Consider the following 56,269-nt stretch of genomic DNA (forward strand, 5'->3'; position numbering starts at 1 on the left):
AGCAGACCGCGGCCCACCAGGTCCTCGCGGACCCGGCGGACGGCGGGCACAGCGGGGGCCGCGGTCACGAGCGCGGCGTCGCGGCCAGCGCGGCGTGCACCTCCTGGAGGCTGCGGACGCCGACGCCGCCCTGGCGCAGCGCCTCGATGCCCTGCACCGCGGCCGCCAGCCCCTGCACCGTGGTGATCGACGGGATCCCGGCGGCGACGGCGGCGGTGCGGATCTCGTAGCCGTCCAGCCGCGGCCCGCTGTTGCCCGGCGACCCGAAGGGCGTGTTGACCACGATGTCGACGTCCCCGGCGAGGATCCGCTCCACGACGTTGCCCGGGCCCTCGCTGAACTTGCCGACCACCTCGCAGGCCACGCCGTTGCGGCGCAGCACCTGCGCGGTGCCGGAGGTGGCCAGCACCCGGTAGCCGAGGTCGGCCAGCCGCTTGACCGGGAAGATCGCCGAGCGCTTGTCCCGGTTGGCCAGCGAGACGAACACCGTCCCCGTGGTCGGCAGCGGCCCGTAGGCGGCGGCCTGGGACTTGGCGAACGCCGTCCCGAAGCCGGTGTCGAGGCCCATGACCTCCCCGGTGGACTTCATCTCCGGGCCGAGCACGGTGTCGACGTTCTGTCCCTCGACCGTGCGGAACCGGTGGAAGGGCAGCACCGCCTCCTTGACCGCGATCGGCATGTCCGGGGGCAGGTCGGCGCCGTCGCCGGTGGCCGGCAGCACGCCGGCGGCGCGCAGGTCGGCGATGGACTCCCCCACCGCGATGCGGGCGGCGGCCTTGGCCAACTGGACGGCGGTGGCCTTGGAGACGAACGGCACCGTGCGGCTGGCCCGGGGGTTGGCCTCGAGCACGTAGAGGATGTCGTCCTTCACCGCGTACTGGACGTTGAGCAGCCCGCGGACGCCGATCCGGGCCGCCAGCTGCTCGGTGGCCGCGCGGATGCGGACCAGGTCGGTGGCGCCCAGGGTGATCGGCGGCAGCGCGCACGCGGAGTCGCCGGAGTGGATGCCGGCCTCCTCGATGTGCTCCATGACGCCGCCGAGGAACAGCTCGGAGCCGTCGTAGAGCGCGTCGACGTCGACCTCGACGGCGTCCTCGAGGAACCGGTCGACCAGCACCGGGTGCTCGGGGCTGACGTCGGTGGCCTTGGCGATGTAGGCCTCCAGCGTCGCGTCGTCGTAGACGATCTCCATGCCCCGCCCGCCGAGCACGTACGAGGGCCGGACCAGCACCGGGTAGCCGATGGCGGCGGCGATCTCGCGGGCCTCGGTGAACGTCGTCGCCGTGCCGTGCTTGGGGGCGAGCAGCCCGGTGTCGGCGAGCACGCGGGAGAAGGCGCCGCGGTCCTCGGCGGCGTCGATCGACTCCGGCGAGGTGCCCAGCACCGGGACGCCGGCGTCCTTGAGCCGCTGCGCCAGGCCCAGCGGCGTCTGCCCGCCGAGGGTGCAGATGACGCCGGCGACCGGGCCGGCGGCGCGCTCGGCCTCGACCACCTCGAGGACGTCCTCGAAGGTCAGCGGCTCGAAGTACAGCCGGTCGGCGGTGTCGTAGTCGGTGGAGACGGTCTCGGGGTTGCAGTTGACCATCACCGCCTCGTAGCCGGCGTCCTGCAGCGCCTGGACGGCGTGCACGCACGAGTAGTCGAACTCGATGCCCTGCCCGATCCGGTTGGGTCCGGAGCCGAGGATGAGCACCGCCGGCTTCTCCCGCGGCTCCACCTCGGTCTCCTCGTCGTACGAGGAGTAGTGGTACGGGGTGCGGGCGGCGAACTCCGCGGCGCAGGTGTCGACGGTCTTGTAGACCGGCCGGATGCCCAGCCGGCGGCGCAGCGTCCGGACGCCGTCCTCCCCGGCCAGCTCCGGCCGCAGCGAGGCGATCTGCCGGTCGGACAGGCCGTGCCGCTTGGCGCGGCGGAGCAGCTGCGGGGTGAGCGCCGGCGCCTCGCGGACCTCCCGGCCCACCCCGGCGACCAGGGCGATCTGGTCGACGAACCACGGGTCGAACCCGCTGGCCGCGGAGACCTGCTCGACGGTGGCGCCCGCCGCCAGCGCCCGCTCGGCCAGGTAGAGCCGGCCGTCGACCGGGGTGCGCAGCGCCTCGAGCAGCTCCTCGGCGGTCGACCCGTCGTCCGCTCCGGTCCAGAAGCCGGCCGCCTTGGTCTCGGTGGACCGCATCGCCTTGCCCAGCGCCTCGGGGAAGTTGCGGCCCAGCGCCATGACCTCGCCGACGCTCTTCATCGTCGTGGTCAGCCGCGGGTCGGCGCCGGGGAACTTCTCGAACGCGAACCGCGGGATCTTGACGACGACGTAGTCCAGCGTCGGCTCGAAGGCCGCCGGCGTGACCCCGGTGATGTCGTTGGTGATCTCGTCGAGGGTGTAGCCGATGGCCAGCTTGGCGGCGATCTTGGCGATCGGGAAACCGGTGGCCTTCGACGCCAGCGCGCTGGACCGGGACACCCGCGGGTTCATCTCGATGACGACCAGCCGGCCGGTCTCCGGGTGGACGGCGAACTGGATGTTGCAGCCGCCGGTGTCCACGCCGACCGCCCGCAGCACGGCGATGCCGACGTCGCGCATCCGCTGGTACTCGCGGTCGGTGAGGGTCATCGCGGGGGCGACGGTCACCGAGTCGCCGGTGTGCACGCCCATCGCGTCGACGTTCTCGATCGAGCAGATGACGACCACGTTGTCGCTGCGGTCGCGCATGAGCTCGAGCTCGTACTCCTTCCAGCCGAGCACCGACTCCTCGATGAGGACGGTGTGGACGGGCGAGTCGGCCAGCCCGTGCCCGGCCATGCGGCGCAGCATCGGCTCGTCGGTGGCGATGCCCGAGCCCAGCCCGCCCATGGTGAACGACGGGCGGATGACCACCGGGTAGCCGACCTCGGCGGCGGTCGCCAGCGCCTCCTCGACGCTCGCACACACCTTCGACCGGGGCGCGTCGGCGCCGATCGACCGGACGATGTCCTTGAACATCTGCCGGTCCTCGCCGCGGTTGATCGCGTCGACGTCGGCGCCGATGAGCCGGACGCCGTACTTCTCCAGGACGCCGTTCTCGTACAGGCCGATGGCGATGTTCAGCGCGGTCTGTCCGCCGAGGGTGGCCAGCAGCGCGTCGGGGCGCTCCTTGGCGATGACCTTCTCGACGAACTCCGGCGTGAGCGGCTCCACGTAGGTGGCGTCGGCGACGTCCGGGTCGGTCATGATCGTCGCCGGGTTGCTGTTGACCAGGCTGACCCGCAGCCCCTCGGCCTTGAGCACCCGGCAGGCCTGGGTGCCGGAGTAGTCGAACTCGGCGGCCTGGCCGATGAGGATCGGCCCGGAGCCGATCACCATCACGTGCGAGATGTCGGTGCGCTTGGGCATGTCAGGCCTTCTCCCCCGTGCTGTGCGTGACCTGGGGCGGCGGCCCACCGGCGTGCCCGTCCCCGGTCCGGGCGGTCTCCATGAGGTCGACGAACCGGCCGAACAGCGGCGCCGCGTCGTGCGGGCCGGCGGCGGACTCGGGGTGGAACTGCACGCTGAACGCCGGGGCGTCCAGCAGGCGCAGGCCCTCGACGACGTCGTCGTTGAGACCCACGTGGCTGACCTCGACCCGCCCGTAGGGGGTGTCGGTCGGCCGGTCGAGCGGGGCGTCGACGGCGAAGCCGTGGTTGTGGCTGGTCACCCGGACCGTGCCGCTGACCCGGTCGAGCACCGGCTGGTTGAGGCCGCGGTGGCCGAAGCGCAGCTTGTAGGTGCCCAGGCCCAGCGCCCGGCCGAGGATCTGGTTGCCGAAGCAGATGCCGAACAGCGGGCGGCCGGCGTCGAGGACCCCGCGCACCGCCTCGACGGCGTAGTCCGCGGCGGCCGGGTCACCGGGGCCGTTGGAGAGGAACACCCCGTCGGGCCCGGCGGCGAGCAGGTCCTCGGCGGTGGCGGTGGCCGGCAGCACGTGCGTCTCGACGCCGAGCTCGGCCAGGTGCCGGGGGGTGGCGGTCTTGATGCCGAGGTCGAGCGCGGCGATGGTGAACCGCTTCTCCCCCACCGCCGGCACGACGTACGGGTCGTTGGCGGTGACCGCGGGCGCCAGGTCGGCGCCGGTCATGCTCTCCGAGGACCGCACCCGGGTGAGCAGCTCCTCGGCCGACAGCCCCTCGCTGCTGATGCCGGCGCGCATCGCGCCGCGCTCGCGCAGGTGGCGGGTCAGCGCCCGGGTGTCGATCCCGCTGATGCCGACGACGCCCTGGGCGACCAGCTCGTCGTCCAGGCTGCCGGTGGCCCGCCAGTTGGCCGGGCGGCGGGCGGGGTCGCGGACGACGAACCCGGCCACCCACATGCGGCGGCTCTCGTCGTCCTCCTCGTTCACGCCGGTGTTGCCGATGTGCGGAGCGGTCATGGCGACGATCTGCCGGGCGTAGCTGGGGTCGGTCAGCGTCTCCTGGTAGCCGGTCATGCCGGTGGCGAACACCGCCTCGCCCAGCGTCGTGCCGACCGCGCCGTAGGCCTCGCCGTGGAACGTCCTTCCGTCCTCGAGCACGAGGATCGCGTCTGTCAACGAACTGCCTTCCCGTCCAGAACGGTCGCCGTCCCCCGCAGGAACGTGGCGACCACCCGGCCGGGGAGCTCCCGGCCGGCATAGGGGCTGTTGCGGCTGCGGCTGGCCAGCCCGGCCGGGTCGACGGTGACCCGGGCGGCGGGGTCGAGCAGCAGCAGGTTGGCCGGCTCGCCGGGGGCGAGCCGGCGGCCGTGCCCGTCCAGGCGGCCGATGGCGGCCGGGCGGGCGGACATCCGGTCGGCGACGCCGCGCCAGTCGAGCAGGCCGGTGTCGACCATCGTGTCGACCACGACCGACAGCGCCTGCTCCAGCCCGAGCATCCCGGGCCGGGCCTGCGCCCACTCGCACTCCTTGTCCTCCACGGCGTGCGGGGCGTGGTCGGTGGCGACGGCGTCGATCGTGCCGTCGGCGAGCCCGGCCCGCAGCGCCTGGACGTCGGCGTCGGTGCGCAGCGGCGGGTTGACCTTGAACACGGGGTCGTAGCTCTCGGCGCACTCGTCGGTGAGCAGCAGGTGGTGCGGGGTGACCTCGGCGGTCACCTGCACCCCGCGCGACTTGGCCCAGCGCAGGATCTCCACCGAGCCCGCCGTCGAGACGTGGCAGACGTGCAGCCGCGCGCCCACGTGCTCGGCCAGCAGCACGTCGCGGGCGATGATCGCCTCCTCCGCTGCCGCGGGCCAGCCGGTGAGGCCGAGGCGGGCCGACCGGTCGCCCTCGTGCATCTGGGCGCCGACGGTCAGCCGCGGCTCCTCGGCGTGCTGCGCCACGACGCCGTCCAGGGCCTTCACGTACTCCAGCGCCCGGCGCATCAGCGCGGGGTCGGCGACGCAGTGCCCGTCGTCGGAGAACACTCGCACCCGCGCGGCGGAGTCGGCCATCGCGCCCAGCTCGGCCAGCCGCGCGCCGGCCAGCCCGACGGTCACTGCCCCGACCGGGACGACGTCGACCAGCCCAGCCTGCTGGCCCAGCCGCCACACCTGCTCCACGACGCCGGCGGTGTCGGCGACCGGATCGGTGTTGGCCATGGCGTGCACCGCGGTGTAGCCGCCCAGGGCCGCCGCCCGGCTGCCGGTCTCGACGGTCTCGGCGTCCTCCCGGCCGGGCTCGCGCAGGTGGGTGTGCAGATCGACCAGGCCGGGCAGGGCGATCAGGCCGGCGGCGTCGACGACGTCGGCGCCGGGGACCGACAGCGACTCGCCGATCGCGGCGATCCGGCCGTCCTCGACCAGGATGTCGGCGGCGTCCTCGCCGTAGGGGCGGGCCCCCGTGATCAGGACGGTCATGAGGGGGCGCCTCCCAGGAGCAGGTAGAGCACGGCCATGCGCACGGAAACCCCGTTGCCGACCTGCTCGACGATCGTGGAGCGGGCGGAGTCGGCCACCTCGGCGGCGATCTCCATCCCGCGGTTCATCGGGCCGGGGTGCATGACGATCGCGTCGTCGCCGAGCACCCCCATGCGGCGGGCGTCGAGCCCGTAGCGGCGGCTGTACTCCCGGGCGCTGGGGAAGTACGAGGCGTTCATCCGCTCGGCCTGGACGCGCAGCATCATCACGACGTCGGCCTTGGGCAGCACGGCGTCGAGGTCGTAGGAGACCTCCGCCGGCCAGCTCCCCACGCCGACCGGCAGCAGGGTCGGCGGGGCGACGAGGGTGACCTCCGCGCCGAGGGTGTGCAGCAGCCGCACGTTGGAGCGGGCCACCCGGCTGTGCAGGACGTCGCCGACGACGGCCACCCGCACGCCCTCCAGCCGGCCGAGCCGGTGCCGGATCGTGTAGGCGTCCAGCAGTGCCTGCGTGGGGTGCTCGTGGGTGCCGTCGCCGGCGTTCACGACGCTGCCGCGCACCCAGTGCGCCAGGCGGTGCGGCGCGCCCGAGGCGCTGTGCCGGACGACGACCGCGTCGGACCCCATCGCCTCCAGGGTCAGCGCGGTGTCCTTGAGGCTCTCGCCCTTGGAGACGCTGCTGCCCTTGGCCGAGAAGTTGATGACGTCGGCCGACAGCCGCTTGGCGGCCAGCTCGAAGGAGATGCGGGTGCGGGTGGAGTCCTCGTAGAAGAGGTTGACCACCGTGCGGCCGCGCAGCGTCGGCAGCTTCTTGACCTCGCGGCCGGCCAGCGCCTGCTCGATCTGCGCGGCGGTGTCCAGCACCAGGGTCGCGTCGGCGCGGTCGAGGTCGGCGGCCTCCAGCAGGTGGCGCTTCACGCTCTGCTCCCCCGGTCGGCTCCGCGGTCGCTCCGCTCCTCGCTCGCAGAGCTCGCTGCGATGCTCACTCCCTGTCGCCCTCCTGGCTCCTCCGTGAGCAGCACCTCGTCGGCGCCGTCCACCTCGGTGAGGTGGACGCGCACCTGCTGGGTGCGGGAGGTGGGCACGTTCTTGCCCACGTAGTCGGCACGGATCGGCAGCTCGCGGTGCCCGCGGTCCACCAGGACGGCGAGCCGCACCGCCCGCGGCCGGCCCAGGTCGCGCAGCGCGTCGAGCGCGGCCCGCACCGAGCGGCCGGAGTAGAGGACGTCGTCGACGAGCACGACCAGCCGGTCGTCGATGCCCGCCTCCGGCAGCGTCGTCGGCTCCAGCGCGCGGACGCCGCGCCGCCGCAGGTCGTCGCGGTAGAGGGTGATGTCGACGGTGCCGACGTCGACCGCCGTCCCGGAGAACGCCTCGATGCGGGCGGCCAGCCGGCGGGCCAGCGGGGCGCCGCGGGTGGGGATGCCGATCAGGACGACGTCGGACAGACCGCCGTCCGCGGAGTCGGGGCTGGCCGAGGCGGCACGCTCGATGACCTGGTGGGCCATCCGGTCGAGGACGCGGGCCACGTCGGCGGCGGAGAGGAGTGCTGCGGGGGGCGCACCGGCGGACGCCGGTGCCGGCTCCCGGGCAGGCTCGGGTGAACTGGCCATGGGGCCTCCTTCCCCGCCTCACGGGACGGGTCGTTAAAGGAGTGGTCGGACCGGGGCCGACGGTACTGCACGCCCGGATGTGACCCGCATCGCGGCTGGTTGGGCCACGATGTGGGGCCATTGCACCCGGAGGAGTGTCCTGGTGTCGCCGATCCGGCTCGACCAGTACGCTCCGTGACGACAACTCGCCCACGACGACGCACAGTGAGCAGGAAGCGATGAGCACCGACTACTCACGGGCCCTCGGTGCCCGGCTCCGCGCCATCCGCAACCAGCAGGGGCTCTCGCTCCAGGGAGTCGAGGACAAGTCGCACGGCCGCTGGAAGGCCGTCGTGGTCGGCTCGTACGAGCGCGGCGACCGCGCGGTGACCGTGCAGCGCCTGTCCGAGCTGGCCGTCTTCTACGGCGTGCCGGTCTCGGAGCTGCTGCCCGACCCGCGGCCCAGCTCGGCGGTCACCTCGACGACGAAGATCGTGCTCAACCTCGAGTCGCTGGGCTCGCTGCCCGCCGACGAGGCCGGACCGCTGGCCCGGTACGCCTCGACCATCCAGGCCCAGCGGCACGACTACAACGGCAAGGTGCTCTCCATCCGCGCGGAGGACCTCAAGTCGCTGGCGATCATCTACGACATGAGCCCCGACGAGCTGACCAGCCGGCTCATCGAGTGGGGGGTGCTCTCCCCCGGCATGGAGAGCGTCGTCGGCTTCGGCGGTGACGAGGACGAGGACGAGGTCAACCCCAACTGGGAGCGCCGCCGCTCCCCGCGCTGAGAGCGACCTCCCACACGCGAGAGGCCCCCGACCCGTCGGTCGGGGGCCTCTCGCGCACCCGGGGTCCCTTCCCTGCGACCGCTCCTCCGCATTGGGGGATGGGAAGTGTCAGCAGGAGGTCCTAGCGTCCGCGGCGTCGCATCGACCGCCGAGGAGTCCGCCATGTCCCAGCCCGTCCCGGTCCCCGTCGTGCTGGACCGGGATCTCCTGCTCGCCGCGCGCCGGCGGGCCGCCCTGCGGCGCGTCCAGCGGCAGCGGTCCGCCGCCCGGGTCGCCGCCATGCTCGTGGCCGCCGGTCCCGGCCCCGATCTGCCGGGCTGAGGCCCGCCCCGGCGCTCGGCCCAGCAGTGGGCGGCGGCGCGACCCCGGAACGCGACAGGGCCCGCTCCGTCGATCGGAGCGGGCCCTGTCGCGTCGGTGGTGCGGTCAGCTGGTCGGCAGCTCGGCCTCGAGGATGGCGCCCAGGACGCCGTTGACGTAGGCCGGCGAGTCGTCGGTGGACAGCCGCTTGGCCAGCTCCACCGCCTCGTCGATGACCACCGGGTCGGGGACGTCGTCGTCCCACAGCAGCTCGAAGACGGCCATCCGCAGGATGGCGCGGTCGACGTCGGGCAGCCGGTCGATCGACCAGCCGCGGGCGTGCCGGTCGATCAGCTCGTCGACGCGGGCGGCGTGCTCGACCACGCCCTCGACCAGCCGGACGGTGTGGTCGTTGACCGGCGGCTGCCCGGCGGCGACCTCCTCGGCCAGCTGCTCCCGCGGGTCCCGGCTCCGGAGGTCGGCGGCGTAGAGGACGTCGACCGCCCGCTTGCGCGCCTTGGACCGTGCAGCCATGCGACCTGCCCGCCCGCCCGCGTCAGTTGGCGCGGCCGAGGTACCGGCCGTCGCGGGTGTCGACCTTGAGCTTGTCGCCGGTGTTGACGAACAGCGGCACCTGGATCTGCGCGCCGGTCTCCAGGGTGGCGGGCTTGGTGCCGCCGGTGGAGCGGTCGCCCTGCAGGCCCGGGTCGGTGTGCTGCACGACCAGCTCCAGGGTCACCGGGAGCTCGACGTAGAGCGGGGTGCCCTCGTGGACGGCGACGACGGCCTCGGTGTTCTCCAGCAGGTAGTCCGCGCCGCCGCCGACGGTCTCGGCCGGCACGTGGATCTGGTCGTAGGTCTCGCCGTCCATGAAGACGAAGTCAGTGCCGTCCTTGTACAGGTACGTCATGTTCCGCTTGTCGACGGTCGCGGTGTCGACCTTGGTGCCGGCGTTGAAGGTCTTGTCGACGACCTTGCCCGAGAGCACGTTCTTCAGCGTGGTGCGGACGAACGCGCCGCCCTTGCCCGGCTTGACGTGCTGGAACTCGGTGACGGTCCAGAGCTGGCCGTCGAGGTTGAGGACCATGCCGTTCTTGAGGTCGTTGGTGGTAGCCATCTAGAGGACCAGCAGTTCCTTGCTCGTGAGGGTCAACAACTCCGGCTCGTCGTCCGTGACGACCAGCGTGTCCTCGATCCGGACACCGCCGTGGCCGGGCAGGTAGACGCCGGGCTCCACGGTGACGGCCATGCCGGCGGCCAGCGTACCCGCGCCGAGATGGCCGATGCCCGGCGCCTCGTGGATCTCCAGCCCGACCCCGTGGCCGAGGCCGTGGGGAAAGTGGTCGCCGTGGCCGGCGTCGGCGATGACGTCGCGCGCCGCCGCGTCGACCGCCACCACGTCGGCGCCGACCGCCAGCGCGGCCCGGCCGGCGGCCTGCGCCGCCGCGACCAGCTCGTACACCTCGCGCTGCCAGTCGGCCGCGTGCCCGAGGACGATCGTGCGTGTCATGTCGGAGTGGTACCCGTCGACGGTCGCGCCGAAGTCGAGCTTGAGGAAGTCGCCGGCCCGCAGCTCGGTGGTGTCGGGGCGGTGGTGCGGGATGGCCGAGTTCGCGCCGGTGGCCACGATCGTCTCGAACGACGGCGCCTCGGCGCCCATCGCCAGCATCCGGGCGTCGAGCTCCCGGCCGACCTGCAGCTCCGTGCGCCCCGGCCGCAGCGCGCCCTCGCCGGCCAGCTCGGCCAGCGCGGAGTCGGCCACGGCGCAGGCCCGGCGCAGCGCGTCGATCTCGTCGTCGTCCTTGACCGCCCGCTGCGCCTCGACGGCTCGGCGCACCGAGGCCAGCTCCGGCACGGCGCCCCCAGCGGCGGCGTCGGCCAGCACGCCCTCGAGCGCGCGCAGCCCGTCGACGGTGAGGTGGTGGCTCTCGTAGCCGATCCGGGCGGCCTTCCGGCGGACCGCCTCGCGGGCGAGGGAGGCGACGGTGGCGCGGTCCACGAGCAGCTCGACGTCGGGCACCTGGACGCCGGCCTGCGTGGTGTACCGGCCGTCGGTGCCGAAGACGTCCCCGCCATCGGTGCGCAGCAGCAGCGCGCCGTTGGAGCCGGTGAAGCCGGTCAGGTAGCGGACGTTGAGCAGGTTGGTCACCAGGACGGCGTCCAGCCCCTGCTCCCCGGCGGTCGCCCGCAGCGCGTCCCGTCGGGCGGCGTGGTTCACCGGTGACCTCGGGCGACCAGCCACTGCAGCGCCAGCACGTAGCCCTGCACGCCGAGGCCGGCGATGACGCCGTCGGCCACCCGGGAGACGTAGGAGAAGTGCCGGAACTCCTCCCGCTTGTGGATGTTGGTGATGTGCACCTCGACCAGCGGGCCGTTGAGCGCGGCCAGGGCGTCGTGCAGCACCACGGAGGTGTGCGACCACCCGCCGGGGTTGATCACCACGGCCTCGCCGACGTCGGAGGCGGCGTGCACCCAGCCGAGCAGCTCGCCCTCGCTGTCGGTCTGCCGCACGCGTACCTCGACGCCGAGGTCCCGGCCGGTGCCCTCGAGCAGCTCGACCAGCTCGGCGTACGTCGTCGTCCCGTACTTCTCGGGCTCGCGCAGGCCGAGCCGGCCGAGGTTGGCGCCGTTGAGCACCTGGATCGTCACGCTTCCTCCGCTACTGCGGCCCACGCCGCGTCCAGCCAGGCCTGGTCCGGATCGGCCAGGATCCGCGGGTGGCCCAGCCCGTCCAGGACGACGAACCGCAGCGACGCCCCGCGGGCCTTCTTGTCCACCCGCATGACCGACTGCAGCCGCGTCCAGTCCCCGGCGTAGCGGGTCGGCAGCCCCATCGCGGCGACCAGCTCGCGGTGCCGGTCGACCTCGGCGCGGGTCAGCAGCCCGGCCTGCCCGGCCAGCTCGGCGGCGAACACCAGGCCGACGGCGACCGCCTCGCCGTGCCGCCAGCCGAAGTCCTCGACCCGCTCGATGGCGTGGGCGAGGGTGTGCCCGTAGTTGAGGAACTCGCGGCGGCCGGTGTCGAACAGGTCCTCGCCCACCGCCTCGGCCTTGACCCGCACCGCGCGCTCGATGAGCTCGACGGTGTCGCGGCGGCCGGTGGGGTCGGCCTCGAGCAGCTCGAGGACGGCGGCGTCGGCGATGAACCCGCACTTGACGACCTCGGCCAGCCCGGCGCGGAACTCCGCCTCCGGCAGCCCGGCGAGGACGTCGGTGTCGGCCAGCACCCCGGCCGGCGGGTGGAACGCCCCGACGAGGTTCTTGCCGGCGCCGGTGTTGATGCCGGTCTTCCCGCCGACGGCGGCGTCGACCATGCCCAGCAGGCTGGTCGGCAGGTGGACGACGCGGACGCCGCGGACCCAGGTGGCGGCGAGGAACCCGGCCAGGTCGGTGACCGCTCCCCCGCCGACCCCGACGACGGCGTCGGACCGGGTCAGCCCCAGGCGGCCGAACTCCTCCCAGGCGCGGGCGGCGACCACGGCGGTCTTGGCGGCCTCCCCGTCGGGGACGACGACGGCCTCCGCGGCGACCCCGGCGGTCTGCAGCGTCTCCACCGCCGCGCCGGCGAGCCCGGCCAGCGGCGGGGCGTGGACGACGGCCGCCCGCGCGGTGCCGGCCAGCACCAGCCCCAGCTCGACCTGCGCCCCCGGCCCGATGACGACGTCGTAGGGCTTGCCGCCCGGGACGGTCACCCGCCGCAGCGTCATCGGTTGGTCCGCGTGCGCAGGGCGGCGGCGACGTCGGCGATCACGTCGCCGGGCTCGCGGCCGCCGGTGGGGACGCGCAGCGAGGCCACCTCCTCGTACAGCGGTGCCCGTGCCAGCAGCAGGTTGCGCAGCGTGGCCCGGGGGTTCATGCCCAGCACCGGGCGGGTGCGGCCCAGGCCCACGCGCTCGGCCGCGGAGGAGAGGTCGACGTCCAGCCACACGACCGTGCCGCCGGCCCGGCCGTAGCCGACCAGCAGCTCCCGCGTCGCGGCGCTGAGCACCGCTCCGCCGCCGAGGGCCAGGACGCCCTCGTGCGCGCCGAGCGCCCGGGCCACGGCCTGCTCCTCGAGGGAGCGGAAGAACGGCTCGCCGCGCTCGACGAACAGGTCGGCGACGGTCTGCCCGGTGACGTCCTCGATGTCGGCGTCGGTGTCGCGGAAGGGGACGCCGAGCATCTCGGCGACCGCCGTGCCGACGGTGGTCTTGCCCGACGACGGCGGGCCGACGAGGACCAGGACGGGGCGGGTCGTCGGGTCGGCGGGGGTCCCGGGTTCGGCGGGGGTCAACGGATCGCCAGCGCGTCGAGGTAGGCCTGCGCGTTGCGGCGGGTCTCGGTCAGCGAGTCGCCGCCGAACTTCTCCAGCGCGGCGTCGGCCAGCACGAGGGCCACCATCGCCTCCATGACGACGGCGCCGCGGGGCACCGCGCACGCGTCGCTGCGCTGGTTGATCGCGACCGCCGGCTCACCGGTGGCGACGTCGACGGTGGACAGCGCCCGCGGGACGGTCGAGATCGGCTTCATCGCCGCACGGACCCGCAGCACCTCGCCGTTGGTCATGCCGCCCTCGATGCCGCCGGCGCGGTCGGTGGTCCGCTGGACCCGGCCGTCGGCGAGCACGATCTCGTCGTGGGCGACCGACCCGCGGCGCCGGGCGGTCTCCAGGCCGTCGCCGACCTCGACCGCCTTCACCGACTGCACGCCCATCAGGGCGGCGGCCAGCCGGGAGTCCAGCCGGCGGTCCCAGTGCACGTGGCTGCCCAGGCCCGGCGGCAGGCCGTGGACGACGACCTCGATGACCCCGCCGAGGGTGTCGCCGTTCTTCCGGGCGTCGTCGACCTCGGCGACCATCAGCTCACTGGTGGCCGGGTCGGCGCAGCGGACCGGGTCCTCGTCGATCCGGGGGTTGTCCTGCGGGCCGGGGACGAGGCCGTCGGGCGCGACGACCGGCCCGATGCCGACCACGTGGCTGACGACCTCGGCGTCGAGCGCCTGGCGCAGGAACGCGCGGGCGACCGCACCGAGGGCGACGCGGGCGGCGGTCTCCCGGGCGCTGGCCCGCTCCAGGACCGGGCGGGCGTCGTCGAAGCCGTACTTCTGCATGCCGGCCAGGTCGGCGTGGCCGGGGCGCGGCCGGGTGAGCGGCGCGTTGCGGGCCTGGCCCGCGAGCACCTCGGGGTCGACCGGGTCGGCCGACATCACCGTCTCCCACTTGGGCCACTCGGTGTTCCCGACCTGGACGGCGATCGGCCCGCCCTGCGTCAGGCCGTGCCGGACCCCGCCGGTCAGCGTGACGACGTCCTGCTCGAAGGACATCCGCGCGCCGCGGCCGTGGCCGAGCCGGCGCCGGGCCAGGTCGACGTCGAGGTCGGAGGTCTGCACCCGCACACCGGCGGGCAGGCCCTCGAGGATGGCGGTGAGCTGCTGGCCGTGCGACTCACCGGCGGTCAGCCAGCGCAACATGCCCCGGAGTCTAGAAGGACCGCCGTCCACCCCTTCCCGCGCAGGCTCGGGCGGGCCCCTGGAGGGTGGCCGTCGCAGCTCGTCACCAGGGGCCCTCCAGCGCCAGCGCGAGCACCGCCCCGACCAGCAGCGGCGGTCCGAACGGCAGGGCGGTGCGCCACCCGGCCCGGCGGGTTGCCAGCAGCGCCAGGGACACCGCGGCGCCGGTGAGCAGGCCGAGGAACACCCCGGCCAGCAGCGCGCCCCAGCCCACCCAGCCGAGCACCAGCCCGAGCAGGCCCAGCAGCTTCACGTCGCCGTAGCCGAGCCCCTGCGGCGAGGCCAGCGCGCCGAGGGCGGCCAGCCCGAACGCGACGGCCGCCGCCAGCACCGCGCGCAGCAGCGCCGGCCACGTGCCCAGCACGGCCGCGTCGGCCAGCAGGGCGGCGCCGACCACGGCGTACGCGGGGAAGGTGACCCGGTCGGGCAGCCGGTGGACGGCGAGGTCCACCCCGGCCAGCACGACCCCCGCCGCGGCGGCCCACGCGAGACCGGCCGTGGCCGGACGCAGCCCCGCGAGGAGCAGCACCCCGGCGAACGCCGCGCCGAGCAGCCCGCAGGTCAGCGCCGTCCGCACCGGCCCGGCCGACGCCGCGTCGTCCCGGTGCGCCAGGCGGACGGTGCAGCGGGCCAGCCACGGCCCGAGCGCCAGCGCCGGGACGGCGGCCAGCACCGCGACGACGGCGCCCGGGAGCTCCCCGACCGGCACCGGGGTCAGCGGGTGTCGAGCGCCGCGCGCATCGCCTCGATCGGCGCGGGGTGCCCGGTCATCAGCTCCACCTGCGCGGTGGCCTGCCAGAACAGCACGTCCAGGCCGCCGACGACGGTGCCGCCGGCCTCCCGCACGCGCTGCGCCAGCGGGGTGGGCCACGGGTCGTAGAGCACGTCGAGGACGGTCTGCCCGGCCCGCCACGGCAACGAGGACACGACCGGCTGCCCGCCGACCGGCACGGTGCTCACCACGACGGAGGCGTCGACGACCGCGCCCTCCAGCGAGCGCACCGTCGTGGGCACGTCCAGGGTCTCCAGCACCCGCAGCAGGTCGAACGCCCGCGCGGGCTGCCGGACGACGACGTCCACGTGCTGGGCTCCCAGCGAGGCCAGCGCGACCGCGGCGGCGGCCGCCGTGCCCCCGGCCCCGACGATCGCCGCCCGGTCCACCTGCTCGACGCCGGCCAGCTGCAGGGCCATGCCGATGCCGGTGACGTCGGTGTTCTCCGCCCGCCACCCGGCCTCGGTGCGGACCAGCGTGTTCGCCGCGTGCAGCAGCTGCGGGAGCGGGTCGACGACGTCGGCGACGTCCACGGCGGCCTGCTTGCACGGCATGGTGACCGAGAAGCCGCGCCACTCCTCCCCGAGCCCGGCGAGCAGGACCGGCAGGTCCTCCGCGCCGATGTCCAGCGCGTCGTAGGTCCAGTCGGTCAGCCCGAGCGCCGCGTACGCCGCCCGGTGCAGCAGCGGGGACAGCGAGTGCCCCACCGGGCGGCCGAGGACCGCCGCCCGGTGGGTGCCGTGCTGCCGCGTCCCCCCGTCAGCCACCGCAGCCGAGGCCGGCGCTGGCGCAGCGCTCCCGGGCCGCCTGGAACTCCGCGTAGTCGGCGGTGAAGAAGTGGTGGCCGTCGGCGTTCTCCAGCACGTAGTACAGGAGGTCCCCGGACGACGGCGCCAGGGCCGCCTCGAGGCTGGCCTCACCCGGCGAGCTGATCGGCGTCGGCGGGAGGCCGGCGCGGGTCCGGGTGTTGTACGGGCTGTCGGTCTGCAGGTCGTCGACGGTCAGCTCGTTGCCGTTCTTCTGCAGGCCGTACGCCAGCGCCGCGTCGACCCCGAGCGGGATGCCCTGGCTCAGCCGGTTGTAGACGACCTGGGCGACGTCGGTCCGCTCCTCGTCCAGCCGGGTCTCCGACTGGACCATGGAGGCCACGGTGACCACGTCGTGCACCGACCGGCCGGCGGCCGCGGCCCGCTGCTCGAGCTGCAGGCCGTTCGCCGTCTCGGTGAACTTCGCGACCATCGCGCGCAGCATGTCGACCGGCTCGTCGTCCGGGGTGAAGTCGTAGGTGGCCGGGAAGAGGTAGCCCTCCAGGGTCCCGTTCGCGTAGGCCGGCAGGCCCAGGGCGGCGGGGTCGGCCGCCGCGGCCTGCACCTCCTCCAGCGGGGTCTGGGTGGCCTCGGCGAGCCGCTCCAGGACCGCCTGCACGGTGAAGCCCTCGGGGATGGTCACCCGCGAGAACAGCCGGGTGGCCGGGTCGAGCAGCAGGTCGAGCGCCGCCTGGCCGCTCATCTGCGACCGCATGGAGTAGACGCCGGGTTGGATGCCGGTCGCCGCCGGCTCGGTCTCGGCGGCCTCGATGAACGGGCCGACCGAGGCGATGACACCGTCGTCGACGAGGGTCCGGCCGATGTCGCTGAGGGTGTCGCCCACCGCGATGCGCACCTCGACGCTGCCGGTGCCCTGCCCCGCGAAGTCCTCGCTGGGCGGGTTGACCAGGTTGATCAGCGCCTTGCCGCCGACGACGATGCCGGCGACCAGACCGGCCAGCACGACCAGCGACAGGACGACGGCCAGCGGGCTGCGCCGCCCGCCTCGGCCGCCCCGGCGCCCGCCGTCGCCGTCGCCGTCCCGCCGGCGCCGGGAGCGGCGCGGGTCGTCGGACCCGGCGGCGCCGATCACCTCGAGGCCGCCGGTGGCGTCGTCGTCCTCGTCCCAGCCGTGCAGGTCGCGGTCGGCGGTGCCCTCGTCGTCGGAGGGGTCGCCGGGCACGGCCGGCTGCGCGCCGAGGGGCTGGGCCACGGTCTGGTCGTCGTCGGCCGCGTCGGCGCGCCGCGGCATGCGCGACCAGGCGCCCGCCGGCCGCGGTGGGAGGTCCGGCAGCGGGGCCGAGGGGTGCGTCGAGCCCTCCTCGTCCCGGGACGCGGTCAGCCGGGGCAGTCCGCCGCCGGGACCGGGCAGCGGGCCGGTGCTGCGGTCGCCGGGGGCGGCGGCGCGGCCGCCCGGGGAGCGCGGCATCGAGGCCATCCACGCCGTGGCGGGGACGCCGCTCGGGAGGTCCGGGGACGCGTGCCGACCCCGCCGCGAGGACGGGGTCGGACCCGTCACGACTGCTCCCGCTGGGCGTCCAGATAGGCCTGGAGGATGACCACGGCGGCGGCCTGGTCGATCACCGAGCGCTGCTGTCGGCTGTCGAGACCGTTCGCCCGGAGGGAACTGGCTGCGGTCACGGTGGAGAGCCTTTCGTCGACGAGGTGCACGGGCACGGAGCCGATGCGCCCGGCGAGTGCCCGAGAGTAAGCACGGGCCTCCCGCGCAGAGGCGCCCGACGCTCCCGAGAGGTGCCTCGGCTCCCCCACGATCACCTCTGTCACCTCGTGTTCCACGACGAGGTCGGCGATGCGGTCCAGGTCGGACTCGTCGCGCCGGCGCTGGACGGTCTCCAGCGGGCTGGCCAGGGTGCCCGTCGGGTCGGAGATCGCCACCCCCACCCGCACCGTGCCGACGTCGATGCCCAGCCGCCGGCCCTGCTTCGGTCGGCGCGGCGGGATCGGCAGGCCGCCCGGCAGCCCGCCGGACAGGTCGATCTGCGCCGTCTCGTGGCGCACCGGCGGGAAGCCGGCGGTCAGGTCGATGGCCTCGGTGCTGTGGTGGCCCGGCTCCTGCGGCGCAGCCGGCGGGGCCGGGCGCGGGCGGGCCGGCGGCGGGGGCACCGCCGGGCGGCGCACCCGCCGCTCGCCCACCGGGCCGGTCTCGTCGGGGCTGGGGTACTGGGGTCCGGCCACGCCTGCCTACCTCCCTGCGGCGGTCGCGACCGCCTGTTCGCCGGCCTGCAGGGCCGCTGGGATGCCCGCGGGGTCGGTACCGCCCCCCTGGGCCACGTCTGCCTTCCCGCCGCCCTTGCCGCCCACCTGGGCGGCGGCGACCCGGACCAGGTCGCCGGCGGAGAGCCCCCGCTGCACGGCGGCCGGGTTGAGGGCCGCCACGACGGCCACCTTGCCCGCCGTCTCCGACGCGAGCAAGACCACCGCCGGCCGGTCGCCGGGCAGCCGCCCGCGCACGTCGAGGGTCAGCGTGCGCAGGTCCCCGCCCGCCAGTCCACCCGGCGCGCCGGTGACCACGGAGATGCCGTTGACGTCCCGCGCCCCGGCGGCCAGCTCCCCCGCCGCGGCGAGGGTCTGCTGCGCGCGCAGCTCGGCCAGCTCCTTGTCCACGTCCCGCAGCCGGGCGAGCATGCCGCTCACCCGCTCGACCAGGTTGTCGGTCGGCGTCTTGAGCACCTCGCCGAGCTGCCGGACGAGGTCGCGCTCGCGGGCCAGGTAGCGGAAGCCCTCCAGACCGACGACGGCCTCCACGCGGCGGGAGCCGGAGCCCACCGACGACTCGCCGGTCAGCGCCAGCGTGCCGATCTGCGCGCTGCCCTGGACGTGGGTGCCACCGCACAGCTCGCGCGACCACGGGCCGCCGATCTCCACGACCCGGACCTGCTCGCCGTAGGTCTCCCCGAACAGCGCCAGCGCGCCGATGGCCTGCGCCTCGGGCAGCGTCATGTAGTTGGCGGTGACCTTGTGGTCGGCGCGGACCGCGGCGTTGGCGACGTCCTCGATGTCGTGCCGCTGCTGCTGGGTGAGCGCGCCCTGCCAGGCGAAGTCCAGCCGCAGGTAGCCGGGGCGGTTGTAGGAGCCCGACTGCAGCGCCTGCGGGCCGAGCACCTGGCGCAGCGCGGCGTGCACCACGTGGGTGCCCGAGTGCGCCTGGCAGGCCGACAGCCGCCACTCGCGGTCGACCTCGGCGACCAGCTCGGCGCCCTCGCGCAGCTCGCCGTCCAGGACCCGCACCTGGTGGGCGACCAGGCCCTTGACCGGCCGCTGCACGTCGAGCACCTCGGCGCGGCCGCCGTCCCAGGTCAGGACGCCGGCGTCGGCGACCTGGCCGCCGGACTCGGCGTAGAACGGCGTGCGGTCGAGCACCACCCGGGTGACCTCGCCGGGACCGGCCGGGGCGACCTCGGCCCCCTCCTCCGCGGCGAGGTCGGAGACCAGGCCGAGCACGCGCGAGTCGGTCCGCAGCGTGTCGTAGGCACGCCAGTCGGTGGGCCCGTGGTCGGCGAGCAGCCGCCGGTAGGCCAGGACGTCGACCGAGCCGGTCTTCTTGGCGCGTGCGTCGGCGCGGGCCCGGTCGCGCTGCTGCTGCATGAGGGCCCGGAAGCCCTCCTCGTCGACGCTGACGCCCTGCTCGGTGGCCATCTCGAGGGTGACGTCGATCGGGAAGCCGTAGGTGTCGTGCAGCGAGAAGGCCTGCTCCCCCGACAGCTCCGGCGTCCCGGCCCGCTTGGCCTGGGCGACGGCGGTGTCGAACAGCGTCGTCCCGGCGGCGAGGGTGCGCCGGAACGCCTCCTCCTCGGCGTAGGCGACGCTGGAGATGCGCGCGAAGTCGGTCTCCAGCTCCGGGTAGCTGGCCTTCATCGCGTCGCGGGAGACCGGCAGCAGCTCGGGCAGGGTGGCCTCGTCGACGCCGAGCAGCCGCATCGAGCGGACGGCGCGGCGCAGCAGCCGGCGCAGGATGTAGCCGCGGCCCTCGTTGCCCGGCGTCACGCCGTCCCCGATGAGCATCAGGCCGCTGCGGACGTGGTCGGCGACCACGCGCAGCCGGACGTCGTCCTCGTGATCGCGGCCGTAGGTCACGCCGGCCAGGTCGGCCGCGCGGCGCAGCACCGGGGCGACCTCGTCGATCTCGTAGAGGTTGTTCACCCCCTGGAGCAGGTAGGCCACCCGCTCCAGGCCCATGCCGGTGTCGATGTTCTTCTTCGGCAGGTCGCCGACGATGCGGAACTCCTCCTTGGACCGCACGTCGTCGAGCTGGTACTGCATGAAGACGAGGTTCCAGATCTCGAGGAACCGGTCCTCGTCGACCACCGGACCGCCGTCGGCGCCGTGCTCGGGCCCGCGGTCGTAGTAGATCTCGCTGCACGGGCCGCCCGGTCCGGGCTGGCCGGTGTGCCAGTAGTTGTCCTTCAGCCCCCGGCGCTGGATCCGCTCCTCGGGCAGCCCGGCGATGCGCTTCCACGCGTCGGCCGCCTCGTCGTCGTCCAGGTAGACGGTGACCCAGATGCGCTCCGGGTCGAAGCCGAGCCCGCCGTCGGCCACCGGGCCGGTGACCAGGTCCCAGGCGTGCTGGATGGCCCCCTCCTTGAAGTAGTCCCCGAAGGAGAAGTTGCCGTTCATCTGGAAGAACGTGCCGTGGCGGGTGGTCTTGCCCACCTCCTCGATGTCGAGGGTGCGCACGCACTTCTGCACGCTGGTGGCCCGCGGGTAGGGCGCGGGCTCGCGGCCGGTCAGGTACGGGATGAACGGCACCATCCCGGCCACCGTGAACAGCAGGGACGGGTCCGGCGAGACCAGCGAGGCGCTGGGGACGACGGTGTGGCCGCGCGCGGCGAAGTGCTCCAGGAAGCGGCGGCGGATCTCGGCGGTCTGCATGTCCTACTCGGTCGGAAGAGGGCGGGACGGTCGGCCCCGCGGGCGGGAGGGGGTCAGGAGTCGGCGGCGTGCGCGCCCCGGCGGTAGGGCAGCTGGGCCGGCCGGCCGTCGGGCAGCGGGGCGTCCAGGCCGGTGCCGGCGCGCAGCTCCTGCTCCCGCGCGCTGGCGGCGGCCCGGACGTCGGCCCCGAACTCGCCGATCGCGTCGGCGAGGTCGCGCAGGCCCTCGACCAGGGCGCCCGCGATGCCCTGCGGGGTCAGCTTCTCCGCCGCCCGCGACAGCTTGCGGACGACGAGGGCCCCGATGGTGATGCCCATGGCGAGCCAGAACAGCCGGCGCATCAGGCGGCCCGCCGGGCGGCGCGGCGCGCGCGGCGCTCGTCCTTGTCGCGGCGGGCGGCCTCGGCGATCGCCTGGCCCTCCCGCTTCTTCTTCGCCGCGCTGCGGACGCCGTAGCTGAACGCGGCGACCTTGATCAGCGGGCTGCCGAGGGTCGCGGCGACGACGCTGGTGAGGGCGGCGACGTTGCTGGAGACGTTGGCGGCGTTGCCGGTGATGTCGTCGACCCGCTCCAGGTTGCTGTTGACGTGCGCGACCGTGGTCGAGGCCTGGCTCAGGATCGGCGCGCTCTGCTCCCGCGTCTGGCGGATGGTCAGGGTCGCCTCGTCCAGCGTGCGTCCCAGCTTGAGGATCGGGACGGCGAGCAGCAGCACCAGCAGCACCAGCGCCAGCGCTGCGATCAATCCGGCCCACTCTCCTGCGGTCACGCGCGGGTCTCCTGTTCCTCGGCTGTCTCGTCCGGAACCGGGCTGCGCCCGGGGCTCCCGGCGGGCGTCGGCCCGGCGTGGTCACAGTAGTCGCGGCCGCAGACCGCCGTCCGCGCACCGCCGGAGCCCGGCGGCGGTGGCTGGACGGTGCCGCCGGTCAGGCCCGGCGCCCCGGCTGTCGTCTGACGATCGCCCGCAGCTTGCCCAGCCGAGCCGCGATCGGGCCCTCGGCTCCGCGGCTGGTGGGCCGGTAGTAGTCGCGACCGACCAGGGCGTCCGGCGGGTACTGCTGCGGCACGATCCCGTCGGGGGCGTCGTGCGGGTAGCTGTAGGACGTGCCGTGGCCGAGCTTCTTCGCCCCGGCGTAGTGGGCGTCGCGCAGCCCCGGCGGCACCGGCCCGCCGAGGCCGGCCCGCACGTCGGCGACCGACTCGCCGATGGCCACGGTGACCGCGTTGGACTTCGGTGCGGTGGCCAGGTGGACCACGGCGTGCGCCAGCGGGAAGTGGCCCTCCGGCATGCCGATGAACTGCACGGCCTGCATCGCGGCGACCGCGGTCTGCAGCGCCGTCGGGTCGGCCAGGCCGATGTCCTCGCTCGCCGAGATGATCAGCCGGCGGGCGATGAAGCGGGGGTCCTCCCCCGCCTCCACCATCCGCGCCAGGTAGTGCAGGGCGGCGTCGACGTCGCTGCCGCGGATCGACTTGATCAGCGCGCTGGCGACGTCGTAGTGCTGGTCGCCCTGGCGGTCGTAGCGCACCGCGGCCTGGGCGACCGCCGTCTCGAGGGTGACCAGGTCGATCTCGGCCAGCTCGGCGGCCAGCGCGGCGCCGGCGCCGGACTCCAGCGCCGTCAGCGCCTTGCGGCCGTCGCCGCCGGCGATGCGGACGAGGTGCTCCTCGGCCTCGCTGCTCAGCGTGACCGCGCCGTCGAGCCCGCGGTCGCTCGTGAGCGCGCGGCGCAGCAGCGTGCGGACGTCGTCGTCGGAGAGCGGCTGCAGCGCCAGCACCAGGGACCGCGAGAGCAGCGGGCTGACCACCGAGAAGAACGGGTTCTCGGTGGTGGCGGCGATCAGGCTGACGATGCGGTCCTCGACCGCGGACAGCAGCGAGTCCTGCTGGGTCTTGGAGAAGCGGTGCACCTCGTCGATGAACAGCACCGTGCGCCGGCCGGCGTAGGTCAGCTCCCGCTTCGCCGCCGAGATGACCGCCCGGACCTCCTTGACCCCGGAGTCCAGGGCCGACAACTGCACGAACTGGCGCTTGGTGGCCAGTGAGATGACGTGCGCGAGCGTCGTCTTGCCGGTGCCGGGCGGGCCGTACAGGACCAGCGACATCGGCTCGTCGCCCTCGACCAGGCGGCGCAGCGGGGCGCGCGGGCCGAGCAGGTGCTGCTGGCCGACGACCTCGTCCAGGGAACGCGGCCGCATCCGCACGGCCAGCGGGGCGCCGGGGTCGACGGCGACGGCCTCCGCAGGCGCCTCGTCGAACAGCGAACTCACGGTTGCGACGCTACCCGCGGGGCACGACACCCCCGTGCAGCAACGACGCATCGGAGACCGCCCCGTCAGCGCCATCGGCCTCGGCGCCATGCCCCTGTCCACCAAGACCGACCGGCCCTCCCCCGAGGACGCCGTCGCCACCGTCCACGCCGCGCTCGACGCCGGCGTGACGCTCATCGACACCGCCGACGCCTACGCCCGCGACGAGGCGGAGTTCGGCCACAACGAGTCGCTGGTCGCCGACGCCCTGGCCTCCTACGGGTCCGGCGCGGACGACGTCCTGGTGGCGACCAAGGGCGGGCACACCCGGCGCGGCACCGACTGGGAGCTCGACGGCACCCCGGCCTACCTGCGCAAGGCCTGCGAGGGGTCGCTGCGGCGCCTCGGCGTGGACGCGATCGGGCTCTACCAGTTCCACCGGCCCGACCCGGACACGCCCTGGGAGGAGTCGATGGGCGCGTTGCGGCAGCTCGCCGACGACGGCCTGGTCCGCATGGTCGGGATCTCCAACGCCGACATCGCGCAGATCGACGTCGCCCGCTCGATCGTGGGCCCGGCGCTGGTGAGCGTGCAGAACCAGTTCTCCCCCGGCTGGCGGTTCTCCGCCGGCGAGGTGGCGCACTGCGCGGCGCACGGGCTGGCGTTCCTGCCGTGGAGCCCGTTCGGCGGCGTGTCCGCGGCAGGCTCGCTGGACGACACCGCGCCGGCGTTCGCCGAGGTGGCGTCGGAGCTGGGCGTGTCGGTGTACCGGGTGGCGCTGGCCTGGCACCTGGCGCAGTCGGACGTGGTCGTGCCCATCCCGGGGGCGTCGCGCCCGGCGTCCATCGTCGACTCCGCGGCCGCGGCCGACCTGCAGCTGACCGCCGACCAGCTGGCCCGCCTGGACAGCTGACCGCCGCCGGGCCTCCCGCTGCTGCGTCCGCAGCCCCCACAATGGCCCCACGACCGGGCCCTCCGAAGGGATCGCGGACATGGCCGTCACCCCGTCTCCTGCCCCGACCAGCACCGGGCCGCTCGTCGCCGCTCAGGTGATGCGCCCTCCGGTGACGACGGTGGAGCACAGCGCCCACGTCGCCGCGGTCGCCTACCTGATGAAGAAGTCGCACGACAACGCGCTGGTGGTGATCAGCGACGACGGCGAGCGCCGGCCGATCACGGTGATCTGCGACAGCGATGTCACCCAGGCGGTCGCGGACGGGCGGGACCTCGAGGAGACCCGGATCACCGACCTGCACCTCGGCGAGGTCGTGACGTTCACCTCGGACACGCCCGTTCCGCAGGTGGCCGAGCGGATGCTCGAGACGCGGGTCGCCTACGCGCCGGTGGTCGAGGACGGTCGGCTCGTGGGGCTGGTCGACCTGGCGGTGGTCTGCGGGGCGCTGCTGACCGACCGCCGGTCGCACGGCCTGCGCGACGACGAGGCGTAGCCGCCGCCCGCGGACGGCTCAGCCGGCCAGCGGTGCCGCGGCACGGCGGCCGGCCAGCAGGGTGGCGACGAACACCGCGCCCACGACGGCCACCACCCACGGCAGCAGCGGCCGGCCCTGCGGGGACGCCGCGAGCCAGAACACCTGGACCGCGCCGGCGAGGGCGTCGCCGAGCCCGCGGGGCAGCCCCGCTCCCGGCCGGAGGTACGGCTCCAGGTAGGTCACCGCGGTCAGCGCCGGGCCGACGAACCAGGTCACCAGCAGGACGGCCGGCCACACCGCGAGCCGGGCCGGCGGTCGGACGCCGACGACGACCAGCGCCGCGGCGAGCACGGCGGCCTGCAGCCAGACGGCGGCGGTCCCCACCGCGCCCAGCGCTGTCAGGGGCAGGACGGCCAGGACGACCGAGCTCAGCCAGCCCGGCAGGACGCCGGCGACCAGCCCGAGCGCCACCCCCAGGCCCACCCCGCCGAGCACGGCCAGCGAGCCGATCCCCCACGCCAGCACGCTTCCCGCCACGACCACCGCGCAGAGAGCGGTGAGCACCCACCGGTCGGCGTCGAACCCCGATCCGCGGCCGGCCGCGGCGACCGACTGGGCCAGGCACACGACCGCGGCCAGCGCCGTTCCGCAGCCGGTGGCCAGCAGCACCCGGCCCCGGGACCCCGGCCGCACCAGCAGGCCGGTCAGCCCGGCCAGCACGCCCCCCGCGGCGGCGCCGAGCACCAGCGCGGTGAGCAGCGAGGCCCGCAGCGGCAGGGCCAGGGGCGCCCCCCGACCGACGCCGTCCAGCAGCCAGGGCAGGTACCCGACGACCCACCAGGCCAGCGCGGCGACGGGCACCAGCCCCCACGCCGGCAGCCGGCGCGCCGTCCGGACCGGCGCCGGCGAGGGGGCGATCACCTCAGCGGCCGAGGACCTCGCGCAGCGCGGCCAGCACCAGCGCGACGGTGTCGGGACGGGCGTTGGCGCCCATCAGCCCGATCCGCCACACGGTGGCCGCGTACGCGCCGACGCCGCCGCCGATCTCCAGGTCGTAGCGCTCCAGCAGTTCCTTGCGGACCGACGCGGAGTCCACGCCGTCGGGCACCCGCACGGTGGTCAGCTCCGGCAGCCGGGAGCCCCCGGCGGCGAACAACTCCAGGCCCATGGCCTGCAGCCCCTCGTGCAGCAGCCGCCCGGCCTCCGCGTGCCGGGCGTGCACGGCCTCCAGGCCCTCGTCGAGGATCCGGCCCAGGCCGGCGTGCAGCGACACGACCATCCCGGTGGGCGCGGTGTGGTGGTAGGTGCGCCCGCCGGAGCCCGCGGCCTCGCCGGCGTAGCCGCCGAGCATGCCCAGGTCGAGGTACCAGCTGCGCGGCTGCTCGACCCGCCGCTCCCAGGCCCGGTCGTTGATGGTGAACGGCGCGAGGCCGGGTGCCACGCCCAGGCACTTCTGCGAGCCGGAGTAGGCCAGGTCCACGCCCCAGTCGTCCAGCCGCACCGGGATGCCGCCCAGCGAGGTCACGCAGTCGGCCAGGAGCAGGGCGTCGCCCTTGCCCGCGGCCAGCGGCTCGAGGTCGGAGAGCACACCGGTCGAGGTCTCGGCGTGGACCGCGGCGATCAGCTTCGGCGACGGGTGGGCGGAGAGCACGCGGTCGGCGTCGACCGGCTGCCCCCAGTCGTGGTCGACCCGGACGACCTCGGCGCCGCAGCGCGAGGCGACGTCCACCATCCGCTCGCCGAACAGGCCGTTGACCGCGACGACGACGACGTCACCGGGGCCCACGGTGTTGACGAAGGCCGCCTCCATGCCCGCCGAGCCGGTCGCCGACAGCGGCAGCGTGCGCCGGTTGGTCGTGCCGAACACCCGGCGGAGCCGGTCGGAGGTCTCGTCGAGGATCCCGAGGAAGACCGGGTCCAGGTGCCCCAGCAGCGGCTGGGCGAGGGCGACGGTCGCCTCCGGGTAGGGGTTGGAGGGACCGGGTCCGAGCAGGGTGCGGGCACGCAACGGCATGCCCGCAACCTACCGGCGGCCTGTGACGGGGCTCGCTAAGGGCGGATCATCACGTGTGTCGAGGTCGGCCCGGGGGCCCCGGGCTCGGCCGGCAGCGCCGGCTCCTCCGGCTTCGCGTCGATGCCCGCCTCCTTGCGCTGGGCCTCGGTGATCGGCGTCGGCGCGCCGGTGAGCGGGTCGAACCCGGCACCGGTCTTCGGGAAGGCGATGACCTCGCGGATGGAGTCCACCCCGGCCAGCAGCGCGGTCAGCCGATCCCAGCCCAGGGCGGCGCCGGCGTGCGGCGGCGGGCCGTAGGCGAAGGCCTCCAGGAAGAAGCCGAACCGCTCCCGGGCCTCCTCCCGCGACATGCCGAGCGTCTCGAACACCCGCTCCTGCAGCTCGGGGTCGGAGATGCGGACCGAGCCGCTGGCCAGCTCGTTGCCGTTGACCACCAGGTCGTAGGCGTCGGACAGGGCGCCGCCCCTGTCCTCGGCGAACCGCTCCCGCCACTCCGGGGTGGGCGAGGTGAACGGGTGGTGCATGAACGTCCAGTCGCCGTCCTCGGTCTCCTCGAACATCGGGAAGTCGACGACGAACAGGAACGACCACGAGCCCGGCTCGATCAGCCCCAGCCGGCGGGCGATCTCGTTGCGCGCCGCTCCCAGCAGCTCCTGCGAGGGACGCCGCTGGCCGGCGGCGAAGAACACGCAGTCGCCGGGCTTCGCACCCACGGCGGCGACCAGGCCCTCGCGCTCGCTGTCGGAGATGTTCTTGGCGACCGGCCCGCCGAGCGTGCCGTCCTCGGCGATGGTCACGTAGGCCAGCCCGCGCGCGCCGCGGGACTTCGCCCAGTCCTGCCAGGCGTCGAACGCCCGCCGCGGCTGCGACCCGCCGCCGGGCATGACCAGGGCGCCGACGTAGGGCGCCTGGAAGACCCGGAACGGCGTGTCGGCGAAGTACCCGGTCAGCTCGGTCAGCTCGAGGCCGAACCGCAGGTCGGGCTTGTCCGACCCGAACCGGTCCATCGCCTCGCGGTAGCTCATCCGCGGGATCTCCGGCACCTCGTAGCCGGCCAGCTCCCGCCACAGCGCCCGGACGACGTCCTCGACCACGGCCAGGACGTCGTCGCGCTCGACGAAGCTCATCTCGAAGTCCAGCTGGGTGAACTCCGGCTGCCGGTCGGCGCGGAAGTCCTCGTCCCGGAAGCAGCGGGCGATCTGGTAGTAGCGCTCCAGCCCGCCGATCATCAGCAGCTGCTTGAACAGCTGCGGGGACTGCGGCAGCGCGTACCACTTGCCCGGCTGCAGCCGGACGGGGACGACGAAGTCGCGGGCGCCCTCGGGCGTGGAGCGGGTCAGGTTCGGCGTCTCGACCTCGACGAAGCCGTGCTGCGCCATGACGCCGCGGGCCACCCGGTTGATCTCGCTGCGCAGCCGCAGCGTCCGGGCCGGGCCCTGCCGGCGCAGGTCGAGGTAGCGGTACCGGTAGCGCACGTCGTCGCTGGCGGCCTGGTCGGTCTCGATCGGGAACGGCAGCGGCGCGGCCGGGGACAGCACGCGCAGCTCGGCGGCGGCCACCTCGATCTCGCCGGTCGGCAGCTCCGGGTTCTCGTTGCCCTCCGGCCGCCGGCGCACCTCGCCGGTGACCAGCACGCAGAACTCGTTGCGGAGCGCGTGCGCCTCCTCCTCGCGGACGACGACCTGGACGTACCCGGAGGCGTCGCGCAGGTCGACGAAGACCACGCCGCCGTGGTCGCGGCGGCGGGCCACCCAGCCGGCGAGGGTGACGGTGGAACCGGCGTCCGACGCGCGCAGCGTGCCGGCGTCGTGGGAGCGGAGCACTAGAGGGGAGCCTTTCGGGACGGGGTCACCAGCGGTCGTGCACGTGCGCACGGATGCGCGCGTCGTAGAGCCGCTCGAGGTCGGCGAGGTCGGAGTCTGTCAGCGGGGGCAGCTCGGCCGCCTCCGCGTTGCCGCGGGCCTGCCCGACGTTGCGGGCGCCGGGGATGACCGAGGTGACGCCGGGCTGCTGGATCACCCAGCGCAGCGCCACGGCGCTGGGCACCCGGTCGCCGCAGATCTCGACGAACTCCCGGGCGGCCTGGACGCCGACCTCGTAGGGGACCCCCGCGAAGGTCTCGCCGACGTCGAAGGCCTCGCCGTGCCGGTTGAAGCTGCGGTGGTCGTCGGGCGCGAAGGTCGTCGACTCGGTGTAGCGGCCGCTGAGCAGACCGCTGGCCAGCGGCACCCGGGCCAGGACGCCGACCTGCGCCTTGGCCGCGGCCGGCAGCAGCTCCTCCAGCGGCTTGCGCCGGAAGACGTTGAGGATCACCTGGATCGACTGCACGCCCGGGTGCTCCAGGGCGGTCAGCCCCTCCGCGACGGTCTCCACCGAGACGCCGTACGCGGCGATCGCCTGCTCCTCGACCAGCGCGTCGAGGGTGTCGTACACCCGCTGGTCGCTGTAGACCGCGGTCGGCGGGCAGTGCAGCTGCACCAGGTCGAGGGTCTCGACGCCGAGGTTGCGGCGGGACCGGTCGATCCAGGCGCGCAGGTTCTCCGGGGTGTACTGCGCCGCCTCGAACGGGTCGGCGCGCCGGCCGGCCTTGGTGGCGACGAACGGCCGCTCCGAGCACGCCGCCAGGGCCGCCCGGATGCGCTGCTCCGAGCGCCCGTCGCCGTAGACGTCGGCGGTGTCGAGCAGGGTGACGCCCGCGTCGAGGGCGGCGTCCAGGACCTCGGCGGCCGTGTCGTCGTCGACGTCCCCCCAGTCACCGCCCAGCTGCCAGGTGCCCAGGCCGACGACGCTGACGTCGGCCCCCGTCCGCCCGAGCGGCCGCTGCTCCATGGTGCTCATCGTTCGACTCCGCCCTCGTTCCGCTCCTCGGTCGCTGGCGCTCCCTGCGATGGTCGCTCGGGCGTCGTTCTCACAGTCGAGGTCACTCCCCCACCGTCGCACGCACCGTCTCGAACAGCTCGCCCACCGGGACGGCCCGCTGCTCGCCGGTGCGCAGGTCCTTGAGCTGGCCGACGCCCTCGGCCAGGTCGCGCTCGCCGATGACGACGACGTGCGAGGCGCCCGAGCGGTCGGCGGCCTTCATCGCTCCCTTGAGCCCGCGGTCGCCGTACACGGTGTCGGCCGAGACGCCCGCCCGGCGCAGCTGCCCGACCAGCTCCACCGCCAGCCGCTTGGCCTGGGCGCCCAGCGGCACCACGAACGCCTGCACGCCCGGGGCGACGCCGATGTCGAGCCCCTCGGCCTGCACCGCCAGCAGCGTGCGGTCCACCCCCACGGCGTAGCCGATGCCGGACAGGTCCGGGCCGCCCAGCGCCGCCGACAGCCCGTCGTAGCGCCCGCCGCCGCCGATCGCCGACTGGGCGCCCAGCCCGTTGTGCACGAACTCGAACGTCGTCTTGGTGTAGTAGTCCAGCCCGCGGACCAGCTTCGGCGCCTCGGTCCAGGTCACGCCGAGGTCGGTCAGGTGCTGGCGGACGGCGTCGTAGTGGGCCTTGGTCGAGTCCGAGAGGTGGTCGACCATCAGCGGGGCGTCGTCGAGCTGCGCCTGCACCTCGGGCCGCTTGTCGTCGAGCACCCGCAGCGGGTTGATCTCCGCGCGGCGGCGGGTCTCCTCGTCGAGGTCGAGCTCGTCCAGGTAGGCGACCAGCTTCTCCCGGTACTGCGGGCGGCAGGTCGCGTCGCCCAGCGAGGTGAGCAGCAGCTCGAAGTCGGTGAGCCCCAGGTCGCGGAAGCCCTGCACGCCGAGGGCCACCACCTCGGCGTCCAGTGCCGGGTCGTCGACCCCGAGGGCCTCCATGTCGACCTGGGTGAAGTGCCGGTACCGGCCGGCCTGCGGGCGCTCGTACCGGAACGCCGACCCGACGGTCCACAGCTTCACCGGCAGGGCGCCGGTGTGCAGGCGGTGCTCGATGAAGGCCCGCATCAGCCCGGCGGTGAGCTCGGGGCGCAGGGTCAGCGAGCGGCCGCCGCGGTCGTCGAAGGTGTACATCTCCTTGGTGACGACGTCGGTGGACTCACCCACCCCGCGGGAGAAGACGGCGGTCTCCTCGAACACCGGCGTCTCGACGTAGCCGTACCCGGCCAGCCGCAGCGGCGCGGTGAGCGCGTCGCGGACGGCCAGGAAGCGCGCCGACTCCGGCGGCAGGGTGTCGAAGGTGCCCTTCGGCGCCCGCAGGATCTGGTCGCTCACAGTCCTCTTCCCCTGGGGGCCGGGCCCGCGCCGACGGCGGCCTCGGCCAGGTACGGGTTGGTGGCGCGCTCGCGCCCGATCGTCGTCGCCGGCCCGTGCCCGGGCAGCACGACGGTCTCGTCGTCCAGCGGCAGGACGACGTCGCGCAGCGAGCGCAGCATCGCCTCCCACGACCCGCCCGGCAGGTCCACCCGGCCCACCGACCCGGCGAACAGCACGTCGCCGGCCAGCAGGCCGGGCGCCTCGCCGAGGTCGAGGGAGAAGACCACCGAGCCCTGCGTGTGGCCGGGGGCGTGCCGCACCGTCAGCTCCACCCCCGCCAGCGACAGGACGGCGCCGTCGTCGAGGGAGAGCACGTCCGACGGGTCGGGCAGCCGCACGCCGGTGATCAGCGGGGCCAGCTGGGGACCGTGCCACCGCACCGGGTCGGCGAGCATGCCGGAGTCGGCGGGGTGCAGGTAGGCGGGGATGTCGTAGCCGTCGCAGACCGGCAGCACCGAGAAGGTGTGGTCGAGGTGGCCGTGGGTGAGCACGACCGCGACCGGCTTGAGGCCGTCCTCGGCCAGCACCCGCGCCAGCGGCTCGACGGCGTCCATCCCGGGGTCGACGACCACGCACTCCTGCCGCGGACCGGAGGCGACCGCGTAGCAGTTCGTGCCGAACGCGCCGGCCGGGAACGAGCGGATGAGCACCCGTGCAGGTTACGCGGGGCCCCGTCGGCGCTCCCGGCTTCCCGGCTGTCAGGGAAGGAGCAGGTTCGCCGCCTAGACTCGCGGATCGACCAGCGGTGAGCGGGCGCGCTCCGGAGCGACCGCCGCGCCCCGCCGCAGCACCCGTCCCTTCGAGGAGTACCACCCGTGCCGAGCAACAAGCAGCGGCGGCAGGCCGCGCAGCGGCGCCTGCAGCGCCAACTCGAGCGCCGCGCCGAGCTCGCCCGCAAGCGCCGTCGCAACCTGCTCATCGGGGTCACCGCGGTGGCGGTGCTGGTCGTCATCGGGGCCGTCTGGCTGATCACCGGCGTCGGCGGCGACGACACCGACGACGCCGCCGCGACCCCGACCAGCGCCGCACCGACCACCCCGGCCGCCGTCGACGGCAGCGACGGGACGTGCGACTGGACCCCGGCCGACACCGCGAACAACCCCGACCTGAAGGCCGACTCCGGCACGCCGCCCACCGAGGTGAACCCGACCGGCACCACCCCGGTCACCATCACCACGAACTTCGGCGCCATCGGGCTGACCCTCGACAACGCCAACGCCCCCTGCGGGGTCGCGAGCATGACCTTCCTGGCGCAGCAGGGCTACTTCGACGGGACGATCTGCCACCGCGAGACCGACGGCGAGGGCCTCAAGGTGCTGCAGTGCGGCGACCCCAGCGGCACCGGCCGCGGCGGCCCGGCCTACGAGTTCCCCACCCAGGTCACCGGCGACGAGACCTACCCGCGCGGAACGGTGGCCATGGCCAACAGCGGCCAGGGCTTCGACGGCAGCCAGTTCTTCCTCGTCTTCGGCGACAGCCAGCTCCCGCCGAGCTACACCGTGCTCGGGACCATCGACGAGGCCGGCCTCGGCGTCCTCGACACCATCGCCGCCAACGGCAACGACGGCGCCAACGGCCCGGGTGACGGCGCGCCGACGCAGGAGGTCCGCATCGAGTCCCTGACGGTCGCTGCGTGAGGCTGCGGGCGCTGGCCGGCCTGGCGGGTGCGGCCCTGACCCTGGCGGCCTGCTCCGGCAGCGCCACCGGGGAGGTCGAGCCCTCGGGCGAGGACGGCGGGTCGGCCGCCGGCGGGTCGGCGCCGTCGGGCGCGCTGACCACCTGCGCGTGGTCGGACACCCCCTCCGGCAACCCCTACCTCATCGAGGTCGAGCCGCCGGACGACGAGGTGCCGGCCACGGGGACCACCGACCTGGTGATGTCGACCAACCTCGGCGACCTCACCCTCACCCTCGACCAGGAGCGCACCCCGTGCGCGGCAGCCAGCCTGGTCCACCTGGCCGAGAGCGGCTTCTTCGACGACTCCCCCTGCCACCGGGAGGTCGACAGCGCCGGCCTGCAGGTGCTCCAGTGCGGCGACCCGACCGGGACCGGCGCCGGCGGCCCCACCTACACCTTCCCCACCCAGGTCACCGGCGACGAGACCTACCCCCGCGGCACGATCGCGATGGCCAACAGCGGCCAGGGCTTCGACGGCAGCCAGTTCTTCCTGGTCTGGGGCGACAGCCAGCTGGCCCCGGACTACACGGTCGTCGGCTCGGTCGACGAGGCCGGGCTGGCGGTGCTCGACACGGTCGCGGCCAACGGCAACGACGGCTCGATGGACCCCAGCCCCGGCGGCGGCGCCCCGACGGTGCCGGTCACCGTCGCGTCGATGTCCGTCGCCTGATGCGGCGCGGCACCCGGTCGCTCGCCGTCCTGGCCACCGCGGTCCTCGGCGGCTGCACCACGGATGCCCCGAGTGCGCCGGAGCCGGCGGCCCCGTCGGTCACCCTGGAGAACACCCGGGTGGCGCAGTACGCGGCGGGGCAGCACACCGCTGCGGAGGTCGACTACGCCCAGAGCCCGCCGGTCGGCGGCCCGCACGACCCGGTGTGGGCCGACTGCACCGGCAGCGTCTACGACGTGGCGATCCGGCCGGAGAACGCCGTCCACTCCCTCGAGCACGGCGCGGTCTGGATCACCTACGACCCCGCCCTGCTGGCCGCGGACGACGTCACGGCCCTGGCGACCGCGGTGCGGGGCACCTACGGCCTGATGATGTCGCCGTACCCGGGACTGGGCACCGCCGTCGCGCTGCAGGCGTGGAACCACGCGCTGCGGCTCGACGACGTCGACGACCCGCGGCTGGTCGAGTTCACCCGGCTGCTGACCGGCAACCCCGAGAACACCCCGGAACCCGGCGCCCCCTGCGAGAACCCCGCCTTCCTGGCCACCCCGCGGACTGCTTGAGGGGCCGCTGCCGCCGGGCGGTGCTCATCGGCCTGACTCCGCGATGGCCCCCTGCAGGGCCCCGCCGCGAGCCTGAGGGCGGCGGGGGCAGGGGGTCCTTTCTCAGGCGGTGACGCGCTCCACGTCGAAGACGCCGTCCACGTTGCGCACCGTCTGCAGCACCGCGCCCAGGTGCGCCGGGTCGGCGAGCTCGAAGGTGAACCGGCTGATCGCGACGCGGTCCCGGCTGGTCTGCACCGAGGCGGACAGGATGTTGACCCGCTCGTCGGCCAGCGCCTTGGTGACGTCGGAGAGCAGCCGGTGCCGGTCGAGCGCCTCCACCTGGATGGCGACCAGGAAGACCGAGCCGGGCTGGCTGGCCCACTCCACCTCCACCAGGCGCTCGGGCTTGCGCTCGAGGTCGGCGGCGTTGGTGCAGTCGCGCCGGTGGACGCTCACCCCGCCACCGCGGGTCACGAAGCCGAGGACGTCGTCCCCCGGCACCGGCGTGCAGCACTTGGCGAGCTTGGCCCACACGTCGGTCATCCCGTGGACGACGATGCCCGGGTCCCCGCCCGCCGGACGCCGGTGCGCCGGCCGCCGCATGGGGATGGTGGTCTCGGCGATGTCCTCGACCGCGCCCTCGGCGCCACCGAGGGCCGTGAGCAGCTTGTCCACGACGGACGAGGCCGAGATCTGGTTCTCCCCCACCGCCGCGTACAGCGCCGTGACGTCGGCGTGGCGGAGGTCCTTGGCCAGGGTCGACAGCGCGTCGCCGCCGAGCAGCCGCTGCAGCGGCAGCCCGGCCTTGCGCATCGCGCGGGTCAGCGCCTCCTTGCCGGCCTCGACGGCGTCCTCGCGGCGCTCCTTGGTGAACCACTGGCGGATCTTCGTGCGCGCCCGCGAGGAGCCGACGAACGCCAGCCAGTCCTTCGACGGGCCCGCCGTCGGCGACTTGGACGTGAAGATCTCCACGACGTCGCCGTTGGTCAGCTTGCTGTCCAACGACACCAGGGCCCCGTTGACCCGGGCGCCGATGCAGCGGTGCCCCACCTCGGTGTGCACGGCGTAGGCGAAGTCGACCGGGGTCGAGTCGCCGGGCAGGCTGAGCACGTCGCCCTTGGGCGTGAAGACGAAGACCTCCTGCGGACCGAGGTCGTAGCGCAGCGTCTCCAGGAACTCGCCGGGCTCCTGCGCCTCGCGCTGCCAGTCCAGCAGCTGGCGCAACCACAGCATGTCGTCCGGCGAGCCGGCCTTGGCCGCGCCGAAGCCCCCGGCGTCGGGCTTGCCGCCGACCTTGGCCTTCTCCTTGTACTTCCAGTGCGCGGCGATGCCGTACTCGGCGGTGCGGTGCATGTCGTGCGTGCGGATCTGCAGCTCCACCGGCTTGCCCTGCGGGCCGATCACCGTGGTGTGCAGCGACTGGTACATGTTGAACTTCGGCATCGCGACGAAGTCCTTGAAGCGGCCGGGCACCGGCTGCCAGTGGGCGTGCATGATGCCCAGCGCCGCGTAGCAGTCGCGCACCGACTCGACCAGGATCCGGATCCCGACGAGGTCCCAGATGTCGGTGAAGTCGCGGCCGCGCACGATCATCTTCTGGTAGATCGAGTAGTAGTGCTTGGGCCGGCCGGTGACGACGGCCTCGATCTTGGCCGCCTTCAGCTGCTCCTGGACCGTCGAGGTGACCTCGGCCAGGTAGGTGTCCCGCGACGGCGCCCGCTCGGCGACCAGGCGGACGATCTCGTCGTACCGCTTCGGGTACAGCGTGGCGAACGCGAGGTCCTCGAGCTCCCACTTGATCGTGTTCATGCCGAGCCGGTGGGCCAGCGGCGCGAGGATCTCCAGCGTCTCGCGCGCCTTCTTCTCCTGCTTCTCCGGCGGGAGGAAGCGCAGAGTGCGCATGTTGTGCAGCCGGTCGGCGAGCTTGATGACCAGCACCCGGGGGTCGCGGGCCATCGCGACGATCATCTTGCGGATCGTCTCCGCCTGCGCCGCGTCACCCAGCTTGACGCGGTCGATCTTCGTGACGCCGTCCACCAGGTGCGCGACCTCGGGGCCGAACGCCTCGGTGATCGACTCCAGGGTCTGGCCGGTGTCCTCCACCGTGTCGTGCAGCAGCGCGGCCACCAGCGTCGTGGTGTCCATGCCCAGCCCGGCCAGGATGGTCGCCACGGCCAGCGGGTGGGTGATGTACGGGTCGCCGCTCTTGCGCTTCTGCGAGGCGTGCGCGGTCTCGGCCACGTCGTAGGCGCGCTGCAGCAGCCCCAGGTCGGCCTTGGGGTGGCTCTGCCGGTGCAGCGCGGCGAGCGGCTCGAGCACCGGCCGGACCAGGCCGCTGCGCTGCCCGGCGACGATCCGGCGGGCCAGCCGGTCGCGGACCCGCCGCCGCGGCACACCCGCCGGCTCCCGCTCGCCGGGCGGCTCGGCGACGACGTCGTCGGGACGGCGGACGACCGGACGGCTCGGCAGGGGCGGGCGGTCTCCCCCGCCCGGCGGGGCGGCTGCTCCCGGCGGGGCGGCCGCTCCCGTGCCGGCGGGGAGCGCCGGGGCGTCAGCCCGTGCAGCAGCCACGTTGGTGGCGGCGTCGGGGCCCATGGCGACTCCTGCAGGCCGGAGGAGGAACGACCCTCCTCATGCTAGTCGGACGACACTCCGGTAACGCACGGCGAGCCGGGCGCCATCCCTCAGGTCGTCCAGAGGGCGTGGACGGTGTGCGGCGCCAGCCGCTGGCGGCCACCCAGCGCCGAGAGCTCGACGACCACCGACACGGCGGCCACGACCCCGCCGAGCCGCTCCACCAGCGCGATCGCCGCCTCGAGCGTGCCCCCGGTGGCGAGGACGTCGTCGACGACGAGCACCCGCTGACCCGGGCGGACCGAGTCGGTGTGCATCTCGAGCGTGGCGGTGCCGTACTCGAGGGCGTACTCGGCGGCCACCCGCTCCCGGGGCAGCTTGCCGGCCTTGCGCACCGGGACCACCCCGACCCCGGCGTCCAGGGCGACCGCCGCGGCGAGCAGGAACCCGCGCGCCTCCACCCCGACGACGACGTCGAAGCCCGGGTCGGTACCGCCGGCCCCCAGCGCGGCGGCCCGCGGGTCGGCCAGTGCCGGGCCGGCCAGGCCGTCGATCACCCGGCGGAACGCGGAGCCGTCGGCGAAGACCGGCGTGAGGTCCCGGAAGAGCACGCCCGGTTCCGGGTGGTCGGGGACGTCGACGGTCAGCCCGGCGATCACCTCGTCGAGCGGCAGTTCCGCGGCCGGCTCCGCGGTCACCGGCGCTTCTTCCCGCTGGAGGGACGGCCCGGCCGCTGCGGCCGGGCTCCCGGCCGCGGCGCCGTCGTCCCCCCGGTGCGCGGGGCGTCGGGGCGCACCGACTCCGGCGACTCGACCACGACGTCGGCCGCGGCCGGCCCGAGGTCGGCCTCCCGCTCGGCGACGGCCACCCCGCCGCTGCGGCGGGTGGTGCCGGCGGCCCGGCGGGCGGTGGCCACCGGGCCCCGGCCGGCGGTCGCGCCGGACCCGCCCTGCCGCGCCTGGGAGGCACGCCGGGCGAGCACCCGCTTGCGCAGCGCCTGCACCTCCGGCTCCCGCTCCTTGAGGTCGGCCACGATCGGCGTGGCCAGGAAGATCGAGGAGTAGGTGCCCGCGGCCAGGCCGACGAAGAGGACCAGGGCGAGGTCCTTGAGCGTCCCGACACCCAGCAGGCCGGCGCCGACGAACAGCAGGCCGGCCACGGGCAGCAGCGCGATGACCGAGGTGTTGATCGAGCGCATCAGGGTCTGGTTGACCGCGAGGTTGGCCGCCTCGCCCCAGGTCATGCGCGCGGTCTTGGTGAGGTCCCGGGTGTTCTCGTCGACCTTGTCGAACACCACGACGGTGTCGTAGAGGGAGAACCCGAGGATGGTGAGGAACCCGATGATCGTCGAGGGGGTCACCTCGAAGCCGATCAGGGCGTAGACCCCGGCGGTGACGATGATGTCGTGGACCAGCGCGGCCATGGCGCCGATGGCCATCTTCGGCTGGAACCGCACCGCGAGGAACAGCACCACCGCGACGAAGAAGACCGCCAGGGCCACCAGCGCCTGGTCGGTGATGTCGCGGCCCCACTCGGCGCTGACCGCCTCGGGGCTGACCTGCGCGGGGTCGATGCCGGCCGCGTCGGCGACCGCGTCGACGACGGCGCGCTCGGCGTCGTTGTCCAGGGCGCCGGTGCGCAGCAGCACGGTGTCCCCGCCGACCACCTGGGCGCTGGCCACGTCGGCTCCGGCGTCCTCGGCCGCGGCCCGCACCTCGCCCAGCTGCGCCTCGGTGCCCGGCAGGCGGAAGCTGTTGCCGCCGGCGAAGTCGATGCCGAAGTTGAAGCCGCGGAACACGATGGCCGCGATGCACAGCAGCACGACGACGGCGGTGACCTTGTAGATCAGCCGGCTGCGCCCGACGACGTCGAGACCGGCCTCGCCGTTGTAGAGCCGGTGGGCCAGCGAGGCCCGGTGCGGCGGCCGCACCGTGGCCCGGTCGCCCTCGCGGGGCAGCCCGGCGTCGTCGAGCGCGGTGTCGTCGGCCGCGGCCGCGGCGTCCTCCGCGGCCGATCCGGCGTCGCGGCTCTCGTCCTCGGCGGTGCCCACGGGCAGCCCGTCGTCCTCGTGACGGGGGTCGCGGCCGCTCATGAGTCGCTCCTGTCCTGCGCGGTGCTGCCGGACCCGCTGCCGGCGCCGACGAGCTCGCGCCCGGCGGAGGGACGGCGGCCGGCGGGCCGGCCCGGGCGGTCGAGACTGCGGCCGAGGCCGGAGAACCGGCTGCTGCCGAACGACCGGAAGCGCGCCAGCACCGCCATCAGCGGGTGGGTGAAGAGGAAGACGACGACCAGGTCGAGCACCGTCGACATGCCGAGGGTGAACGCGAAGCCCTTCACGTCGCCGATCGCCAGCACGTAGAGGATCGCCGCGGCGAGGAAGCTGACCGCGTCGGCGGAGAGGATCGTGCGCCGCGCGCGGACCCAGGCCCGCGGCACCGCCGACCGCAGCGTGCGGCCCTCGCGGATCTCGTCCTTGAGCCGCTCGAAGTACACGACGAACGAGTCCGCGGTGATTCCGATCGACACGATGAACCCGGCGATGCCGGCGAGGCTGAGGGTGAACCCGATCTGCCGGCCGAGCAGCACCAGGACGGCGTAGACCACCACCGCCGACAGCAGCAGGCTGGCGATCATCACCAGGCCGAGCAGCCGGTAGTAGACCAGCGCGTAGACGAAGACCAGCGCGATGCCGATGGCGCCGGCGATCAGGCCGGCCTGCAGCTGCTCCTCGCCGAGCTCGGTGGAGATCGACTGCGCGGTCGCCTGGGTGAAGGTCAGCGGCAGCGCGCCGTAGCGCAGCTGGTTGGCCAGCTGCTCGGCCTCCTGCTGCGTGAACTGCCCGGTGATCGTCGTCTGCCCGTTGATCGCCCCCTGGATGGTGGGCGCGGAGACCACCCGGCCGTCGAGGGTGAACGCGACGTTCTTGCCGATGTTCGCGGCGGTGTAGGTCGCCCAGGTCTCGCGGCCGGTGGAGTTGAAGTCCAGCAGGACGATCCACTCGCCGGTGGCCTGCTGGGTGCCGGCCTGGGCGTCGACGATGTCGGTGCCCTCGAGGATCGCCGGGCCGAGCAGGTACTTGAACTGGCCGTCCTCCGAGCACGCCGCGACGTGGTCCTCGGACCGGTCCACCGCTGCCGCCGGGTCGGTGGTGTCGCAGGTCAGGGTGGCGTACTCGGCCTGCGCCTGCTCCTGGGTCACCGCCGGGGCGTCCGGGTCGGGGATGGAGGGGTCGGCGACCGCGCCGTCCGACGGCGCGGCGTCGGTCGGGGTGGCGGCGTCGGTCGGCGTGGCCGAGTCGGTGGGTGCCGTGCTGTCGGTCGGGGTGGCGCCGTCGGTGGGCGTGGCCGCGTCGCTGGGCGTCGTCCCGTCGGTCGGCGCCGCGCTGTCCTCGGCGGCCGGGGTGGCCGGCTCCGGTCCGGCGAGCACCGGCCGGAACCGCAGCTGCGCGGTCTGGCCCAGCTCCCGCGCCTGCTCGCCGTTGTCCCCCGGGACGGAGATGACGATGTTCGAGTCGCCCTCGGTGACCACCTCGGCCTCGGCCACGCCCAGGCCGTTGACCCGCTGCTCGATGATCTGCCGGGCGAGCTCGAGGTCCTCCGGGGCCGGCGCCTGCCCGTCCGGGGTGCGCGCGGACAGGGTGACCGTCGTCCCGCCCCGCAGGTCCAGCCCCAGCTGCGGGGTGCGGGTGTCACCGGTGAGGAAGATCAGGCCGTAGAGGACGGCGATGATCAGCACGAACGCGCCGAAGTACCGGCGCGCGGGGAGCTGACGCTGGGCCACGGAGGACTACCTGCTCAGTGCGCCCGGTCGGCGGGACCGCCGTCGGCCGGGCCGTTGGCGTCGTCCCCCGGGACGGCGGGACCGTCGACCGTCGGGCCGGGCACGGCGGGCTTGCGGACCTCGAGGATGGCCTGCCGCGCGAAGGTGACCACGACCCCCGGGGCGATCTCGAGGTCGACGGTGCCCTCGCCCAGGCGCGCGACCGTGCCGTGCAGCCCGGCGGTCGTCATGACCGGGGTGCCCGGGGTCAGCGACTCCTGCATCGCCTGGGCCTGCGCCTGCGCCCGCTTGCGCTGCCGGGCGGGCAGCACGATGAGCAGGACGAAGGCCAGGGCCAGGAGGACGAGCGGGAAGTACTGCTCCACGACAGATGTGCCTCTCTACCGCGCGGCGTTCCGCGGTGGGTGCGGCCCGGGACGGGACCGCTCGGGTACGGCGGCTGTGGCGCGCCGCGTCATCCGCGTGCAGCGACCGGGCAGGACGCGCGCGGCCGCGGCCGGACGAGTTGCGCGCCAGCGCTCCGCAGTCTAGGCGTCGAACAGCGTCTCTGACGACGAACCGGGGACCGGTGGGTCGACGGTGACCCTCCCGAGGGGGATGCCGCCGCGCGGGACGGGCTGTCCCAGGTGCTGCCAGGCGGCCTCGGTGGCGACCCGCCCCCGCGGCGTGCGGGCCAGCAGGCCGGCGCGGACCAGGAACGGCTCGCAGACCTCCTCGACGGTGTGCGGCTCCTCCCCCACGGCGACCGCCAGCGTGGCGACCCCGACCGGACCGCCCCCGAACCGCATCACCAGGGCCTCCAGGACGGCGCGGTCGAGCCGGTCGAGGCCCAGGTGGTCGACGTCGTAGAGGGCCAGCGCCGCCTCGGCGACCGCGCGGGTGACCCGGCCGTCGGCCCGCACCTCGGCGTAGTCGCGGACCCGGCGCAGCAGGCGGTTGGCGATGCGCGGCGTCCCCCGGGACCGGCCGGCGATCTCCGCCGACCCCTCCTCGGTGAGCTCGACGCCGAGCAGGGAGGCGCTGCGGGCCAGCACGCGCTGCAGCTCGGACGGCTCGTAGAACTCCATCTGGCCGACGAAGCCGAACCGGTCGCGCAGCGGGCCGGTCAGCAGGCCGGCGCGGGTGGTGGCGCCGACCAGCGTGAACGGGTTGATCTCCAGCGGGATCGCGGTCGCACCGGGCCCCTTGCCGACGACGACGTCGACCCGGAAGTCCTCCATCGCCATGTACAGCAGTTCCTCGGCCGGCCGGGCGATCCGGTGGATCTCGTCGATGAACAGCACGTCGCCGGGGCCGAGGTTGGACAGCATCGCGGCGAGGTCACCGGAGCGCTCGATCGCCGGACCGCTGGTGATCTTCACCGAGGTGCCCAGCTCGGAGCCGATGATCAGCGCGAGGCTGGTCTTGCCCAGCCCGGGCGGGCCGGACAGCAGCACGTGGTCCGGCGGCCGGCCGCGCCGCTTGGCGCCCTCCAGGACCAGCTCCAGCTGGCGGGCGACCTTGGGCTGGCCGATGAAGTCCGCCAGCGAGTGCGGCCGCAGGGCCGACTCGACGACCCGCTCCTCGTCACCGGCCTGGGCCGAGACCGAGTAGTCGCGGGTGGACCCCTCGGCCGGCTCCGCGGACAGGCCGCTGTCGAAGGGGGTGCTCACGGCCTACCCAGCATCCGCAGCGCCTGCCGCAGCAGCACCGCCACCTCGACCGACCCCGTCTCGGCGACCTGCTCGTCGGCGATCGGCGCGAGCTGGGCGACGGCGCTGTCGGCCTCCTTGCTGGTCCACCCCAGGCCCACCAGGGCCGAGGCGAGCTGGTCGCGCCACGGGGCGACGGGGGTGACCGACGGCAGCCCCGCGGGGGCCCCCGCGCCGTCGAGCTGGGTGTCGGTGGTGGTCGTCCCCAGCCGGTCGCGCAGCTCCAGGATCAGCCGCTCGGCGCCCTTCTTGCCGATGCCCGGCACCTGCATCAGCGCCTTGACGTCGGCCATCGACACCGCGCGGCGGACCTCCCGCGGCGGGTGGATGGCCAGCACCGCCTGGGCCAGCCGCGGGCCCACGCCGTTGGCCGTCTGCAGCAGCTCGAACAGCTGCCGCTCGTCGTCGTCGGCGAAGCCGTAGAGGGTCAGCGAGTCCTCGCGGACCACCAGGCTGGTCGACAGCCGGGCGCTCTCCCCCACCTGCAGCCGGGCGATCGTGCCGGGGGTGCACTGCACCGCCAGCCCGATGCCGCCGACCTCGACCACGGCGCCGTCCGGCGACACCGCCGCGACCCGGCCCGACACGCTGGCGATCACCGCGACACCCCCGTCCAGCGCGGGAGGGTCGTCGACCGCACGGGGGCGCCGATGCCGCCGGCCAGCGCGGCGTGCCGCAACCGCTGCTGCGCGGGCCCCCGCCAGGCGTGGCAGACGGCCAGCGCCAGCGCGTCGGCGGCGTCGGCGGGCTTGGGCGGGGACGACAGCCCCAGCACCCGGGTGACCATGAGGGTGACCTGCTCCTTGTCGGCTCGGCCGCTGCCGGAGATGGCGGCCTTGACCTCGCTCGGCGTGTGCCAGGCGACCGGCCGGTCGGCCTGCGCCGCGGCCAGCGCGGCGACGCCGGCGGCCTGGGCGGTGCCGGTGGCGGTGCCCTTGTTGTTCTGGGTGAACACCCGCTCGATCGCCACCACGTCGGGCCGGTGCTCGCGCAGCAGCGCGGTCACCGCGGTGTGCAGCTCCAGCAGGCGCAGCTCCAGGTCGAGCTCGGCGGCGGTCCGGACGACGCCGACCCCCACCGCCGTGGGGCGGGCGCCGGGACGCCCGTCGACCACGCCCCACCCGCACCGGGTGAGGCCCGGGTCGATGCCGAGCACCCGCATGGAGGCGCCTCCCGCCGTCAGCCGAACTGGTGTTCGACCGAGGTTAACCGCCCGGGACGACGCCGCGGCGCTGCAACACCCGGCACGACCGTCGGTTTCCGGGAAACCGACGGCAGGACGGCGTCCCGCCCCTGCGCCGGCTCCCGGACAGAGATCCGCCGGTTCTCGGGAGAAACCGGTGGCAGCGCGGGGTCGCTCAGCCGACCTTCTCGAGCACCTCGTCGGAGACGTCGTAGTTCGCGTACACGTTCTGCACGTCGTCGCAGTCCTCGAGGGCGTCGATGAGCCGGAAGACCTTGCCCGCCGCCTCCTCGTCGAGCTCGACGGTGACGCTGGGCACGAACCCGGCCTCGGCCGAGTCGTAGTCGATGCCGGCGTCCTGCAGGGCGGTCCGGACGGCGACCAGGTCGGTCGGCTCGCTGATGACCTCGAACGAGTCGCCCTGGTCGCGGACCTCCTCCGCGCCGGCCTCGAGCACGGCCATGAGGACGCTGTCCTCGTCCACGCCGTCGGCCTTGGGCACCACGACGACGCCCTTGCGCGAGAACAGGTAGGACACCGAGCCCGGGTCGGCCATCGAGCCGCCGTTGCGGGTCATCGCCGTCCGGACCTCGGACGCGGCCCGGTTGCGGTTGTCGGTCAGGCACTCGACCAGCACCGCCACGCCGGCGGCCGCGTAGCCCTCGTACATGATCGTCTGCCAGTCGGCGCCGCCGGCCTCCGCCCCCGAGCCGCGCTTGACGGCGCGGTCGATGTTGTCGTTCGGGACCGACGACTTCTTCGCCTTCTGGATGGCGTCGAACAGCGTCGGGTTGCCGGCCGGGTCGCCGCCGCCGGTGCGGGCCGCCACCTCGACGTTCTTGATCAGCTTGGCGAACAGCTTGCCGCGCTTGGCGTCGATCGCGGCCTTCTTGTGCTTCGTCGTCGCCCACTTGGAATGGCCACTCACGGCGTACCCCTCTCGTTCCCGGCGCCCGATCGGTCCGCCATCTCTGTGCGCACCAGGTCGACGAACAACGCGTGCACCCGGCGGTCCCCGGTGAGTTCGGGGTGGAAGCTGGTGGCCACCAGGTTGCCCTGGCGGACGGCGACGATCCTACCGTCGGCGTGTCCCCCGACGACCCGGGCGAGGACCTGCACGTCCTCGCCGGCCTCCTCGACCCACGGCGCGCGGATGAACACCGCGTGCACCGGGTCCCCGCCGAGTCCCTCGAACCGGACCTCGGACTCGAAGGAGTCCACCTGCCGGCCGAAGGCGTTGCGCCGGACGGTGACGTCGAGCCCGCCGACGGTCACCTGGTCCGGGGGTGCGTCGAGCAGCCGGTCGGCGAGGACGATCATCCCGGCGCAGGAGCCGTACACCGGCAGCCCGGCGGCGACCACGGCGCGCAGCGGCTCGAGCAGGCCGAACCGGACCGCCAGCTTGGCCATGGTCGTCGACTCGCCGCCCGGGACGACCAGCCCGTCGATCCCGGCGAGCTCCTCGGGACGGCGCACCGGGACGGCCTCGGCCCCCTCGGCGCGCAGGGCCGCCAGGTGCTCGCGGACGTCGCCCTGCAGGGCCAGCACACCGATGACCGGAGCCCGCGTCACGGCGGGCGCGCTCACCAGCCGCGGGTCGCGTAGCGCTCGGAGTCGGGCAGCGTGGTGACGTTGATGCCGACCATGGCCTCGCCCAGCCCGCGGGAGACCTTGGCGATGACGCCCGGGTCGTCGAAGAAGGTGGTGGCCTGGACGATCGCCGCGGCGCGCTGCGCCGGGTCGCCGGACTTGAAGATGCCCGAGCCCACGAAGACGCCCTCGGCGCCCAGCTGCATCATCATCGCGGCGTCCGCGGGGGTCGCGATGCCGCCGGCGGTGAACAGCACGACCGGCAGCTTGCCCAGGCGCGCGACCTCGGCGACCAGGTCGTGCGGGGCCCGCAGCTCCTTGGCCGCGACGAACAGCTCGGTCGCGTCGAGGGTGCCCAGCCGGCGGATGCCGGCACGGATGGCGCGCATGTGCCGCACGGCCTCGACGACGTTGCCGGTGCCCGCCTCGCCCTTGGAGCGGATCATCGCCGCGCCCTCGGCGATCCGCCGCAGCGCCTCGCCCAGGTCGGTGGCGCCGCAGACGAACGGCACGGTGAACTCGCTCTTGGCGATGTGGTGGGCCTCGTCGGCCGGGGTGAGCACCTCGGACTCGTCGATGTAGTCCACCCCGAGGCTCTGCAGCACCTGCGCCTCGACGAAGTGCCCGATCCGCGCCTTGGCCATGACCGGGATGGACACCGCGTCGATGATCCCGGCGATCATGTCCGGGTCGCTCATGCGGGCGATCCCGCCCTGCGCACGGATGTCGGCCGGCACCCGCTCGAGCGCCATGACGGCGACCGCACCGGCGTCCTCGGCGATCCTCGCCTGCTCGGGGGTGACGACGTCCATGATCACGCCGCCCTTGAGCTGCTCGGCCATGCCGCGTTTGACGCCCGCGGTGCCGGTGGTGCCGGGAACGGTCTGGTTGTGCTCTGCCACGGGTTGCTGCCTAGGGGTCGATCGGAGAGGGCGCGATCATGGTACGGCCGCTCAGGGCCGCGGCCGTCCCCCGCCCGACGCGCTGCTGGTGAGCTCGCGCAGGCCGTCCTCGATGTCGAAGAAGCGGGGCACCGGGCGGGCGGCGTGCAGCCGCAGCAGCGCGGTCAGCCGGCGGCTGCGCAGCAGGTGGGTGTCGCGGACGGCGTCGTTGTAGAACCGCCGGGCCAGCCCGATCCGGGTGGCGGTGCCGTCCAGGTCGGCCCGCAGCGCGGCCGGGACGCCGGGCAGGTCGGCCGGCAGGTCCCGCAGCTCGCGGCCGAGCGCGTTCTCGGCGAGCTCCCGGTCGCCGGCCCGCGGGCCGCGCGCCTCGCGGGCCGCCTCGGCCAGCCGGGCCGCCCGCTCCTCCCCCACCGCCGCGGCGTGGTCGCGGGCGAGCTCGGCGGCCAGGCCGGCCCGCCGCTGGAGCTGGGTGTCGAGGGCGGTCCAGGCGCGGTCGACGCGCGCCTCCAGGCGGCGCAGCCGGGTCAACGTCCACCCCGACCACAGCGCCAGGAGCACCACGACGGTCGCGACCGCGAGCAGCAGCCAGACGTCGGGGGTCACGACGGGTCAGGCTAGCGCTGCACCCACCGCCGGAGGGCCGACCGCAGCGGGGCGTCGTCGAGTTCGTCGTCCGCGATCGCCGGCAGGTCGGCCAGGCCGTCGTCGGACTCCTCGGCGGTGACCTCACCGGCGCCGGGCAGGACCACGGTCTCGTACACGTCGAGGATCCGCCGCGCGATGACCGCCCAGTCGTAGGCCGCGGCCGCCCGGCGCCCGGTCTCCGACAGCTGCGCCCGGCGCGCCGGGTCGGCGAGCAGGTCGCTCAGCGCGCGGGCGAGTGCGCGGGCGTCGCCGCGGCGCACGAGCACGCCGGCGGCGCCGTCCTGGAGGACCTGGGCGAAGGCGTCGAGGTCGCTGGCGACGATCGGCGCCCCGGCGGCCAGCGCCTCGATGAGGATGATCCCGAAGGACTCGCCCAGCAGGTTGGGCGCGCAGTAGACGTCGACCGAGCGCAGCAACGCGCCCTTGTCCTCCTCGGAGAGCTCGCCGAGCAGGGACACGTGCGGTCGCAGGTCGTCGCCGAGCTGCTCGTACACCTCGTCGGGGTCGCCGCGGCCGGCGATGAGCAGCTGGGCGCCCGGGTGCTGCCGGACGACGGTGCGCATGGCCTCCAGCAGGACCGGCAGGCCCTTGCGGGGCTCGTCGTAGCGGCCGAGGAAGCCGATCGTGGGGCCGTCGACCCCGCGGGTGTGCCCGGGCAGCGTCGGGCCCTCGGCGAACGCGGCCACGTGCACACCGTTGGGGATGATCACCGCGTCCCCGCCGAGGTGCTCCACCTGCACCCGGCGGGCGAAGTCGGAGACCGCGATCCGGCCGGTGATCTTCTCCAGCCAGGGGCGGATCACCGGTCCCCACGCCGCGAGCCACTTCGACCGGATGGTGGCCGCGTGGAAGGTGGCCACGATGGGCCCCTTCGCGATCATGCAGACCAGCAGCCCGATGGAGGGGGGCGCGGGGTCGTGCACGTGCACGACGTCGAAGTGGCCCTCGCGAAGCCAGCGGCGCACCCGCGCGGCCGACACCGGGCCGAACTGCACGCTGGCCATCGAGCCGTTGTACGGGATCGGGACGGTCCGCCCGGCCCAGGTGACGTGCTCGGCGGGGAGGGACTCCTCGCGCTCGGCCGGGGTCAGCACCTCGACGTGGTGGCCCATGCCGCGCAGTGTCTCGGCGAGGTCGCGCACGTGGTACTGGACGCCGCCGGGGACGTCCCACTGGTAGGGGCAGACCAGCCCGATGCGCATCAGCGCCGGTCCCGGACCGGGTCGGGCGGGACGTCGGGCCAGATCCGGCCGAGCACGTGCCAGTCCTCTGGCCGCAGGGCGATCTGCTCGGTGAAGGCGTCGGCCACCTCCTGCATGGCGGTGGCGACCCGGTCCCGCAGCCGGCCGGAGCCGTCCACCGGCACCTCCGGGTGGACCGTGAACCGCCAGCCGCGCTCGGTGAACGAGCAGACCGCCGGGTGCAGGGCCGCGCCGGTCTGGGCGGCGAGCAGGGCCGGCCCGCCGGGCATGGTCGCGGTACGCCCGAAGAACTCCACCGGCACCCCGCCCTGCCCGAGGTCGCGGTCGACGAGCAGGCAGCTCCACCCGCCGTCGGCCAGCCACTCGCGCAGCACGGTCGAGCCCGGCCGCGGCCCGCCGGTCAGCGGGACCACCCGCATGCCGAGGGACTCCCGGTAGTCGAGGAACCGCCGGTACAGCGACTCGGGCCTCAACCGCTCGGCGACGGTCATGAACGGCCCGCCGAGGAAGTCGACGAGCCACACCCCGGCGGCGTCCCAGTTCCCGCTGTGCGGCAGCGCGAAGACCACCCCCCGGCCCTCGGCCCGCGCCTTCTCCATGTGCTCCCTGCCGCAGGCCTCGGTGCCCGCGACGATCCGGGCGGCCGACAGCCGCGGCAGCCGGAAGGCCTCCTGCCAGTAGCGGGCGTAGGAGCGCACCGCGCGGGTGGTGAGCTCGTCGAGCTCGGCCCCGGACAGCCGGCCCCCGGTGGCCACCCGCAGGTTGGCGCGCAGCTGGCGGACCCCCCGGCCCTCCCGTCCGGCCGCCCACCGGCCGCCGGCGTCGAAGGTGCCGCGGGCCACCGGCTCCGGCAGCAGCTTGACCGCACCCCACCCCGCCGCGTAGCCGAGGTCGGTGACCCGTGCGCCGACGCGGGAGCGCAGCCCGGGACGGGCGGGCTGGGTCGACGGGACCTCGGTCGGCGCCCCAGCGTCCCGGGTGTCGGTCACGGGGCGGTGCCGGACGGTGGCGGCGACGCGGGCAGCGACCGGTCGCGGCCCTGCCGGTGGACGGCGGCGAAGCGCTGCCCCACGGTGATCGCGCTGCCGACGAGCAGCACCCACAGCGCGACGTGGACGGCGTACGGGATGCCCAGCCCGCTGAAGCCGGTGCCCACCAGGACGAGGATCAGCCGCTCGGTGCGCTCGACGATGCCCACGTCGCAGCGCAGCCCCACCCCCTCGGCCCGGGCCTTGACGTAGGAGGTGAGCACGCCGAGCACCAGGCACAGCAGGGCCAGCGCCACCAGCAGGCGGTTGTCCCCCTCGCCGGAGAACCACCACACCAGCGCGCCGAAGATCGCCGCGTCGGCCGCCCGGTCCCCGGTGGAGTCCAGCACCGCGCCGAACACCGAGCCGCCGCCGCGGGCGCGAGCCAGCGCGCCGTCGAGCATGTCGAGGAGCACGAACACCGTCACGGTGAACGCGCCCCAGAACAGGTGGCCGGTGCCGATCAGCCCGACCGCACCCGCGATCGCGCCGAGGGTGCCGACGAGCGTGACCGCGTCCGCGGTCACCCCGGCCCGCAGCAGCCGGGCCGCCACCGGAGCCCAGAACCGCCCGACGGCGGCACGGGCGTTGACGCCGAGCACTCAGTCCCCCTGGATCGCGGCGGCCTCGGCGGCCGGCCAGTGCGTGGCCAGCAGGGCCCGCGTCTCCGCCAGCACCTGCGGCAGCACCCGGGTCAGGCCGATGACCGGCATGAAGTTGGTGTCCCCGCCCCAGCGCGGCACGGCGTGCTGGTGCAGGTGGTCGGCGATGCCGGCGCCGGCGACCGAGCCCTGGTTCATGCCGATGTTGAACCCGTGCGCCCCCGAGACGGCGCGCACGACCCGCATCGCCGTCTGGGTGAAGCGGCCCAGCTCGGCGACCTCGGCCTCGGTCAGGTCGGTGTAGTCGGGCACGTGCCGGTAGGGCACGAGCATCAGGTGACCGGCGTTGTACGGGTACAGGTTGAGGACGGCGTAGACGCTCTCCCCCCGCGCCACGACCAGCCCCTCCTCGTCGCTCATCTGCGGGATGAGGCAGAACGGGCAGTCGTGGGCGCCGGTCGGCTTGCCCTCGCCGCGGATGTAGGCCATCCGGTACGGCGTCCACAGGTGCTCGAACACCGTCGCCGGGCCGCCGTCGTCGGCGGAGACGGCGACCCGGAAGCTGTCCTCCGCGCCGGTGCTCATCCGGCCACCAGCGCGTCGGCGGTCGGGTCCACGTTGGCCCGCCCGGCCACCCACGCGGCGATCGCCTCCACCGCCTGCTCGACGGGCACCCCGTTGTGCTGGCTGCCGTCGCGGAAGCGGAAGGAGACCGCACCCGCCTCGGCGTCGGTGGCCCCGGCGATGAGCACGAACGGCACCTTCTGCTTGCTCGCGGTGCGGATCTTCTTCTGCATCCGGTCGTCGGAGTCGTCGACCTCGACCCGGATCCCGCGGGCCCGCAGCCGCAGCGCGACGTCGGTCAGGTAGCCGACCTGGTCGTCGGTGACCGGGATGCCGACCACCTGCACCGGGGCCAGCCAGGCCGGGAAGGCCCCGGCGTAGTGCTCGGTGAGGACGCCGAAGAACCGCTCGATCGAGCCGAACTTCGCCGAGTGGATCATCACCGGCTGCTGCCGGCCGCCGTCGGGCGTCGTGTACTCCAGGCCGAAGCCCGCAGGCTGGTTGAAGTCGTACTGGATGGTCGACATCTGCCAGGTGCGGCCGATGGCGTCGCGGGCCTGCACGGAGATCTTCGGGCCGTAGAAGGCCGCCCCGCCCGGGTCGGGGACGAGCTCCAGCCCGGTCTCCCGGGCCGCCTCCTCGAGCACGGCCGTGGCGGTGGCCCACTCCTCGTCCGAGCCGATGAACTTGGGCGAGTCGTCGCGGGTGGACAGCTCCAGGTAGTAGTCGTCGAGGCCGAAGTCGCGCAGCAGCCCCAGCACGAACGCCAGCAGGTGCCGCACCTCGCCGGGCGCCTGCTCGGGCGTGACGTAGCTGTGCGAGTCGTCCTGGGTCAGCCCGCGCACCCGGGTCAGGCCGTGCACCACGCCGGACTTCTCGTACCGGTAGACCGAGCCGAACTCGAAGAAGCGCAGCGGCAGCTCGCGGTAGGACCGCCCGCGCGACCTGAAGATCAGGTTGTGCATCGGGCAGTTCATCGCCTTGAGGTAGTACTGCGCGTTCTCCAGTTCCATGGGCGGGAACATCGTGTCCGCGTAGTACGGCAGGTGGCCGGAGAGCTCGAAGACGTGCGCCTTGGTGATGTGCGGGGTGCCGACGTAGTCGAACCCCTCCTCGATGTGGCGCTGCCGGACGTAGTCCTCCATCTCCCGCTTGACCACGCCGCCCTTGGGGTGGAACACCGCCAGCCCCGAGCCGATCTCGTCGGGGAAGCTGAACAGGTCCAGCTCCGCACCCAGGCGGCGGTGGTCACGGCGCTCGGCCTCGGCCAGGTGCTCCAGGTACGCCTTGTGCGCGTCCCTGCTCTCCCACGCGGTGCCGTAGATCCGCTGCAGCTGCGGGTTCTTCTCGCTGCCCCGCCAGTAGGCGGCGGCCGACCGGGTGAGGGAGAACGCCGGGATGTTCGACGTCCGCGGCAGGTGCGGGCCGCGGCACAGGTCGGTCCAGACCAGGTCGCCGGTGCGGGCGTCGCGGTTGTCGTACATCGTCAGCTGGGCGCCGCCGACCTCGACGTCGGCACCCTCGGCTGCCTCGCCGGCGCCGCCCTTCAGCCCGATCAGCTCGAGCTTGTAGGGCTCGTGCGCCAGCTCGACCTGCGCGTCGGCGTCGCTGACCTCCCGGCGGGAGAAGTACTGGCCGGCCTTGACGATCTCCTGCATCCGCTTCTCGAGGGCTTTGAGGTCCTCGGGCGTGAACGGCCGCTCGGGGTCGAAGTCGTAGTAGAAGCCGTTCTCGACCGGCGGCCCGATGCCCAGCCGGGTGCCCGGGAAGAGGTCCTGCACCGCCTGGGCGAGGACGTGCGCGGTCGAGTGCCGGATCACCGCGCGGCCCTCTGGGCTGGCCGCGGGCACCGGGTCGACCTCGGCGTCGGCGTCGGGCACCCAGGCGAGGTCCTTGAGGTCCCCGGTCGCCAGGTCGCGGACGACGACGGCACCGTCGGGGCCCTTGAGCGGCACCCCGGCCTCCTTGAGCGCGTCCTGGGCCGTCGTCCCGGCCGGCACCCGGACGGGACCGACGGCGGTGGGCGAGGGCGGGGTCGACACGAGGGCGCTCCAGAGGATCGGTGGACTCAGCCCCCCGAGCGTAGTGCGCGACCCTCGTCACCCCTGGTCCACTTCCGGGGGCCGGCTCCGCGCCGCCGCCGCGGCCCTCAGGCGCCGAGGACCTCCACGGCGTCGCCGACGCGCACCCGCCCGGGCTGCTGCACCTCGGCGTAGACCCCGAGACAGTGCTTGGGGGTGCGGGTGACCCGCAGCCGCACCTCCCCGACGCGCAGCGTGCGGCCGACCCAGCCGCGCTCGTCGGCGCCCTCCGGCAGGTCCAGCAGGAGGTTGGCCCGCGGGTCGTCGGCCGAGCACCCCTCGGGGACGTCGCCGGTGGCGGCCCGCTCGACCGCCGCCCGGCTGACCAGGTGCACCGCGGCCGCGTCGACCTGCGGGGCGTCGGCGCGCTGCAGCCGCACGGGCCGGCCGAGGACCTCGGTGAGGGTGACCGAGTCGGCCGCGGCGTCTCCCGTGGCGACGACGCCGGCCATGGCAGGGGTGGCCTTGACCGTCACCCGCTCACCCGTCGTGGCGTCGACCACCACCCAGGCGCGGTCCCCGGCCAGGCCGGCCGCCCCGACCTCGGCCTCCTCGACGGTGCGCCCGCCGAGGCTCTTCACCGGGTAGACGCTGATCTGCTCGACCCTGCCCGCACTCACGAGGCGACCGTACGGCGCGGCACCCCCGGGCACCGGCGGCGGAGCCGGCGCAGCTGGGCGTCGAGGTAGGGCCGCGCGCGCCGCTGCCCGCCCTCACGGGCGATGGCCGCCTCCAGCGCGGTCATCGACCGGGCCAGCCGCGGGACGTCCACCGGCCAGCCGCGCCGCTCGCACTCCTCCAGCCAGTCGACCGGGCTGCGGTGCCCGCGCTCGGCGTTGCAGCGGCTGCAGGCGGCGACCTCGTTCTCGATCCAGGACGGGCCGCCCTTCACCCGCGGGACGACGTGCTCGGTGGTGGCGCGCACCAGGCCGCCGAGCTCGCGACCGCACCAGGTGCAGGTGCCCCCGTCACGCTCGAGGACGGCGGCCAGCCGCTCGGCCCGCCCGGGCGCCCGCGGGCGGACCGGTTCGGGGTCGGGCGGGCGCCGGCGCGGGGACATCTCCCCCATGGTCCCCCTCCGGGCACACCCCGGGGCGGGAACGCCAGAGGCCCGGCCCGCTGCTCGCGGACCGGGCCTCTGCCGGGAGTGGGCGATACTGGGTTCGAACCAGTGACCTCTTCGGTGTGAACGAAGCGCTCTACCACTGAGCCAATCGCCCGTGCGGAGTCCATTGTGCCAGACGGTCACCGCCAGAGCGGCACCCACCCCGGGACCCAGTCGGGGACGCCCATCACGTGCAGCGTGACGACCAGGACGCCGTAGACGAAGGCGGCCGTGCCCGCGGCGACCGCCAGGCGCACCCACACCGGCTGCCGGCCCAGCCAGTCGGTCCAGCGCTTGACGTGCTTCTTGGTGAACTCGAGCAGCCGCTCGGCCCAGAAGAACTCCGTGGCGAGGACGAACAGGCCGGCGATCACCGTGAGCCAGCCGGGCCCCGGCAGGGGGATGGTCACCAGCCCGACGGCGACGATCAGGCCGCCGACGACGCCGACGAAGAGCCGGTAGGTCGACTCGACGGTCCGGCTGCCGGCCAGCCGCCGCCGCCAGCGGGTCTCGGCGACCCGCTCGCGCAGGCTGCGGATCCCGTCCTCGGCGAAGTGCGCCCGCAACTCCTCGGCCGACTGGTGGTGGTGGCGCGCCCGCTCGGGCTGCACCGTGTCCGGACCGGTCAGTTGGTCACCTCCCCGCGCGCGACGACGTCCGTCGGTGCCGACGGAGCCTGACGGCCGGGCTCGAGACTGATGCCGTACTCCGGGTAGTCGTCGAGACCGGTCGCCGCGGAGCCTACGGCCCGGAGGTCCATCTGCGGGCGGAGCACGTCGAACGTGCCCAGCGCCACGGGCGCCTGCCCGCCGAGGCCCCACACGACGTAGGTGTGGCCGCGGGCGTCGTTGACCGGCAGGCCGTGGGTGACGACCTGCACCTGCCCGGTGCGGGCGACGACGGTGGCCACCGGCGTGCCGTCGTCCCCGGACAGGGGCGCGACGACCGCCCGGCCCGGGGTGAGGAGCGCGTCGATCATCTGCGCCTGCTCGGCGACCGCGGCCTGCGCGTCGTCCCGCGCCGAGCTGAGGACGACGTTCCAGGTGCCCAGCGCGAGGATCGCCGCGACCGCCGCGGCGACCAGGGCGTTGGGCAGGACACGCCGCCACGGTGTCGGGGGCCGGCTGTGCGCGGTGGGGGCCTCGAGGACGGGGTCGGGGAAGCCACCGGCCGGCCGCGCCGGGGCGGGCCGGGGCGGCTCGGCGACGAGTGCGGGCGGCGCCTCGAACGGGGGCGACGGCAGCTGCTCGGTGTGCTCCACCGCCGTCCGCAGCCGGTCCCGGAGCCCGGCGGACGGCACGGCGGGCGGCAGCTCGTCGGCCAGGGCGCCCATCACCTCGCTGGTCTCGGCGACGGTGTGCCGGCAGCGGGCGCACTCGGGCAGGTGCGCCTCGACGAGGGGCTCCTCCTCCGGCTCCAGGGCGTGCAGCGCCCAGCCCACGGCCAGCTCGTCGAACAGCTCGTGGTCCTCACGTCGCGGCGCGGCGCCCCGGGGGTCGTTCACCGGCTCGGCCCCTCGACCCGGGCGGCCTCGCCGAGCGCACCGCCCAGCGACGCGTTGCCCAGCTCCTCCCGGAGCCGCCGCACGCCGGCCAGCATCCTCGCCTTGACCGTGCCGAGCGGGGTGCCGGTCAGGGCGGCGACCTCCCGCTGGGTGTACCCGCCGTAGTAGGCGAGGGTGAGCGCCTCGCGCTGCGCCGCGGGCAGGGTCCCCAGCGCGGTCCGGACGCGATCGGCCACCGCGTGCGCCCAGACGTCGTCCTCGACGTCCCGGGTCGACGTGGGCGCACGGAGCGCCAGGTCGTCCTCCGCGCGGCTGCGCCGGCGATGGTGGGACTCCTCCCGGCGGACGGCGTCCACCGCCCTGTGGTGCACCAGCGCCATGAGCCACGCCGGGAAGCTCCCGCCCCCGGCCTCGTAGGCGCCGGGGTCGCGCCACACGCCGAGGAACACCTCCTGCACGACGTCCTCGGCCAGCGCGTCGTCGGCCAGGATGCGGCGGGCCAGCGCGAAGGCGCGGCGGCCGAACCGGTCGTGGAGGTCGTCCACGGCCCTGCGGTCCCCGGCGCGAACGCGCAGGAGGAGGTCGGCGTCGGCGGAGTCCCCCGCGCGCCGTGCAGGACGGCTCACGGCTCCCATCGTCACACGCGTCGTCGGTGCCCGGGAGAGCGCGCGGTTCAGGAGGGTCCGGAGCGGGCACCCATGGGGACGACACGCCCGGAGCGGCCGGTGCGTGACCACAGCCAGGAAAGGTCGTTGTTCGGAACATGACCAGCCGCTCGACGCCCGGGTACACCTGCCCCACGACCCTGCACCTCGTCGGACCGCAGTCGTGGACCGAGGTGCCAGCCGTGCTGTCCTACGACGTCAGCGACCCCTTCGCGGTCCGGATCACCTTCGGGGACACCGGCGCCTCCGACGACGAGGGCATCGCCTGGCTGGTCGGGCGCGAGCTGCTCCAGGCCGGCCTCGAGCGCCCCGCCGGCGAGGGCGACGTGCGGCTGTGGCCGTCCCGCACGGCCGGCGACGTCCTGTTCCTCCACCTGCGCGCCCCGTCGGGCGAGGCGCTGTTCGAGGTCTCCCGCGGCACGGTCGCCGGGTTCCTGCGCCTGACCCAGAACGTCGTGCCGCTCGGCGAGGAGGCGTCCGTGCTGGACGTGGACGACGAACTGGCCACCCTGCTGTCCAACGGCGGCGCCGACCCGAACGGGCGCTGACCCCTCGGGGGGACCCCCCTGAAACCCGGTCTGCGGGTCCTGTATTGTTCTCCCTGCAAGACAGCAACGCGGACGTGGCTCAGTTGGTAGAGCATCACCTTGCCAAGGTGAGGGTCGCGGGTTCGAATCCCGTCGTCCGCTCGGAACCTCGGGCGCTGGTCGCGAGACCGGCGCCCGTGTGTGCGGTGGAGTGGCCGAGAGGCGAGGCAACGGCCTGCAAAGCCGTCTACACGGGTTCAAATCCCGTCTCCACCTCGGCGTCTCGCCGAGCCTGGTGAGGCGGAACGGGCGATTGGCTCAGTGGTAGAGCGCTACCTTGACACGGTAGAGGTCACTGGTTCGAACCCAGTATCGCCCACAACACATCGAGAGGCCCGGGTCCCGTGGACCCGGGCCTCTCCGCATCTCGGAGCGGTCCGCGGCCCCTGCCCCGGGGGCGCTCGGTCGGTGCGGCCCCGGTCCCGGAGCGCCGGGTCGCCTCGCGCCCGGCGCCTGCCGTCCCGAGCCGTCAGCCCGTCACGGGTGCCACCCGCTCGGTCCAGAACCGGTCGACCTGCGCCTCGAGCTCCTCCGGCGTGCCACTGTTGTCGAGGACGACGTCGGCCACGGCCCGGCGCTGCTCGTCGGTGGCCTGGGCGGCGATCCGCGCACGGGCGTCCTCCTCGCGCAGCCCGCGCTGCAGGAGCCGCCGGACCCGGGTCTCCAGGTCGGCCTCCACGACCAGCACGAGGTCGTAGGACTCCGCCTGGCCGGTCTCCACCAGCAGGGGCACGTCCTGGACCACGACGGCGTCCGCCGGCGCCGCGGCGACCAGCTCGGCGGCCCGTGCGCGGACCAGCGGGTGGACGATGCCGTCGAGGCGCGCCCGTGCCTGCGGGTCGGCGAAGACCACCGCCGCCAGGGCGGGACGGTCCAGGGCGCCGTCCGCGGTGAGCACGTCCGCGCCGAAGGCGTCCGCGACCGCCGCCAGGCCCGCGCTGCCTGGCGCGACGACCTCGCGGGCGATGCGGTCGGCGTCGACGACCCGCGCGCCCCGCGCGGCCAGCAGCCCCGCCACTGTGCTCTTCCCCGATCCGATCCCGCCGGTCAGCCCGATGCGCAGCACGCACGGACAGTAGCCACCGTGCGGTGCACGGTCACGGACCGGTAACACCCGTCCGTCCCGCCCGGCGCGTCGCTCCAGTCACACGCGTCCCGTCGGCAACTCTGTCCCCGGCGCACTTCCCCGCCGAGAGAGGCAGAACCGACCATGTCCAGATCCGCCCACGCGGCTCCCTCGTCGGCCCCCGCAGCTGTTCGCCGGGGCCCCGGCCGACACCGGGCGAACCGTCCCGCCG

At 74.7% G+C, this 56,269-nt stretch carries 58 protein-coding genes and 4 tRNA genes (1 of these 62 running past the window's edge); 11 read left to right on the forward strand and 51 right to left on the reverse strand.

Going from position 1 to position 56,269, the window contains the following annotated elements; all coding sequences use genetic code 11:
• The 6 genes in view from ACI789_RS04795 to pyrR are tightly spaced (at most 1 nt apart) and all read right to left on the reverse strand, a layout consistent with a single transcriptional unit that may run on beyond the window.
• Window positions 1–68 carry the start of a dihydroorotate oxidase gene (locus ACI789_RS04795; RefSeq protein WP_457006967.1) on the reverse strand. The gene continues 1,303 nt to the left of window position 1, outside the view, so the window shows 68 of its 1,371 coding nt (coding positions 1–68); it begins with the start codon at window positions 66–68; its stop codon lies off the left edge, out of view.
• A complete protein-coding gene (carB, locus tag ACI789_RS04800; RefSeq protein ID WP_457006968.1) occupies window positions 65–3,364 on the reverse strand; it encodes a carbamoyl-phosphate synthase large subunit in 3,300 nt (1,099 codons plus the stop codon). The genes ACI789_RS04795 and carB overlap by 4 nt, the downstream gene beginning before the upstream one ends.
• A 1-nt stretch (window position 3,365) precedes the next feature.
• Window positions 3,366–4,535: a glutamine-hydrolyzing carbamoyl-phosphate synthase small subunit gene (gene carA, locus ACI789_RS04805; RefSeq protein ID WP_457006969.1), complete on the reverse strand. Its 1,170-nt coding sequence runs from the start codon at window positions 4,533–4,535 to the stop codon at window positions 3,366–3,368.
• Window positions 4,532–5,818 carry a dihydroorotase gene (locus ACI789_RS04810; protein ID WP_457006970.1) on the reverse strand — a complete coding sequence of 429 codons (1,287 nt, stop codon included), beginning with the start codon at window positions 5,816–5,818 and terminating at the stop codon, window positions 4,532–4,534. The genes carA and ACI789_RS04810 overlap by 4 nt, the downstream gene beginning before the upstream one ends.
• Window positions 5,815–6,735, reverse strand: a complete 921-nt coding sequence (locus ACI789_RS04815) for an aspartate carbamoyltransferase catalytic subunit (protein WP_456919320.1) — start codon at window positions 6,733–6,735, stop codon at window positions 5,815–5,817. Before ACI789_RS04815 ends, ACI789_RS04810 begins: the two co-directional genes overlap by 4 nt.
• Complete coding sequence (gene pyrR, locus ACI789_RS04820; RefSeq protein ID WP_457006971.1) at window positions 6,732–7,430, reverse strand: bifunctional pyr operon transcriptional regulator/uracil phosphoribosyltransferase PyrR; 699 nt, start codon at window positions 7,428–7,430, stop codon at window positions 6,732–6,734. The genes ACI789_RS04815 and pyrR overlap by 4 nt, the downstream gene beginning before the upstream one ends.
• A 218-nt stretch (window positions 7,431–7,648) precedes the next feature.
• Between pyrR and bldD the strand changes: the two genes are divergently transcribed.
• Together bldD and ACI789_RS04830 are read left to right on the forward strand one after the other, a co-directional pair.
• Window positions 7,649–8,200: a transcriptional regulator BldD gene (bldD, locus tag ACI789_RS04825; RefSeq protein WP_135142216.1), complete on the forward strand. Its 552-nt coding sequence runs from the start codon at window positions 7,649–7,651 to the stop codon at window positions 8,198–8,200.
• Window positions 8,201–8,362: 162 nt separating this feature from the next.
• Window positions 8,363–8,521 (forward strand): hypothetical protein, encoded by a 159-nt coding sequence (locus ACI789_RS04830; RefSeq protein ID WP_456919317.1) that lies wholly within the window; start codon window positions 8,363–8,365, stop codon window positions 8,519–8,521.
• 105 nt (window positions 8,522–8,626) lie between these two features.
• On the opposite strand, the gene nusB is transcribed toward ACI789_RS04830, so the two are convergent.
• The 15 genes from nusB to ACI789_RS04905 form a co-directional block, all read right to left on the reverse strand.
• The gene (gene nusB / locus ACI789_RS04835; RefSeq protein WP_457006972.1) at window positions 8,627–9,034 is read right to left on the reverse strand and encodes a transcription antitermination factor NusB; all 408 of its coding nucleotides are present in this window, start codon (window positions 9,032–9,034) and stop codon (window positions 8,627–8,629) included.
• 22 nt (window positions 9,035–9,056) lie between these two features.
• Window positions 9,057–9,617 carry an elongation factor P gene (gene efp, locus ACI789_RS04840; RefSeq protein WP_456919315.1) on the reverse strand — a complete coding sequence of 187 codons (561 nt, stop codon included), beginning with the start codon at window positions 9,615–9,617 and terminating at the stop codon, window positions 9,057–9,059.
• A complete protein-coding gene (locus tag ACI789_RS04845; RefSeq protein ID WP_457006973.1) occupies window positions 9,618–10,718 on the reverse strand; it encodes a M24 family metallopeptidase in 1,101 nt (366 codons plus the stop codon).
• Window positions 10,715–11,149, reverse strand: coding sequence for a type II 3-dehydroquinate dehydratase (aroQ, locus tag ACI789_RS04850; RefSeq protein ID WP_457006974.1), 435 nt, complete (start codon window positions 11,147–11,149; stop codon window positions 10,715–10,717). The genes ACI789_RS04845 and aroQ overlap by 4 nt, the downstream gene beginning before the upstream one ends.
• Window positions 11,146–12,207: a 3-dehydroquinate synthase gene (aroB, locus tag ACI789_RS04855; RefSeq protein ID WP_457006975.1), complete on the reverse strand. Its 1,062-nt coding sequence runs from the start codon at window positions 12,205–12,207 to the stop codon at window positions 11,146–11,148. Before aroB ends, aroQ begins: the two co-directional genes overlap by 4 nt.
• On the reverse strand, window positions 12,204–12,773 hold the full coding sequence (locus tag ACI789_RS04860; protein WP_456919309.1) for a shikimate kinase: 570 nt from the start codon (window positions 12,771–12,773) through the stop codon (window positions 12,204–12,206). The genes aroB and ACI789_RS04860 overlap by 4 nt, the downstream gene beginning before the upstream one ends.
• Window positions 12,770–13,948, reverse strand: a complete 1,179-nt coding sequence (gene aroC, locus ACI789_RS04865) for a chorismate synthase (protein ID WP_457006976.1) — start codon at window positions 13,946–13,948, stop codon at window positions 12,770–12,772. The genes ACI789_RS04860 and aroC overlap by 4 nt, the downstream gene beginning before the upstream one ends.
• An 82-nt stretch (window positions 13,949–14,030) precedes the next feature.
• Complete coding sequence (locus ACI789_RS04870) at window positions 14,031–14,696, reverse strand: prepilin peptidase (protein ID WP_457006977.1); 666 nt, start codon at window positions 14,694–14,696, stop codon at window positions 14,031–14,033.
• Window positions 14,697–14,701: 5 nt separating this feature from the next.
• Window positions 14,702–15,526 carry a shikimate dehydrogenase gene (locus ACI789_RS04875; protein ID WP_457006978.1) on the reverse strand — a complete coding sequence of 275 codons (825 nt, stop codon included), beginning with the start codon at window positions 15,524–15,526 and terminating at the stop codon, window positions 14,702–14,704.
• A complete protein-coding gene (mltG, locus tag ACI789_RS04880) occupies window positions 15,519–16,994 on the reverse strand; it encodes an endolytic transglycosylase MltG (protein WP_457006979.1) in 1,476 nt (491 codons plus the stop codon). The genes ACI789_RS04875 and mltG overlap by 8 nt, the downstream gene beginning before the upstream one ends.
• A gap of 86 nt (window positions 16,995–17,080) precedes the next feature.
• On the reverse strand, window positions 17,081–17,761 hold the full coding sequence (ruvX, locus tag ACI789_RS04885) for a Holliday junction resolvase RuvX (protein ID WP_456919302.1): 681 nt from the start codon (window positions 17,759–17,761) through the stop codon (window positions 17,081–17,083).
• 6 nt (window positions 17,762–17,767) lie between these two features.
• Window positions 17,768–20,455, reverse strand: a complete 2,688-nt coding sequence (gene alaS / locus ACI789_RS04890; RefSeq protein ID WP_457006980.1) for an alanine--tRNA ligase — start codon at window positions 20,453–20,455, stop codon at window positions 17,768–17,770.
• A 53-nt stretch (window positions 20,456–20,508) separates the two neighbouring features.
• Window positions 20,509–20,796, reverse strand: a complete 288-nt coding sequence (locus tag ACI789_RS04895) for a hypothetical protein (RefSeq protein WP_456919300.1) — start codon at window positions 20,794–20,796, stop codon at window positions 20,509–20,511.
• On the reverse strand, window positions 20,796–21,221 hold the full coding sequence (locus ACI789_RS04900; RefSeq protein WP_456919299.1) for a DUF948 domain-containing protein: 426 nt from the start codon (window positions 21,219–21,221) through the stop codon (window positions 20,796–20,798). The genes ACI789_RS04895 and ACI789_RS04900 overlap by 1 nt, the downstream gene beginning before the upstream one ends.
• A gap of 157 nt (window positions 21,222–21,378) precedes the next feature.
• A complete protein-coding gene (locus ACI789_RS04905) occupies window positions 21,379–22,722 on the reverse strand; it encodes a replication-associated recombination protein A (protein ID WP_456919298.1) in 1,344 nt (447 codons plus the stop codon).
• 34 nt (window positions 22,723–22,756) lie between these two features.
• Between ACI789_RS04905 and ACI789_RS04910 the strand changes: the two genes are divergently transcribed.
• Both ACI789_RS04910 and ACI789_RS04915 read left to right on the forward strand, forming a co-directional pair.
• A complete protein-coding gene (locus ACI789_RS04910) occupies window positions 22,757–23,614 on the forward strand; it encodes an aldo/keto reductase (protein ID WP_457006981.1) in 858 nt (285 codons plus the stop codon).
• A 79-nt stretch (window positions 23,615–23,693) separates the two neighbouring features.
• A complete protein-coding gene (locus ACI789_RS04915; protein WP_457006982.1) occupies window positions 23,694–24,149 on the forward strand; it encodes a CBS domain-containing protein in 456 nt (151 codons plus the stop codon).
• Between the two features lie 18 nt (window positions 24,150–24,167).
• On the opposite strand, the gene ACI789_RS04920 is transcribed toward ACI789_RS04915, so the two are convergent.
• The 6 genes from ACI789_RS04920 to ACI789_RS04945 all read right to left on the reverse strand — a co-directional run bounded on the left by ACI789_RS04920 (window position 24,168) and on the right by ACI789_RS04945 (window position 31,026).
• Entirely contained in the window at window positions 24,168–25,052 is an 885-nt protein-coding gene (locus ACI789_RS04920; protein WP_457006983.1) for a hypothetical protein, read from the reverse strand.
• A gap of 1 nt (window position 25,053) precedes the next feature.
• A complete protein-coding gene (locus ACI789_RS04925; RefSeq protein WP_457006984.1) occupies window positions 25,054–26,145 on the reverse strand; it encodes a pyridoxal-phosphate-dependent aminotransferase family protein in 1,092 nt (363 codons plus the stop codon).
• Between the two features lie 35 nt (window positions 26,146–26,180).
• Window positions 26,181–27,968 (reverse strand): aspartate--tRNA ligase, encoded by a 1,788-nt coding sequence (aspS, locus tag ACI789_RS04930; protein WP_457006985.1) that lies wholly within the window; start codon window positions 27,966–27,968, stop codon window positions 26,181–26,183.
• A 25-nt stretch (window positions 27,969–27,993) separates the two neighbouring features.
• Window positions 27,994–28,983, reverse strand: coding sequence for an aldo/keto reductase (locus tag ACI789_RS04935; protein ID WP_457006986.1), 990 nt, complete (start codon window positions 28,981–28,983; stop codon window positions 27,994–27,996).
• Between the two features lie 82 nt (window positions 28,984–29,065).
• Window positions 29,066–30,334, reverse strand: a complete 1,269-nt coding sequence (hisS, locus tag ACI789_RS04940; protein WP_457006987.1) for a histidine--tRNA ligase — start codon at window positions 30,332–30,334, stop codon at window positions 29,066–29,068.
• Window positions 30,331–31,026 (reverse strand): MBL fold metallo-hydrolase, encoded by a 696-nt coding sequence (locus ACI789_RS04945; protein WP_457006988.1) that lies wholly within the window; start codon window positions 31,024–31,026, stop codon window positions 30,331–30,333. Before ACI789_RS04945 ends, hisS begins: the two co-directional genes overlap by 4 nt.
• A 165-nt stretch (window positions 31,027–31,191) precedes the next feature.
• On the opposite strand from ACI789_RS04945, the gene ACI789_RS04950 reads away from it, so the two are divergent.
• From ACI789_RS04950 to ACI789_RS04960, 3 genes are read left to right on the forward strand one after another with little or no spacing between them, the layout of a single operon-like run.
• Complete coding sequence (locus ACI789_RS04950; protein ID WP_457006989.1) at window positions 31,192–32,013, forward strand: peptidylprolyl isomerase; 822 nt, start codon at window positions 31,192–31,194, stop codon at window positions 32,011–32,013.
• Window positions 32,010–32,723 (forward strand): peptidylprolyl isomerase, encoded by a 714-nt coding sequence (locus ACI789_RS04955; protein ID WP_457006990.1) that lies wholly within the window; start codon window positions 32,010–32,012, stop codon window positions 32,721–32,723. Before ACI789_RS04950 ends, ACI789_RS04955 begins: the two co-directional genes overlap by 4 nt.
• On the forward strand, window positions 32,723–33,286 hold the full coding sequence (locus tag ACI789_RS04960; RefSeq protein WP_457006991.1) for a DUF3105 domain-containing protein: 564 nt from the start codon (window positions 32,723–32,725) through the stop codon (window positions 33,284–33,286). The genes ACI789_RS04955 and ACI789_RS04960 overlap by 1 nt, the downstream gene beginning before the upstream one ends.
• Window positions 33,287–33,388: 102 nt before the next feature.
• On the opposite strand, the gene ACI789_RS04965 is transcribed toward ACI789_RS04960, so the two are convergent.
• The 23 genes from ACI789_RS04965 to ACI789_RS05075 form a co-directional block, all read right to left on the reverse strand.
• Complete coding sequence (locus ACI789_RS04965; RefSeq protein WP_457006992.1) at window positions 33,389–35,863, reverse strand: RelA/SpoT family protein; 2,475 nt, start codon at window positions 35,861–35,863, stop codon at window positions 33,389–33,391.
• Window positions 35,864–35,952: 89 nt separating this feature from the next.
• A complete protein-coding gene (locus ACI789_RS04970; RefSeq protein WP_457006993.1) occupies window positions 35,953–36,540 on the reverse strand; it encodes an adenine phosphoribosyltransferase in 588 nt (195 codons plus the stop codon).
• Window positions 36,537–37,934 carry a protein translocase subunit SecF gene (gene secF / locus ACI789_RS04975; protein ID WP_457006994.1) on the reverse strand — a complete coding sequence of 466 codons (1,398 nt, stop codon included), beginning with the start codon at window positions 37,932–37,934 and terminating at the stop codon, window positions 36,537–36,539. The genes ACI789_RS04970 and secF overlap by 4 nt, the downstream gene beginning before the upstream one ends.
• On the reverse strand, window positions 37,931–39,622 hold the full coding sequence (gene secD / locus ACI789_RS04980; protein ID WP_457006995.1) for a protein translocase subunit SecD: 1,692 nt from the start codon (window positions 39,620–39,622) through the stop codon (window positions 37,931–37,933). Before secD ends, secF begins: the two co-directional genes overlap by 4 nt.
• 14 nt (window positions 39,623–39,636) lie before the next feature.
• Window positions 39,637–39,987 (reverse strand): preprotein translocase subunit YajC, encoded by a 351-nt coding sequence (yajC, locus tag ACI789_RS04985; RefSeq protein WP_457006996.1) that lies wholly within the window; start codon window positions 39,985–39,987, stop codon window positions 39,637–39,639.
• 162 nt (window positions 39,988–40,149) lie between these two features.
• Entirely contained in the window at window positions 40,150–41,274 is a 1,125-nt protein-coding gene (gene ruvB / locus ACI789_RS04990; protein WP_457006997.1) for a Holliday junction branch migration DNA helicase RuvB, read from the reverse strand.
• Window positions 41,271–41,912, reverse strand: a complete 642-nt coding sequence (gene ruvA, locus ACI789_RS04995; protein WP_457006998.1) for a Holliday junction branch migration protein RuvA — start codon at window positions 41,910–41,912, stop codon at window positions 41,271–41,273. The genes ruvB and ruvA overlap by 4 nt, the downstream gene beginning before the upstream one ends.
• Window positions 41,909–42,475 (reverse strand): crossover junction endodeoxyribonuclease RuvC, encoded by a 567-nt coding sequence (gene ruvC, locus ACI789_RS05000; protein ID WP_456911258.1) that lies wholly within the window; start codon window positions 42,473–42,475, stop codon window positions 41,909–41,911. Before ruvC ends, ruvA begins: the two co-directional genes overlap by 4 nt.
• A 196-nt stretch (window positions 42,476–42,671) precedes the next feature.
• Window positions 42,672–43,424 (reverse strand): YebC/PmpR family DNA-binding transcriptional regulator, encoded by a 753-nt coding sequence (locus tag ACI789_RS05005; protein ID WP_456919271.1) that lies wholly within the window; start codon window positions 43,422–43,424, stop codon window positions 42,672–42,674.
• Entirely contained in the window at window positions 43,421–44,083 is a 663-nt protein-coding gene (gene pdxT, locus ACI789_RS05010) for a pyridoxal 5'-phosphate synthase glutaminase subunit PdxT (RefSeq protein WP_457006999.1), read from the reverse strand. The genes ACI789_RS05005 and pdxT overlap by 4 nt, the downstream gene beginning before the upstream one ends.
• Entirely contained in the window at window positions 44,080–44,988 is a 909-nt protein-coding gene (gene pdxS, locus ACI789_RS05015; RefSeq protein WP_457007000.1) for a pyridoxal 5'-phosphate synthase lyase subunit PdxS, read from the reverse strand. The genes pdxT and pdxS overlap by 4 nt, the downstream gene beginning before the upstream one ends.
• 51 nt (window positions 44,989–45,039) lie before the next feature.
• Window positions 45,040–45,591 carry a hypothetical protein gene (locus ACI789_RS05020; protein WP_457007001.1) on the reverse strand — a complete coding sequence of 184 codons (552 nt, stop codon included), beginning with the start codon at window positions 45,589–45,591 and terminating at the stop codon, window positions 45,040–45,042.
• A gap of 11 nt (window positions 45,592–45,602) precedes the next feature.
• Window positions 45,603–46,835 (reverse strand): glycosyltransferase family 4 protein, encoded by a 1,233-nt coding sequence (locus ACI789_RS05025; protein ID WP_457007002.1) that lies wholly within the window; start codon window positions 46,833–46,835, stop codon window positions 45,603–45,605.
• A complete protein-coding gene (locus tag ACI789_RS05030; protein WP_457007003.1) occupies window positions 46,835–47,824 on the reverse strand; it encodes a phosphatidylinositol mannoside acyltransferase in 990 nt (329 codons plus the stop codon). Before ACI789_RS05030 ends, ACI789_RS05025 begins: the two co-directional genes overlap by 1 nt.
• Window positions 47,821–48,465: a phosphatidylinositol phosphate synthase gene (gene pgsA, locus ACI789_RS05035; protein ID WP_457007004.1), complete on the reverse strand. Its 645-nt coding sequence runs from the start codon at window positions 48,463–48,465 to the stop codon at window positions 47,821–47,823. Before pgsA ends, ACI789_RS05030 begins: the two co-directional genes overlap by 4 nt.
• A complete protein-coding gene (locus ACI789_RS05040) occupies window positions 48,466–49,050 on the reverse strand; it encodes an HIT family protein (protein ID WP_457007005.1) in 585 nt (194 codons plus the stop codon).
• The gene (thrS, locus tag ACI789_RS05045) at window positions 49,047–51,071 is read right to left on the reverse strand and encodes a threonine--tRNA ligase (protein ID WP_457007006.1); all 2,025 of its coding nucleotides are present in this window, start codon (window positions 51,069–51,071) and stop codon (window positions 49,047–49,049) included. The genes ACI789_RS05040 and thrS overlap by 4 nt, the downstream gene beginning before the upstream one ends.
• 107 nt (window positions 51,072–51,178) lie before the next feature.
• Entirely contained in the window at window positions 51,179–51,730 is a 552-nt protein-coding gene (locus ACI789_RS05050) for an MOSC N-terminal beta barrel domain-containing protein (protein WP_457007007.1), read from the reverse strand.
• The gene (locus ACI789_RS05055) at window positions 51,727–52,170 is read right to left on the reverse strand and encodes an HNH endonuclease (protein WP_457007008.1); all 444 of its coding nucleotides are present in this window, start codon (window positions 52,168–52,170) and stop codon (window positions 51,727–51,729) included. Before ACI789_RS05055 ends, ACI789_RS05050 begins: the two co-directional genes overlap by 4 nt.
• A gap of 88 nt (window positions 52,171–52,258) precedes the next feature.
• A tRNA-Val gene (locus ACI789_RS05060) sits at window positions 52,259–52,330 on the reverse strand.
• 25 nt (window positions 52,331–52,355) lie between these two features.
• Entirely contained in the window at window positions 52,356–52,826 is a 471-nt protein-coding gene (locus ACI789_RS05065) for a TIGR02611 family protein (protein WP_457007009.1), read from the reverse strand.
• 14 nt (window positions 52,827–52,840) lie between these two features.
• Window positions 52,841–53,719, reverse strand: coding sequence for an anti-sigma factor (locus ACI789_RS05070; RefSeq protein WP_457007010.1), 879 nt, complete (start codon window positions 53,717–53,719; stop codon window positions 52,841–52,843).
• The gene (locus tag ACI789_RS05075; RefSeq protein WP_457007011.1) at window positions 53,716–54,264 is read right to left on the reverse strand and encodes a sigma-70 family RNA polymerase sigma factor; all 549 of its coding nucleotides are present in this window, start codon (window positions 54,262–54,264) and stop codon (window positions 53,716–53,718) included. The genes ACI789_RS05070 and ACI789_RS05075 overlap by 4 nt, the downstream gene beginning before the upstream one ends.
• Window positions 54,265–54,566: 302 nt before the next feature.
• Between ACI789_RS05075 and ACI789_RS05080 the strand changes: the two genes are divergently transcribed.
• The 4 genes from ACI789_RS05080 (at window position 54,567) to ACI789_RS05095 (ending at window position 55,290) form a co-directional block, all read left to right on the forward strand.
• Window positions 54,567–54,932 (forward strand): SsgA family sporulation/cell division regulator, encoded by a 366-nt coding sequence (locus tag ACI789_RS05080; protein ID WP_457007012.1) that lies wholly within the window; start codon window positions 54,567–54,569, stop codon window positions 54,930–54,932.
• A 68-nt stretch (window positions 54,933–55,000) separates the two neighbouring features.
• Window positions 55,001–55,073: transfer RNA gene (locus ACI789_RS05085), tRNA-Gly, on the forward strand.
• Window positions 55,074–55,116: 43 nt separating this feature from the next.
• Window positions 55,117–55,187 (forward strand) — tRNA-Cys (locus ACI789_RS05090).
• Between the two features lie 31 nt (window positions 55,188–55,218).
• Window positions 55,219–55,290 (forward strand) — tRNA-Val (locus ACI789_RS05095).
• 150 nt (window positions 55,291–55,440) lie between these two features.
• On the opposite strand, the gene coaE is transcribed toward ACI789_RS05095, so the two are convergent.
• Entirely contained in the window at window positions 55,441–56,037 is a 597-nt protein-coding gene (gene coaE / locus ACI789_RS05100; RefSeq protein ID WP_457007013.1) for a dephospho-CoA kinase, read from the reverse strand.
• Window positions 56,038–56,269 lie beyond the last annotated feature (232 nt).

The sequence above is a fragment of the Geodermatophilus sp. SYSU D00965 genome (assembly GCF_054050075.1).

Excerpts from the sequence above, each read along its gene's own strand:
- carB (WP_457006968.1), bottom strand. The coding sequence starts at position 3,364 with ATGCCCAAGCGCACCGACATCTCGCACGTGATGGTGATCGGCTCCGGG.
- ACI789_RS04810 (WP_457006970.1), bottom strand. The coding sequence starts at position 5,818 with ATGACCGTCCTGATCACGGGGGCCCGCCCCTACGGCGAGGACGCCGCC.
- pyrR (WP_457006971.1), bottom strand. The coding sequence starts at position 7,430 with ATGGCCAGTTCACCCGAGCCTGCCCGGGAGCCGGCACCGGCGTCCGCC.
- bldD (WP_135142216.1), top strand. The coding sequence starts at position 7,649 with ATGAGCACCGACTACTCACGGGCCCTCGGTGCCCGGCTCCGCGCCATC.
- ACI789_RS04830 (WP_456919317.1), top strand. The coding sequence starts at position 8,363 with ATGTCCCAGCCCGTCCCGGTCCCCGTCGTGCTGGACCGGGATCTCCTG.
- nusB (WP_457006972.1), bottom strand. The coding sequence starts at position 9,034 with ATGGCTGCACGGTCCAAGGCGCGCAAGCGGGCGGTCGACGTCCTCTAC.
- efp (WP_456919315.1), bottom strand. The coding sequence starts at position 9,617 with ATGGCTACCACCAACGACCTCAAGAACGGCATGGTCCTCAACCTCGAC.
- aroB (WP_457006975.1), bottom strand. The coding sequence starts at position 12,207 with ATGACGCTGCGGCGGGTGACCGTCCCGGGCGGCAAGCCCTACGACGTC.
- aroC (WP_457006976.1), bottom strand. The coding sequence starts at position 13,948 with ATGTTGCGCTGGCTGACCGCCGGTGAGTCGCACGGCCAGCAGCTCACC.
- mltG (WP_457006979.1), bottom strand. The coding sequence starts at position 16,994 with ATGCCGCGCTCCCCGGGCGGCCGCGCCGCCGCCCCCGGCGACCGCAGC.
- alaS (WP_457006980.1), bottom strand. The coding sequence starts at position 20,455 with ATGCAGACCGCCGAGATCCGCCGCCGCTTCCTGGAGCACTTCGCCGCG.
- ACI789_RS04895 (WP_456919300.1), bottom strand. The coding sequence starts at position 20,796 with ATGCGCCGGCTGTTCTGGCTCGCCATGGGCATCACCATCGGGGCCCTC.
- ACI789_RS04915 (WP_457006982.1), top strand. The coding sequence starts at position 23,694 with ATGGCCGTCACCCCGTCTCCTGCCCCGACCAGCACCGGGCCGCTCGTC.
- ACI789_RS04925 (WP_457006984.1), bottom strand. The coding sequence starts at position 26,145 with ATGCCGTTGCGTGCCCGCACCCTGCTCGGACCCGGTCCCTCCAACCCC.
- ACI789_RS04935 (WP_457006986.1), bottom strand. The coding sequence starts at position 28,983 with ATGAGCACCATGGAGCAGCGGCCGCTCGGGCGGACGGGGGCCGACGTC.
- ACI789_RS04960 (WP_457006991.1), top strand. The coding sequence starts at position 32,723 with ATGCGGCGCGGCACCCGGTCGCTCGCCGTCCTGGCCACCGCGGTCCTC.
- ACI789_RS04965 (WP_457006992.1), bottom strand. The coding sequence starts at position 35,863 with ATGGGCCCCGACGCCGCCACCAACGTGGCTGCTGCACGGGCTGACGCC.
- secF (WP_457006994.1), bottom strand. The coding sequence starts at position 37,934 with ATGAGCGGCCGCGACCCCCGTCACGAGGACGACGGGCTGCCCGTGGGC.
- ruvC (WP_456911258.1), bottom strand. The coding sequence starts at position 42,475 with ATGCGGGTGCTCGGCATCGACCCGGGCCTCACCCGGTGCGGGTGGGGC.
- ACI789_RS05025 (WP_457007002.1), bottom strand. The coding sequence starts at position 46,835 with ATGCGCATCGGGCTGGTCTGCCCCTACCAGTGGGACGTCCCCGGCGGC.
- ACI789_RS05040 (WP_457007005.1), bottom strand. The coding sequence starts at position 49,050 with ATGAGCACCGGCGCGGAGGACAGCTTCCGGGTCGCCGTCTCCGCCGAC.
- ACI789_RS05055 (WP_457007008.1), bottom strand. The coding sequence starts at position 52,170 with ATGTCCCCGCGCCGGCGCCCGCCCGACCCCGAACCGGTCCGCCCGCGG.